Genomic DNA, 52,120 nt, shown 5'->3' on the forward strand with positions numbered 1-52,120 from the left:
CGACCCGCGGGATATTGCACAGCGCCGCCACCAGCGGCAGCGCGACCAGCTGCGGCAGGGCCAGCAGGAGCACCATCGGTACGCTTTGCAGGGGGCGATAGCCGCGGATCTCGGCGAGGAACTCGGTCGGCACGCCCAGGCTCGCGCCGAGCACCACCAGCACGCCGGCCAGGGTGATGAGGGCGAAGGTCAGGTTGCGCCGTTTCAGCAATTGCAGACGGAAGAACGGTAGCGGGTGGCTCCATTCATTGACCAGGAACAGCACCAGCAACAGGCTGCCGCCGCCCAGCAGCAGGCCGATCAGCGGCGATTCGAACCAGTCCAGGCGTTCGCCCTGGAGCAGCCCGATCACCAGTGCGCAGATCGCCGGGAAGCCGGTGAGCAGGCCGATCCCGTCGAACTGGCGGAAGCGCTCCAGGCGCACCGGGTCCTGCGGAATGCCGTAGGACACCGCGGCCATCGCCACCAGGCACAGCGGAATGACCTGCCAGAATACCCACTGCCAGCCGACGTATTCGAACCAGAACGCCGCCAGCGGCAGGCCCAGGTTGGGCCCGAAGGTGGCGGTGAGGGCGTAGGCCCCCAGGCCGTAGAGCTTGATGCCCGGCGGCAGGAAGCGCAGCGCCACGGTCATCAGCATCGGCGGCAGGCAGCCGGCCATCAGTCCCTGCAGGGTACGCAGTGCCAGCAGGCTCTCGAGGTTCGGTGCGAACGGGCAGAGCAGCGCCAGCAGGGCGAAGCCGCCGATGGCGAACAGGGTGAAGCGGCGCAGCGAGAAGGTCACCGAGCACCAGGGCGCGAAAGCCATGGCGGCGACCTGGGTGGCCTCGTAGAGGACGGTCAGCCAGGTGCCTTCGTCATGGCCGATGGCGAGGGCGCCACGCACGTCGGTCATGGCGATCTCGGTGACATGGCCGTTGAGGCCGGCGCTGAGCGAGGCGAGCAGGACACCGAGCAGGCCGATGACGATGCGCGCGCCGAACGGCTGCGCGACCGGGGCGGTTGGTGTGGACGGCGTCGCCTGCGCGACCGGGGCGGTTGGTGTGGACGGCGTCGCCTGGGCGAGCGGGGGGCTGAACGAGGTCATTGCCGCGCCCTCCCGGGGGAGGCGGCGGCCCTGTGGATGATGCAAGGCATGAGCGGAAACTCTTCTGATTTCCGCTGCAGTCTAGGGAGCTACAGGAAGTGTGAAAATTGAAATGATTTGAATGAATCAGTGTGTCCAGTGCACGATTTCAGTTCGAGCCCAGCAGCGGGTGGGGATCGTTCTGCACCTCCTCGCAGATCCGCTTGATGGTCTGCCGGAACCAGCGATGGGCGGGGTCGTTGTCGAAGCGCGGATGCCAGGCCTGGACCACCATCACGGTCTTCAGCGGTACCGGGATGTCGAACTGGCGCAGGCCCAGGCCCAGGCGATTGGCGCGCCACAGGGAATGTTCGGCGATCGGCAGCAGCAGGTTGGAGCCGGGCAGGGCGAAGATCGCCGAGTGGAAGGTCGGGCTGATCAGCTTGACATCGCGCTCCAGGCCGATTTCCGCCAGGGCCTGGTCCAGGGGGCCGTGGTTGAGGCCGCGGCGCGAGACGGCGATATGCGGGAAGGCGACGAAGCGCTGCGGGGTGACCTCGCCGTCGAAGATCGGATGACCCTGGCGGGCCAGGCCGACGAAGCGGGTGGTAAGCAGTTGCTGGGTCTTGACCTCCGGCTCCATCCAGGACGAAGCGCCGATGTAGAGATCGATGCGGTTTTGCCGCAGCGCCTCGTCATCGATGTCCGACTCCTGGACGAAGCGCAGCGTGCAGCGTGGCGCTTCCTCGGCGAAGATCTCCAGCAGGCGGATCGACAGGCCGCCGACCAGGGTGTTGTTGGAGCGCAGGGTGAAGCAGCGTTCCAGTTTGTCCAGTTCGATGGTTTCGCGGGTGTTGAACAGGTCGCGGGCCTGGTCCACCAGTTGCTTCACCTGTTCCTGCAATTCCAGGGCGCGGGGTGTGGGCACCAGCTTGCGGCCGGCGCGGACCATGATCGGGTCGCCTACCGCCTCGCGGATTCGCGACAGGGTGCGGCTCATCGCCGGAGGACTGAGATGCATGCGGCGCGCGGCTCCGACCACGCTGCCCTCTTCGAGAAGAATGTTGAGGGCGACCAGGAGATTCAGATCGGGAAGATGCATGGTCTGGAAGTATAGGCGGGCTGGCATGCGTCCTGTGCAATCTTTTTTCCGGCCAGGCGTGCGTTCACCGCACGCCTGGATTGCGTCCGCGGTGCCTTTACGCGCGCCCTGGGCTGCCGAAGAATGCCGCGGCCATCACTGCCGGAGGATTTTCCATGTTCCAGAGACTCCTGGTCGCCATCGACGGCGGCCCGCAGACCTGTCGCATCGCCGAGCTGGCGCGCCGGGCCGCCGCGCCGGGCGCGCGGATCCAGCTATTGTGCGCGGTGGATGCCGGCTACGCCCTGCCGGGACGGCCGACGCTGCTCGACTACCCGCCCGCCGCGCACGAGTGCGAGGAAGCCCGACAGGTGCTCGACGAGGCTCGCGCGCTGCTCGCCGGAGAGGCGCTGCAGGTAGAGGCCGAGCTGCGCGCCGGCGACCCGGTGCAGGTGATCCTCGGCGAGGCGCGGCGCCTGGACTGCGACCTGATCGTCATCGGCCACCGCCACCTCGGGCGCCTGGAGCGCCTGCTCGATCCTTCCGTCGGCAACCGGGTGATCCGCGAGGCGCCGTGCCCGGTGCTGGTGGAAGTGCGCGAGGAGGATGCGCGGGGGAGTTGACCTGCCGGCCGATTGCCGCCACCTTGCGGTTTTTCCACGAATGCGGAGGGCAGGATGCAGGCGGATTTTTGGCACGCCCGCTGGGCGAACAACCAGATCGGCTTCCATCTGGACGAGGTCAATCCCTACCTGATGCGCCACCTGTCGCGGCTGCGACTGCAAGCGGGCGAGCAGGTCCTGGTGCCGCTGTGCGGCAAGACCCTGGACCTGGCCTGGCTGGCCGCGCAGGGCCTGGATGTGCTGGGGGTGGAGCTTTCGGAAAAGGCCGTGAGCGATTTCTTCGCGGAGAACGGCCTGCAACCGGCGATCGACCAGATGGATGGCTTCCGTCGCTACCGGGCCGCCGGCATCACCCTGCTGCAGGGGGACTTCTTCGCTCTGCAGTCCGGGCACCTGGCAGGGTGCCGCGCGTTCTACGACCGCGCCGCGCTGATCGCCTTGCCGCCGGATATGCGCGAGCGCTATGCCGGCCATCTGCAGGCGATCCTGCCGGCGCGCAGCCTGGGGCTGCTGGTCACCATCGACTATCCGCAGGGGGAAATGGCCGGGCCGCCGTTCGCCGTGCCCGACGCCGAGGTGCGTGAGCATTACGCCGCGGGCTGGCGCATCGAGGAACTGGAGCGCGGCGACGTGCTCGGCGTCAACTGGAAGTTCCTCGAGCGCGGGGTGTCCTGGCTGAACGAAGCCGTCTACCTGCTGCAGAGAGGTTGAAACGGGGCGCCCCGTGGCGCCCCGCTGGAGTTCAGCGAAGTTCGTCGACCAGCGTTGCGAGGGTGCTCAGGACGTCCTGGCCGAGGCGCTTGGAGCGAGCGCCGGACCAGCCGGTACCCGGCTCCGGGTTATCGTCGTGGTCCTTGAACGGCATCTCGATGGTGAACGCCAGGCAATCGTAGGTCTGCCCGACGAAATTGCAGGCCAGCGCCAGGTTGGCCTGGCCCGGCGCGCTGCGCGGATAGCCGTGGCGGGTCTGGAACTCGCCGCGGGCCATCAGTTCGTCACGGAAGCGCTGTTCGAGGCGCTCCAGGCGCGGCGTATAGCCCGGGTTGCCTTCGCAGCCGGCGGCGAACACGTGGGGGATCTCCTCGTCGCCGTGGATGTCGAGGAACAGGTCGACGCCATGGCGCTTCATCTCCTGCTGGACGAACAAGACTTCCGGGCTGCGCTCGGCGCTCGGCTCCAGCCAGGCGCGGTTGAGATCCTGGCCGGCGGCGTTGGTGCGCAGGTTGCCGTGGAGCGCGCCGTCCGGGTTCATGTTCGGCACCAGGTAGAGTTCGGCTTTTTCCAGCAGGCGCTGCATTTCCGTATCGTCCGGGCGTTGCAGGCGCTCGATCAGGCCTTCCATGAACCATTCGGCCATGTGCTCGCCGGGATGCTGCTGGGCGATGATCCACAGCTTCAGGCGACTGTCGGGATGGCGCTTGACCCGCAGCAGTTCGATGTCGCGACCTTGCACGCTGGTGCCGACGGCGAGCCGTTCGACGCCCTCGATCCCGAGCGCACGTTCGATCAGGCGGGCATGCCGTTCGCGGCTGTAGGGCTCGAAGTAGGCGAAGCGGACTTCGCTTTCCTCAGGCTCCAGCTGGAAGTGCAGGCCGTCGGCGTCGTACTGCGAAGGCACGCGGAACCAGCGTTCGCCATCGTACGAAGCGACCGCCTGGTAGCCGCTCCAGGCGTGGCTGTAGGCCGACTGGCCGGCGTTGACCAGGGTGAAGCGGTGCTCCGTGGCGGGGAGCATCCCCTCGACCTTGAAGTGGAACCACTGGAAGTGCTGGCTGGCCAGGTCCGGACGGATCGCCAGGCGGATCCGGCGGGGATCGCTGGCATCGATGACCTGGATGTTGCCGCTGTCGAAATCGGCGCGGATCTGCATGGGAACCTCATCGAACGAAAATCACGGACCTGCATGTTCCGGGGCGGATCGGCGGCTGTCAAAGCGACCATGGATAGGTGGCTTTCCCGGCATAAAAAAAGGGCGACCGATGGTCGCCCTGTCCCAAGTGTGAAAGCGGCTCAGCGAGCGCTGGCGCGCAGCGCTTCGATGCGATCTTCCAGCGGCGGGTGGCTCATCAGCAGGCCGGCCAGGCCGTGCTTGAGGCCGCCATTGATGCCGAAGGCGTTCAGGGTGTCGGGCATCTGCACCGGCACGCCCTGTTCCGAACGCAGGCGTTGCAGCGCGGCGATCATCGCGCCGGTGCCGGCGAGGTGGGCGCCGGCGGCGTCGGCGCGGAACTCGCGGCGACGCGAGAACCACATGACGATGATGCTGGCGAGGATGCCGAGCACCAGTTCGGCGAAGATGGTCGCGACGAAGTAGCCGATGCCCGGACCGTCCTCGTTCTTCAGGATGGCCTTGTCGACGAAGTTGCCGAAGATCCGCGCGAAGAACATCACGAAGGTGTTCACCACGCCCTGGATCAACGCCAGGGTGACCATGTCGCCGTTGGCGACGTGGCCGATCTCGTGGGCGAGCACGGCCTTCACCTCATCGGGCGAGAAGCGTTCGAGCAGGCCCTGGCTGACCGCGACCAGCGCGTCGTTCTTGTTCCAGCCGGTGGCGAAGGCGTTGGCCTCGTAGGCGGGGAAGATGCCGACCTCCGGCATCTTGATGCCGGCCTCGCGGGACAGTTCCTCGACGGTCTGCAGCAGCCACTGTTCGTGGCGGGTGCGCGGCTGGCTGATGACTTCGGTACCGGTGCTCATCTTCGCCATCCACTTGGAGATGAACAGCGAGACCAGCGAACCGGCGAAACCGAACACGGCGCAGAAGACCAGCAGGCTGCCGTAATTCTGGCCGGTGAAGCGGTCCACCCCGAGCAGTTTCAGGGTGATGCTGGCAATCACCAGGACTGCCAGGTTGGTGGCCAGGAACAACAGGATGCGCATCATGGTGTAAAGCTTCTCCTCACGGCTGAAGGCACGGAGCATGGTTCGCAGGCCGCTGTGGCGGGCGAACGGGCTCCTGATAATCATGCGGGGTTATATAAGGGGCGGTCCATGGCGATTCAATCGAGGGACTATTTCAAACTGTGTCGCCTTGCGCGCCCAGGCTGCCCTCGAAGAGCAGGCGGGTCAGCCCGGCCAGACATTCGCCGTCGCCCTGCGCCAGCGCCTGGCGCAACTGGTTGGCCAGGCTGGCCTGTTCGCGGCGCACGCTGGCGGGCGCCCCGGCCAGGGCCGCCGCGGCCTGGGGAACGCTGCGGGTAAGTCTTAGGAAGGCTTTTTCGCTGAGTACCGCCTGGTCGAGAGCCTCGTAGTGGATGGTGCTGGCGAAGCGCAGGTAGCCTTCCTCGGCGAGCCAGAGCAGGGCGCCCAGACAACTTTGGTGACGTTTGCTCGGCAGGCCGAACTCATCCGGCGCCTCGCGGCCGACAAGGTCTTCGACGTAGAGCGCGATCTTGCGCGGGAAGGCCTGGTAGAGAAGCAGGAGGCCGCCAGCGGCGTCCTTGTGGAAGTCGTCGATCTGCAGGTCCATGGGCTCGTCATCGGCCAGGGCGGCACCCGCCGGGGTGCCGCGAGGGAGGGGGTTACTGCTGGTAGCCCTTGAGGAAGCTGCCGATGCGCAGGATCGCCTGCTCGAGGTCGTCGACGCGCGGCAGGGTGACCACCCGGAAGTGGTCGGGCCATGGCCAGTTGAAGGCGGTACCCTGGACGATCAGCAGTTTCTCCGAGAGCAGCAGGTCGAGGACGAACTTCTCGTCGTTGTGGATCGGGCAGACCTTCGGGTCGATCCGCGGGAACGCATACAGCGCGCCCATCGGTTTCACGCAGCTGACCCCGGGAATGTCGTTGAGCAGCTCCCAGGCGCGGTTGCGCTGCTCCAGCAGGCGGCCCGGCGGCAGGACCAGGTCATTGATGCTCTGGTAGCCGCCCAGTGCGGTCTGGATCGCGTGCTGCGCCGGGACGTTGGCGCACAGGCGCATGTTGGCGAGGATGTCGAGACCCTCGATGTAGCTCTGCGCCCGCTGCTTGGGCCCGGAGATAGCCAACCAGCCGGAGCGGAACCCCGCCACCCGGTAGGACTTGGACAGGCCGTTGAAGGTCAGGCAGAGCACGTCCGGCGCCAGCGAGGCGGTGGATACGTGGACCGCGCCGTCGTAGAGGATCTTGTCGTAGATCTCGTCGGAGAACAGCACCAGGTTGTGCTGGCGGGCCAGCTCGACCATGCCTTCCAGCACTTCCTTCGAATACACGGCGCCGGTTGGGTTGTTCGGGTTGATGATCACCATCGCCTTGGTGTTCGGAGTGATCTTCGCCCTGATGTCGTCCAGGTCCGGCCACCAGTCGGCCTGCTCGTCGCACAGGTAGTGCACCGGCTTGCCGCCGGCGAGGCTGACCGCGGCGGTCCACAGCGGATAGTCGGGAGCGGGGATCAGCACTTCGTCGCCGTTGTTGAGCAGCGCCTGCATGGACATCACGATCAGCTCGGATACACCGTTGCCGAGATAGATGTCCTCGATGCCGACGCCTTCGACCTGCTTCTGCTGGTAGTACTGCATCACCGCCTTGCGTGCGCTGAACAGGCCCTTGGAGTCGCTGTAGCCCTGGGCGGTCGGCAGGTTGCGGATGACGTCCTGGAGGATTTCCTCGGGAGCTTCGAAACCGAACGGCGCCGGGTTGCCGATGTTCAGCTTGAGGATGCGGTGACCCTCTTCCTCTAGGCGTTTGGCGTGCTTGAGCACCGGCCCGCGAATGTCATAGCAGACGTTGGCGAGCTTGTTCGATTTGCTGACCTGCATGATGTGTCGAGTCCCGAAGTGAGCGAACACCGTGGAACAGGCTGCGAAAAGCGCGGTGGCTCGCGGCTTGGCAGGCTGTAACGCGGATGACAGACTGGCGTCTATAAGGAGCACGCATGATACGTGCGGCCCGCCCCCCGGAAAAGGGAGCGCCGGGCATTTTTCAGAACGCGAGGCAGAGCCGATGAGCAAGATCGACAAACCCCTGGACTCCTGGCGCGAGGAGTTGACCGAAGAGCAGTTCCACATCTGTCGCCTGGGCGGTACCGAACGCGCCTTCAGCGGCGAATACCACGCCACCAAGACCCCCGGCGTCTACCACTGCACCTGCTGCGGCACGGCGTTGTTCGACTCCGATGCCAAGTACGATTCCGGCAGCGGCTGGCCGAGCTACTTCCAGCCGGTGGATGGCGAGGCGGTACGTGAACTGGATGATTTCAGCCACGGCATGCACCGCATCGAAGTCCGCTGTGGCCGCTGCGATGCCCATCTGGGGCATGTCTTCCCGGACGGCCCCCGGCCAACCGGATTGCGCTATTGCATCAACTCGGCTTCGCTGAAGCTGGTGCCGCGGGAAGGATAGGCGACGACGACCCGTCCTTGGTTCGGGTCGTTTCTCGTCCAATTTAATTGTGCGCAATTGAATTGCGGGCTATTTTATTTCCCGTCCCCCACCCACGAAAAGGAAGACAACCCATGAGCGATTCACTGCTGGACATTCCCTGCACCACCATCAAGGGTGAGCAGAAGACCCTGGCCGACTTTGGCGGCAAGGCGCTGCTGGTGGTGAACACCGCCAGCAAGTGCGGCTTCACCCCGCAGTACCAGGGACTGGAGGCATTGTGGGAGAAATACCGTGAGCGCGGCCTGGTGGTGCTCGGCTTTCCCTGCAACCAGTTCGGCAAGCAGGAGCCGGGCGACGAGGGCGAGATTTCCCGGTTCTGCGAACTGAACTACGGGGTGAGCTTCCCTCTGTTCAGGAAGATCGAGGTCAACGGCGCCGGCGCCCATCCGCTGTTCGTCAGCCTGAAGAAGCGCGCGCCGGGCCTGCTCGGCAGCCAGGGCATCAAGTGGAACTTCACCAAGTTCCTGATCGGCCGCGATGGCCGGGTGGTGCAGCGCTATGCGCCGACCACCAAGCCGGAAGAGCTTGGCTCGGCGATCGAGGCGCTGCTTGAATGAGCGCCCGGGGAAAAGTCGCCAGGCCGGATGGCGTCGAAGAATCGCTGCTGCTCGACAACCAACTGTGTTTCAAGCTGTACGCCGCCTCGCGCGCGGTGATCCGTGGCTATCGGCCGCTGCTCGAACAGATCGGCCTGACCTATCCACAGTACCTGGTCATGCTGGTGCTCTGGGAGTGGCACGCGAGCCCGCCGGAGCAGCCGACGGTGAAGGCACTGGGCGAGCGCCTGCTGCTCGACTCGGGAACCCTGACGCCGTTGCTCAAGCGCCTCGAACAGCTCGGCCTGGTGGATCGCCGGCGCGCCAGCCATGATGAGCGGGAAGTGCACCTGGCCCTGACGTTGCCGGGGATCACCCTGCGCGAGCGGGTCATTCCGCTGCGCCAGCAACTGATCTGCAGCACCGGCTTCGATCTCAACGAGATGTTCGACCTGCACCAACGCCTGGGTGGCCTGTTGTCGCGCTTTCGCCTGGTGGCCGGTGGCTGATTCGACCAATCCATTTCGCCGCCGGGCTTCGCCATGCTGCGTTGCCGCTCCTCGCCACAGCCCGGCTGCGACTCGTCGCGGCGGCTGTCTGGCCAACCCCGGCAGTCGAGCTTCGATTGACGAGCAAAACCGTACAGGCCACTAGTCGTGACGCGGCGGGGCCTGATTGCCCCTGGCCGCAGGGCACCAGCGGTCGAGGATGGCCTTCAGCTCGTCGCGGTGGAATGGTTTGGCCAGGTAGTCGTCCATTCCGGCGGCGCGGCAACGCTCGCGTTCCTCCGGCAGGGCGTTGGCGGTCAGGGCGATGATCGGCAGCCTGCCCCAGCGCCCGCTGTCGCGGATCTGCCGGGTCGCTTCGTAGCCATCCATCACCGGCATGTTGCAGTCCATCAGGACCATGTCGATGGGCTGTTCTTCCAGCAGCTTCAGGGCGTTCAGACCGTGCTCGGCGATCCACACCTGGCAGCCGAGCTTGTGCAGCAGGCCCTTGGCGACCAACTGGTTGACCGGGTTGTCCTCCACCAGCAGAACCCGGGTATCGCGCTGCGCGGCGGTGCCGGCGGAGGGGGGCGAGGCTGGCGCGCTGGCCTGTTCGAGGACGCTCCTGAGCGCCTGGTGCAATGGATTGCGGCCCAGCGGCCGGGCCACCTGGCGCAGCGGCGCCAGGCGGCGGGCGAGTTCGGGTTCGAGGAAACTGCCATAGGCGGTGACCAGCAGGATCGGCGTGCCGATGCGCGGACGCAGGCCCATCAGGCAATCAGGGCAATCCGAGATCAGCACGTCGAGGGTATGGCCGACCAGGCTGTCGTCGGTATCCAGGCGCCGGTATTCCAGGCCCCAGCGCGGCAGCCAGGTCTGCAGCAGTTCGGCGAGTCCGCTGTTCGCCGAGCACTGCGCGATCACCCGACCGCGCAGCGGCTCTGCACGGGCTGGCGGACTGACCTGCGCAAGGGGGAGGTTGACGCTGAACAGGCTGCCCAGGCCGACCGTCGATTCCACCATCAGCTCGCCATGCATGGCCTCGCACAGCTTGCGCGTCAGGGCCAGGCCGAGACCGGTACCGCCGTACTGGCGGGTGATGCCGGCGTCGGCCTGGGTGAATGGCTGGAAGATCCGGTCCAGGGCTTCCTGGGCGATGCCGATGCCGGTATCGCGGACGCTGATGCGCACACCGTCGGCGGTGGCTTCCACACGCACGTCGACGCGGCCCAGGCGGGTGAACTTCAGCGCATTGGACAGCAGGTTGCTGACCACCTGGCGGATCCGCGTCGGATCGCCGGAGAGCTGGGCGGGCAGGGCGGGGTCGACCAGACAGGTGAGTTCGACGCCGGCGGCGGCGTTCTGCGAGAGCAGGCTGGCGGTATCCTCGACCAGCACGCCGAGGTCGAAGGGGATTTCTTCCAGGACCAGTTGACCGGCTTCGAACTTGGACAGGTCGAGCACGTCGTTGAGCAGTTCCACCAGGACCTTGCCGGAGTCGTGGGCGATCGACAACTGCTGGCGTTGCTCCGGGGTCAGCGGGCCGTCCAGGCTCAGCGAGAGCATGCCGAGCAGGCCGTTCAGCGGGGTGCGGATCTCGTGGCTCATGTTGGCGAGGAAGCTGGCGCGTGCCTGGGCCATGTTCAGGGCGGTCTGGCGCGCCTCTTCCAGTTCCTGGTTGGACAGCGTCAGGCGCGCGTTGGCCGCCTTGAGCTCGGCGGTGCGCGCGGCGACGATGCTTTCCAGTTCTTCCAGGTACTGGGTCAGGCGGTTCTCCGCCTCGCGGCGCTGCTCGATCTCCACCGCGATGCGGCCGAGCTGACGGTTGGTGACCTCGACCAGCACGCCGATCTCGTCGCGTTCGTGCCCCTTGGGGCAGGGCAGGCGCATGCGCGCCGGCGAGCGCGGGTCGTGGCCGCTGAGGGCCTGGATCAGGCTGACCAGGGGTTTGGTCAGCAGGGTATAGAAGAGCACCAGCAGGATCAGCGACAGCAGCAGGCTGCGGACGAAGCCGGAGAGCAGGGTGATGCCGGCGCGACGTAGAAAATCGTTGCCGAACACGAAGGTGTCGATTTCCAGTTGCAGCACGCCGAGGGCTTCCCCGGGCGCGTGGTCGACGTACAACGGGTCCTCGAACACCCGCTTGTGGCCGAAGAGGAAGTCGCTGAGCGGACGCAGGCGGCTCTCGGCGGGCTCGCGCGAGGCGCTGGCCAGTGGCAGGCCGGAGGTGTCGATGATCTCCGCGCGCACCACCGCCGGCGAGCGCAGCAGGCCGAGGACCAGCTCCTGGGCGAGTTCGGCGTCGATGTTGTAGGCGATTCGCGCGGCAGGGTTGTGGCTGACGTCCAGCAGCGCGCGTACTTCGCGATTGATGGATGCGTCCTGGCTGGCATAATCGACGCCGACCTGTATCAGGCTGAGCAGGGTTCCCAGGATAAACGCCACCAGCACGGTGAGGCTGGCCTGCTTGAACGACAGGCGATGGGTCAGCGCTATATCCATGGGAGCGGGGGTCGGCCTTGGCGGGGTTCTGCCGCCTAGCATAGCCCATCCCGACCGCCTGTCGGGGCCAGTGGGCGCAACCGATGATCGATCCGTGACGTCAGTCCGATCCGAGGAGAACAGAGTGGATTCCCGATTGAGCGATTTTCTTGCCCGCGCCGAAAGCGTGCTGGCACGTCTCGAGCCGTTGCTGCCCGCCGTGCGCGAACCGGTGGATTGGCAGCGCAGCCTGGCGGCGCGCTGGCACCGTGACGGCCGCAGCGGCTACCTGCAGCCGCTGGAGGTCAGCCTCGACCTGCGCCTGGCCGACCTGCTGGGTGTCGAGCGGCAGCGCGAACAGCTCGAGCGCAACACCCGCCAGTTCGTCGCCGGCCAGCCGGCCAACCATGCGTTGCTCTGGGGCGCGCGTGGCACCGGCAAGTCTTCGCTGGTGCGTGCGCTGCTGGCCGAACTGGCCGGCGCCGGCCTGCGCCTGATCGAGATCGAACGCGACCACCTGGCCGACCTGCCGCGGGTGGTCGAGCAACTGAATGGCCTGCCGCAGCGCTTCGTACTGTTCTGCGACGACCTCTCGTTCGACGCCGGCGAGGGTGACTACCGGGTACTCAAGAGTGTGCTCGACGGCTCGCTGGAACAGGCGCCGGACAACGTGCTGCTGTACGCGACGTCCAACCGCCGGCACCTGGTCTCGGAGAAGCAGAGCGACAACGAGAACTGGAAGATGGTGGACGGCGAACTGCACCCCAACGAGGCGGTGGAGGACAAGATCGCCCTGTCCGATCGCTTCGGCCTCTGGCTGTCCTTCTATCCCTTCACCCAGGAGCATTTCCTCAGCGTGGTCCGCCACTGGGTCGAAGTGCTCGCCGGGAAGGCCGGGCTGGCCTGGGCCTGGAGCGAGGAGCTGGAGAAGGAAGCGATCCGCTGGGCGCTGGGACGCGGCAACCGCAACGGTCGTTGCGCCTACCAGTTCTCCCGCTACTGGGTCGGCAAGCAACTGCTGGAGCAACAGGCATGATCGATCTGCAACAGACCGGCGCCGGGCTGGATGGCTATGCCCTGCTGGCGGCCCAGGCCGAGGCGCTGTTCGCCGACGAGCGTGACTTCATCGCCAACGCCGCGCAGTTCTGCGCTTTTCTCTTTCATGAACTGGACGACCTGAACTGGGCCGGCTTCTACCTGAATCGCAACGAGGAACTGCTGCTCGGGCCATTCCAGGGCAAGGTCGCCTGCGTCCGCATCCCTTTCGCCAAGGGCGTTTGCGGCGCCGCCGCGCGCACCCGGCAGACCCAGCGCGTCGAAGACGTCCATGCGTTTCCCGGGCACATCGCCTGTGACAGCGCCTCGCGCAGCGAGCTGGTGGTGCCGCTGCTCAAGGATGGGCGGCTGATCGGCGTGCTCGACCTGGACAGCCCGAGCGAGGGGCGCTTCAGCGCGCGGGACCAGGCCGGGATCGAGCGTCTGGTGGAGATCTTCCTGCGCCTCAGCGACTGCTGAGACGCAGTCGCTTCCCTTCCCGGGGGAGGAGCGGCGGCGTCAGGCTTTCGCCGCGAGTTTTTCCAGGGTCCGCTGCTCGCCCGGCAGCAGCGCCTGCATGCTCGGCCGTTCGAGCAGGCGCGCGAAGTGCGCGGCGAGGGCCGGCCAGCGTTGCGCGTCCACTTGCTCGCCGGCGTGGCCCAGGTTGACCAGTTGGCTGGCGATCGCCAGGTCGGCCAGGGACAGCCGGTCGCCGATGAAGAAGGTACGATCGCCCAGGGTGTTTTCCAGGTAGTCGAAGTGCGCCGGCAGTCTTTCCTGCAACGCGCGACGTACGTCTTCCTCCTCGCAGCGCTGGCCCATCGCCGGCTTGAGGACCCGGTTGCGGAACACCGTCAGTGTCGCCTGCGGCGCGAGTTCGTAGTCGGCGTACTTTTCCAGCCAGCGTACCGTCGCGCGGCTCGCCGGGTCCTCGCCGCACAGCGGCGGGTGTTCGGGGTAGCGTTCTTCCAGGTACTGGCAGATGACGCTGGAGTCGGCCAGGGCCAGGTCACCGTCGCGTAGCGCCGGAATGCGTCCCAGCGGGCTGATCTCGCGGTACCACGCGGGTTGGCCGAACGGCGCGATCACTTCCAGTTGGTAGTCGAGGCGCTTTTCCGCCAGCAGCAGGCGGACCTTGCGCACGAAGGGGGAGAGCGGGGCGCCGTAGAGGATCAGGCTCATGACGATTTCCTCGGTCGATATGAGCCTGGGTTATAGCACGGCTGCCGCAGGCGGGCGGCCTCAGTCGTAGACGTTCTTCTTCTTCCACAGATCGTCGGCATCCAGCGCCTTCAATCCCTCGTTCAGCTCGCTGGGCTCTTCGCTCGCCGGCTGGCTGTTGTTCAACACCATGGCGTTGGCGCGGGCTAGCTGCGTCTCCATCTGCTGCAGTTCCGCCTGGTAGCGCGCCAGCTCGGGCTGCTTGCGCAGGTACTGGGCGCCGCGCTCGAAGGCCAGGCGCGCCTGGCGCGGCTCGTTCTGCTGCAGTGCCTGCTGGCCGAGGTTGCCGAAGAACTCGATGTGCAGGCGCACCAGCAGGTGGCGGATCTCCTTGACCCAGATCTGCGCCTCGCTGCGAGGCAGGTGGCCGTCCTGGGTGAAGCGGGTGAGCTGGGCGTGCAGGGCCTCGAAGAGGAAGCGGACTTCCTTGGCCTTGTCCTCGGTGAGGATCGCCTGGGGTGGATTGCGTACCGGAATCGACTCGCCCTTGGCGACCAGTGCGCGCAGTTCCTCTATGCGTGCCTTGAGACCGGTGTCGGCTTTTTTCTCCAGTGCCAGCTGTTGTTCGCTGAGGCTGAGCTCGATCTGGCTCATCAGCAACTTGAGCGACGGGCTAACGAACTGGCCGGGAAGGCTCTCGGAAATCTGTGCGCAGCGTCGCACGCGGTCGTTGAGCTCGGCCTTCAGGCGAGCCTTCTCCAGCTTGCTGTTTTCCACCACGTGGTTGATATAGCCAATGGCGATGAGGAGGGCGATCCCGCCGACGATCAGGGCGGTAATGAGGAGTGGCGACACCTTAGGACTCCGCTGTAAGAATTTTCTCAGTCTAATGTCTTGGTGCTACCACTGATAGCGGCAGCTCATTATTTGCACAGAAGTCTTTGATTTAAAAAAATTTTCTCAGAAGGGTTGACGCCTCCCCGGACGCTCCATAAAATGCGCGCCACTTCCAGCGTGAAGCCAAGCGCGAAACACTGGAAGCCGGAAATATCTGTTGTAAGTTCCGGGCCGCGTCCCCTTCGTCTAGTGGCCTAGGACACCGCCCTTTCACGGCGGTAACAGGGGTTCGAGTCCCCTAGGGGACGCCATTGCGGGAATAGCTCAGTTGGTAGAGCACGACCTTGCCAAGGTCGGGGTCGCGAGTTCGAGTCTCGTTTCCCGCTCCAGATTCTACAGCCTGGCTTCGGCGGGGTTGGTGAAAGTTAGGCGTCAAAGGTTCGGTTTCGGCCGAACGGGCAATAGGTTTCAAAGCGGGAATAGCTCAGTTGGTAGAGCACGACCTTGCCAAGGTCGGGGTCGCGAGTTCGAGTCTCGTTTCCCGCTCCAAACAGTATCCTGGCCTCGGCCGGGATCGAGAAAGAAGGGCCTTCGGGCCCTTTTTTCGTTTCTGCACGGCAGGGCATTCGCCTCGCCTTTTCCCTTCCGCCCTCCCGGATCCCGCACGCTGGGGAAGCGAGCGCCGCACCGCGTGCCGCTCGCTCCGCCAGGCTGGCCGGACCTATGGTCTTGCCGAACGTCTGTGCGGATGCGGCAGGGTCGCCCTCCATGCCCACCAGAGGTCCTGCTGCGGGATTCGTTCTAGAGTTGAGCGAGGGGACACGCGGTACCGGCCGCGTTTCGCTTCCAGGACCCTGCGGAGGCCGCCTGCTCGGGATGTCGTTCGGGGATGCAGCAGACCCCTCGACAGGCGCCGGCAGGTTCGTGCTTCTTCCATTTCAATCTCATCCGAATGTGGCCCTGCCTCCGGCAACGTGGGGGCTTCGTGCAGCATTCGCCGGAGCGTGGCACCTATGCAGATCGGCAAGCAGCGGCGGGAACGTCTCTTTCATTTCGGTATCGTGTTCGCTGCGCTCGCGATCGTGCCGCTGCTCATGGCGCCGCTGGTGTTTCAGCAGGCCAGGATGCGTGCCGACGGCGAGGCCGCGGTGACTTCCGTCGCCGTCCTCCGTCAGTTGGATACCTTGCTCGGAGTGGTGTCCGGCAGCCTGGACAGGAGCCAGGGCGCGCTGGGCAAGCCCTGTGCGGAGGTGCTGGGGCGACTGACGCGGATGACCATGCTGAGCCCGTATTTCCGTTCGCTGGTCCTGGTGGAGCGCGGGAACGTCTACTGCTCGTCGTTGCAGGGCGAGCTGAAGGACCTGCCATTGCCGGTGGCCTTCAAGGCCTTGGGCAGCCTGGCGCCCGGTCAGCGCATCACGCCCAGCAACGCGACGCCGCAGGTACCGGAACGGGCCTCGGTGATCATGTCGCGCGGCGACGCAAACGGATCCGGCGTGCTGGCGATAATCGACGGCCAGTATCTGCTGGATATCCAGCAGGCGGCTTCCTACGACGGGCGGTTCCAGGTGCAGATGGTGCTGCGCGAGTCGCAGCGGCAGCTTCCCGGCGGCATGCCTGCCACACAGGATGGTGGTGGCGCCATCGCGGCCTCGGCAAGGTTCCCGGTCGAGGTTCGGGTGGCGGTCGCTCCGGCGCTGGCCAGCGCCTATCGTGCCGATGCATGGCGGCACTACACGCCCTTCATCGTTCTCGCCGCGATGCTGGCGGGGTACCTGGCGCATCTGTTCTGCCGTCGCCGCCTGTCGCTGGTTGGCGACATGTACCGGGCCATGCGGGCCCGGGAGTTCCATATGGTCTATCAGCCCATCATCCGGCTCGATACGGGGGAGTGCCGGGGCGTCGAGGCGCTGGTGCGCTGGCGGCGTCCGGACAACAGCCAGGTGCGGCCGGACATCTTCGTTCCGCTGGCTGAAGACAATGGCATGATCGGCGACCTGACCCGCCACATCTTCGGCCTGGTCGCTGCCGACCTGGCGCAACTGGGCCTGGGGGCGGGCGATCACCTCGGCGTCAATGTCAGCGGTTCGCACCTGGCTGGCCAGGGATTCGTCGACGACGTGCGGCGCCTGCTCGGCGCCATCGGCAGCGACGGCCCGCAACTGGTCCTGGAGGTCACCGAGCGTGAGGCGCTACCGCGCGATGCGCAGGCGCAGCGCAATATCCGGCAACTGCGCGAGCTGGGCGTGCAGTGGGCACTGGACGATTTCGGCACGGGGCAGAGTTCGTTGTCCTATCTGCAGCAACTGCATGCGGACTTTCTCAAGGTCGACCGTTCGTTCGTCAGCGGCGTCGGCACGGAGTCGGTGAATGCCGTGGTGCTGGAAACCATCATCGGGCTGGCGCAACGCCTGGACCTGGACGTGACCGCCGAAGGCATCGAGACCCGGGAGCAGGAACAGTACCTGTGCGGGCATAGCGTCCAGTGGGGGCAGGGCTACCTGTTTTCTCCTCCGCTGACGGCGGCCGAGCTGGGCGCCTGGCGCAATGGCCGGCGCGGCGTGGCGCGCGCGGCACAGGTGGTCGCGGGGTAGCCGTGGGCGGCCCGCGCCACGGCGATGCCAACCGGCGCCTCGCTTCGACAGGCTGTCGCATGCGCAAGCGGAAGGCGGCGATCTGGATGGCGCACTGGATCGTCGCGGAGAGGGCGTCGGCTCAGTGCCGCGGGCTGTCCTCGGGCAGCGCGAGCAGCTGCTTCTCATGGTTCCAGTCAAATGGCTCGCCGCGCTCCTCGGCGTCGTAGCGGCGTTCGTCGAGGCGCTGGAACAGGTCGATTTCCTCGTCCGGCATGAAGTGCAGGCAATCGCCGCCGAAGAACCACAGCAGGTCGCGCGGCACCAGGTGGGCGATCTGCGGGTAGCGGTGGAAGACCTGGGAAATCAGGTCCTGGCCGAGGTACTGGGCGCCTTCCGGGTCGCGCGGCAGTTCGTTCATCAGCTCGTCGAAGCGTTCGAGGAACAGGCCGTGGTTTTCTTCCGGCACCTGCTCGGCCTCGCCCAGGGCGCCGAGGATGGTGCGCAGGTGCTGGAGCAGGGCGAGGTGGTGCTCGAGGTAGGAATTGGCCATGACGGGTCCTCTGGAAAAAGCTGCGCAGTATAAAGGGTTTCGCGGCGGCGGCCAGTTTCAGCGGATCGCCGGGGACTGGCTCTGGCGGCGGCGGTTCTCCAGTTGCCGGCGTTCGCTGTCGAGGCGCCGCTGGTCCTGTTCCAGGCGCCAGCGTTGCTGGTCGAGCTGCTGCTGGCGGATCAGGTTGTCCTGCATCTGTCGCTGCTGCTGTTGTCGCTGCAGGTTCTGCTGCTGGCGTTGCAACTGGTCCTGTTGCAATTGCAGGCGCTGTTCGTCGAAGCGCTGGCGCTGCTCCTGGAGCTGGCGCTGGCGTTGTTCGGCGGCGCGCTGCACGGCCTGCTGGTGCGGTTGCACGCCGTAGGGCGGGGGCGGCGCGGCCTGGGCCACCGGCAGGGCGAGGAAGCAAGCCGCCAGGGCGGGGGCGAGTATCCGGGGCATGATGACCTCCCGTACGTCAGGATGTACCCCTGGATTCTAACCAATCGCCGGAGATCGGGGGCCACGGACGACAAAGGCGCCGGAGGGCGCCTTTGTCGGAAGGGCCAGGGGTCAGCGGACCCTGCCGTCGCCGAGCGCCAGTTCTTCCTTGTCGAAGTCGTCGACGTCGATCACCTTGCGTCGGGCCGCTTCGGCCTGGTGCAGGGTCTGCGCTTCGGCGGCGCTCAGCACTCCCGCCGCGGCGCCGGCGTCGATCGGGCTTTGTCCCGGCTGCGGCGTGACCCGGCCTTCCTTGATCGCCTTGTGCAGGTTCTTCTCCAGCGTGGCGCTGTCGCGGATCGCGTCGAACGCGTGGGCGAGGGCGCCGACCGGGTCCTGCGGGTCCTTCGGCAGGAACGCGCCGGCGAGGATCGCCTGCAGCGCCGGGTCGTCGTCCGGGCGGCCGAGGATTTCCGCGATCTCGGCGTCCAGTTCGTCGCCCGGCCCTTTGTGCCGGCGGCCGAACGGCAGTACCAGGACCTTCAGCGCGCAGCCGAAGAAGCGGCTGGGGAAGTTGTTCAGCAGGTCCTCCAGTGCCGCCTCGGCCTGGCTGAGGTTTTCCTCCATGGCCCAGCGCAGCAGCGGATGCAGGTAGTCCGGGTTGCCCAGGTCGTGGTAGCGCTTGAGCGCCGCCGAGCCCAGGTAGAGATAGCTGAGGACATCGCCGAGGCGCGCGGAGAGGCGTTCCTTGCGCTTCAGTTCGCCGCCCAGCAGCATCATGCTGAAGTCGGCGAGCAGGGCGAAGGACGCCGCCAGGCGATTCAGCGCGCGGAAATAGGGACGGCTGACGCGGTCGCCCGGCGCATTGCCGAGGTGGCCACAGCTGAGGCTGAGGAGGAAGCTGCTGGCGGCGTTGCCGACGGCGAAGCCGATGTGCTTGACCAGCAGCACGTCGAACTCGCGGGCGGCCTGCTCCTTGTCCTCGCGCTGGGCCAGTTCCATTTCCTTGAGCACGTACGGATGGCAGCGGATCGCGCCCTGGCCGAAGATCATCAGGTTGCGCGAGAGGATGTTCGCGCCTTCCACCGTGATGAAGATCGGCGCGCCTTGCCAGGAGCGTCCCAGGTAGTTGTTCGGGCCCATGATGATGCCCTTGCCGCCGTGGATGTCCATGGCATGGGCGATACACTCGCGGCCGCGTTCGGTGAGGTGGTACTTGAGGATCGCCGAGAGCACCGAGGGCTTCTCGCCCAGGTCCACCGCGTTGGCGGTGAGGATCCGCGCGCTGTCCATCAGCCAGGCGTTGCCGCCGATGCGGGCGAGGGCTTCCTGGATGCCTTCGAAGGCGGCGATCGGCACGTTGAATTGCTCGCGGACCTGGGCGTAGCGGCCGCTGACGTAGCTGCTGGCCTTGCCGGCGCTGGTGCCCACCGCCGGCAGCGAGATCGAGCGGCCGACCGACAGGCAGTTCATCAGCATCATCCAGCCTTTGCCGATCATTTCCTGGCCGCCGATGATGTACTCCAGCGGTACGAACACGTCCTTGCCCGAGTTGGGGCCGTTCATGAAGGCGGCGCCCAGCGGCACGTGACGGCGGCCGATCTCGACCCCGGGGGTGTCGGTGGGGATCAGCGCCAGGGTGATGCCCAGGTTCTCCTCGTCGCCCAGCAGGTGGTCCGGGTCGTGGCACTTGAAGGCCAGGCCGAGGAGGGTGGCCACCGGGCCGAGGGTGATGTAGCGCTTCTCCCAGGTCAGGCGCAGGCCGAGCACTTCGCGTCCTTCCCATTCGCCCTTGCAGACGATGCCGACGTCGGTCATGCCGCCGGCGTCGGAGCCGGCGTAGGGGCCGGTGAGGGCGAAGCAGGGGATGTCTTCGCCCCTGGCCAGGCTCGGCAGGTAGCGCTGGCGCTGTTCGTCGGTGCCATAGTGCAGCAGCAGCTCGGCCGGGCCGAGGGAGTTCGGCACCATCACCGTCGAGGCCAGGTCGCCGCTGCGGGTGGCGAGCTTCATCACCACCTGCGAGTGGGCGAAGGCGGAGAAGCCCTTGCCGCCGTATTCCTTGGGAATGATCAGGCCGAAGAAGCCCTGCTGCTTGATGAAGGACCAGGCCTCTTCCGGGAGGTCCATGCGCTGGCCGATGTCCCAGTCGCTGACCATGGCGCAGAGTTGCTCGGTCGGGCCGTCGACGAAGGCCTGTTCCTCTTCGGTGAGTTGCGCTTTCGGATAGTCGAGCAGCTTCTGCCAGTCCGGACGGCCGCTGAACAGTTCGCCGTCCCACCACACGGTGCCGGCCTCGATGGCCTCGCGTTCGGTCTCGGACATCGGCGGCAGGACTTTCTGGAACCAGGCGAACAGCGGGCCGCTGAGCACCCGCCGGCGCAGGTCGGGCAGCGCCAGCGGCAGCGCCACCGCCAGCCAGAGCAGCCAGAACACCAGCAGCAGCCAGCCGGGAGCGTGGCTGAACACGCCCATCAGGATCAGGTAGGCGGCGACGATGCCGAGCGCGGGAGCGGGTGGGGTACGCCGATGGGCGAGGTAAGCGACACCGAGTACCAGTACGACTAACCAGAGCAACAACATGCGGAATCCTCCATGAAGACGCCAGGCGGCGTCTCGAGCTTAGCCCGTTTGCCGCCGGTTGGCGGGCGGGCTGGTCAGCTTGGCCGGTTTGTCACGTTATAGGCGAAAACTTCCCGTTTGGACTGGGACAAATTGCCCGCCGGGAGCCCGCCATGCAGTCCTACCTACAATCCGGCCGCTTCGTGGATAGTGACCACCCGGTGGTGGTGGAGTTCGCGGAAAAATCCCGGGGAAACTCGGCGAACCCGCGTGACCAGGCGGTCGCGCCGTATGACGCGGTGCGCTACGACCCCTATGTGTTCAGCCGCGATCCACGGACCCTGGTGGCTAGCCACGCGCTGCAGCAGGGGTGCGTGCCCAAGGCCATCCTGCTCGCCGCCTGCGCCCGGCATTGCCGGACTCCGGCGCGAATCGGCCTGGCCGACGTGCGCAACCACCTGGCCACGCCGCGCCTGCTGGCGCTGCTGTGCAGCGACGTGTTCGCCATGCATGCTTATGCCGAGCTGTATCTCGACGGTCGCTGGGTGAAGGCCACGCCGGCGTTCAGCCGCGCGCTTTGCCGTGCCTTCGACGTTGCTCCGCTGGAGTTCGACGGGGTCGCCGACAGCGTCTCCATGCGTTCAATCGCCAGGGCGAAGGCTACAGGGAGTACCTGGCCGACCACCTGCAGGCCGGGGCCGGGCAAGATGAAAGCCATCGATAGTCACCATCAGCCGGCGCGTCTTCCTTCTTCGGTCCATCATCGGTAGGGTGCGGCATGTCGTCCGCAGGTCCGGCGACCCACCCGCCATAGCAACCGAAGAAGGAACGCAGAGCATGTTGACCATCTGGGGCCGGAAGAACTCGAGCAATGTGCGCAAGGTGCTGTGGTGCGCCGAGGAAGCCGGCCTGGAATACCGGAGGGTGGATGCCGGCGGGGCGTTCGGCCTGGTGGACGAGCCGGCGTTCCGCGCGATGAACCCGAACGGGCGGGTCCCGGTGATCGAGGACGACGGCCTGGTCCTCTGGGAGTCCAACGCCATCGTCCGCTACCTGGCCGCCCGCTATGCGCCAGGCGACCTCTACGCGCTGGAGCCGGTACGCCGCGCCGAAGCCGACAAGTGGATGGACTGGACCACCTCGACCCTCGCCGGGCCGTTCCGCGACCTGTTCTGGGGGACGCTGCGTACGCCGCCGGAGCAACGCGACGAGGCCCTCATCGAGAAGGCGCTGCAGACCTGCGGCGAGCTGCTGGGAGTGCCGGACCGGGCCCTGGCCGGCCAATCCTGGCTGTCCGGCGAACGCTTCGGCATGGGCGACATCCCGCTGGGCTGTTTCATCTACGCCTGGTTCGAGATGCCCATCGAGCGGCCGCCGCTGCCCCACCTCGAGGCCTGGTACCTGCGCCTGCGCGAGCGCCCGGCGTTCCGCGCGGCGGTAATGACCGAACTGACCTGAGCCGGCTACTGTTGCATTTTGTTACCCGTAGCCTTATCTAGCTCTTCCTCTTCACCTTCCGACACGGGAAGCCTAATGAGTTCCGCCCTGTCCATCCGTCAACTGACGAAAACCTACGGCAACGGTTTCCAGGCCCTCAAGGGGATCGACCTGGATGTCGCCGAGGGCGACTTCTTCGCCCTGCTCGGCCCCAACGGCGCGGGCAAATCGACCACCATCGGCATTCTCTCTACCCTGGTGAACAAGACCGGCGGCTCGGTCTCGGTGTTCGGCCACGACCTCGACAAGGATCCGGCCGGCCTCAAGCGCTGCCTGGGCGTGGTGCCGCAGGAGTTCAACTTCAACCAGTTCGAGAAGGTCTTCGACATCGTCGTGACCCAGGCCGGCTATTACGGCATCCCGGCGAAGATCGCCAAGGAGCGCGCCGAGCGCTACCTGACCCAGCTGGGCCTGTGGGACAAGCGCAACGAAGCCTCGCGGATGCTCTCCGGCGGCATGAAGCGGCGCCTGATGATCGCCCGCGCGCTGGTCCACCAGCCGCGCCTGCTGATCCTCGACGAGCCCACCGCCGGGGTCGACATCGAGCTGCGTCGCTCGATGTGGAGCTTCCTCACCGAGCTGAACCAGGAAGGCATCAGCATCATCCTCACCACCCACTACCTGGAGGAGGCCGAGCAGCTCTGCCGCAACATCGCCATCATCGACCACGGCGAGATCGTGCAGAACACCAGCATGCGCGACCTGCTGATGACCCTGCATTCGGAAACCTTCCTGCTCGACCTGAAGAACGTCCAGGCCCTGCCGCCGACCCTCGACGGCTACCCGACGCGGCTGGTGGACGATCACACCCTCGAGGTACAGGTGGAGAAGAGCCAGGGCATCAACGACCTGTTCGCCCAGCTCGGCGCCCAGGGCATCGAGGTGCTGAGCCTGCGCAACAAGACCAACCGCCTGGAGGAACTGTTCGTCTCGCTGGTGGAGAAGAACCTGACGAGGATCGCCCGATGAGCAGCGAGCTGAGCGCCAACCTGGTCGCCCTGAACACCATCGTCTATCGCGAGGTCCGCCGCTTCACCCGGATCTGGCCGCAGACCCTGCTGCCGCCGGCGATCACCATGGTCCTGTACTTCGTGATCTTCGGTAACCTGATCGGCCGGCAGATCGGCGACATGGGCGGCTTCACCTACATGGAGTACATCGTGCCCGGCCTGATCATGATGTCGGTGATCACCAACGCCTACGGCAACGTGGTGTCGAGCTTCTTCGGCAGCAAGTTCCAGCGCTCGGTGGAGGAACTGCTGGTGTCGCCGGTGTCGCCGCACACCATCCTCCTCGGCTACACCATCGGCGGAGTGCTGCGCGGCCTGGCGGTGGGAGTGATCGTGACCCTGCTGTCGCTGTTCTTCACCAAACTGCAGGTACACCACCTGGGCATCACCGTGCTGGTGGTGGTGCTGACCGCGACCATCTTCTCCCTGGGTGGTTTCATCAACGCGGTGTTCGCGCGCAACTTCGACGACATCTCGATCATCCCGACCTTCGTGCTGACGCCGCTGACCTACCTGGGCGGGGTGTTCTACTCGATCAACCTGCTGCCGCCGTTCTGGCAGACGGTGTCGCTGGCCAACCCCATCCTGCACATGGTCAACGCGTTCCGCTACGGCATCCTCGGTGTCTCCGACATCCGCATCGGCGTAGCCATCGGCTTCATGCTGCTGGCCACCGCGGTCCTCTATTTCGGCTGCGTGCGACTGCTGGTGAGCGGGCGCGGCATGCGCCAATAGCGCCTGGCGGCGTGCGACGAAGCCCCCTTCACGGGGGCTTCGTGCGTCATGGGCGCGAGCGCGAGAAATCGATGACGAAACGCGTCCAGCCATCGGCGGACTCGCAGCGGATCTCGCCGCCGTGGGCCTGGACGATGGAGCGGCAGATCGCCAGGCCGAGCCCGGCGTGTTCGCCCTGGCCCTCGCGGCGCGCCGGATCGGCCCGGTAGAAGCGGTCGAACAGGCGCGGCAGGCGCTCGGCGGGAATCGCCGGGCCCTGGTTCTCCACGCTCAGGCGGCGGTCGCCGAGGCGGATGCGGATCTCGCCGCCGTCGGCGGTGAAGCGCAGGGCGTTGTCCAGCAGGTTGGCCAGCACCCGCCGCAACATGCCGCGGTCGCCCGGCAGGCTCAGGGCGCCTTCGCGCAGCAGGCGGATGTCGCGGTCTTCCGCCAGGGGCTGATAGAACTCCAGCAGCGAGTCGACCTCCGCGCCGAGGTCCAGGGCCTGGCGGTTGGGCGCCAGCAGGCCGTGGTCGGCCTTGGCCAGCAACAGCATGTCGTTGACCATCGCGGTCAGCCGCTCCAGTTCCTCGAGGTTGCCGTGCAGCGCTTCGCGGTAGTCCTCCAGCGCGCGCGGCCGCGACAGCACCACCTGGGTCTGGGTCAGCAGGCTGGTGAGTGGCGTGCGCAGTTCGTGGGCGATGTCGGCGGAGAACGCCGAAAGGCGCTGGAAGGCTTCCTCCAGGCGCGCCAGCATGGCGTTCAGTTCGCCGGCCAGGCCGCGCAGCTCCTCCGGCATCCGGCTGGCGTCGAGGCGGGTGGTGAGGGAGTTGGCGGAAACCCGCGCGGCCACTTCGCGCATCCGCCGCAGCGGGCTCAGGCTGGCGCCGGTGGCCCAGGCGCCGAGCAGCGCGGTGGCCAGCGCCGAGAGGCTCATGGTCAGCCAGATCAGCTGGCGCATGCGCTGCAGGAAGTGCTGGTGGTGGCTGATGTCGAGGATCACGGTGAGCCGTGGCGAGGCCGCGTCGCCGGGTTTCAGCGGTGCGCCGAGTTCGCGGTTGGCGGGCAGGCCGGGGTGCGCAGGCTGCGGCAGGCGCTCGAACCAGAGGCTGCCATCCGGGCCGTTCAGGCGCAGCCCGAGGTCGGGGTGGCGTCCCAGTTCGCGCAACAGCTCCCCTTCGCGCCGGCGCATCTGTTCCTCAGAGGCGAGGCCGCGCAGTTCCTCACGGAACACCTCGAACTTGGCGCTCATCGCCAGGTAGTCCAGCTCGACGAAATGTTCGTCGATGGCACGACTGAAGATCAGCCCGGCGATCAGCGAGACCGCCGCGGTGCAGGCGGCGAACAGCAGGCTCAGGCGGACGCCGAGGGATAGCCGGGAACCGAGTCCGGCGCTCATTCGTCGCGTTCTTCGAGGACGTAGCCCATGCCGCGCACGGTATGGATCAGGCGCTGCGGGAAGTCGTCGTCGACCTTGGCGCGCAGGCGGCGGATGGCGACCTCGATGACGTTGGTGTCGCTGTCGAAGTTCATGTCCCAGACCTGCGAGGCGATCAGCGACTTGGGCAGCACCTCGCCGCTGCGCCGCAACAGCAGTTCGAGCAGGGCGAATTCCTTGGCGGTCAGGTCGATGCGCTTGCCCTGGCGCTGCACCCGGCGACGCAGCAGGTCGAGTTCGAGATCGGCCAGTTGCAGGGTGGTCTCCTGCAACTGCTGGTTGCCACGGCGCAGCAGGGTGCGCACGCGGGCGAGCAACTCGACGAAGGCGAAGGGCTTCACCAGGTAATCGTCGGCGCCCTGTTCCAGGCCGCGCACGCGGTCCTCGACGGCGTCGCGGGCGGTGAGGAACAGCACCGGCACGGTCATTCCGGCGTCGCGCACGCTGCGCAGGATCTGCCAGCCGTCCCGGCCGGGCAGCATGACGTCGAGGATCAGCAGGTCATAGTCGCCGCCCAGGGCCAATTGCTCGCCCTCGTTGCCGTCGTCGCTCAGGTCGACGGCGTAGCCGGACTCGGCGAGCCCCTGGCGCAGGTACTGGCCGATACGTGGTTCGTCTTCGACGATCAGCAGTTTCATGTTCATCCCTCGTTACATTTGTCGGCCACGCCGACCTGTTTCTGACAGCATCGTAATCAGTGGGTAACGGGGGCGACAGTGGCCCCCGCGCAGACTACAGGGGAACTCATCGAGGAGACTTCCCATGCGTATTTTCACTGCCTCCACCCTCGCATTCCTGCTGGTCCTCGCCCCGACCGTACCGGCCATGGCCGATAGCGGCGGCGACATCGTCTTCGAGCGCATGCAGGCCCAGGCCGCCAAGGCCCGCGCCGCCCACCAGGAAAAACTGGCGAAGCAGGCCGAAGCGACGAAGAAGGACAAGGAAAACTGCTGATCGCCAGTTCTTCCACCCCCCGGCTCCACACGGGATGACGGAGGGCTCCGATCCCGTCTTCACCCGCCACCGGTTTCCTGGTTTCCGGTCGGCGGGTTTTTTATGCCCGGCCGTGTCGCCGGGGCCGATCTTAGCCTCCGCCACCCGACGCGGCGGCAAGCTGACAAAGATGTAATGCTCCCGACAGCCAGCCGGCAGGCGCAGCGGCACAGGATAGGCGACATCAACCCGATGGAGATTCCCCGTATGTTTCCGCGCCGCCTGCTTCCCGCTTCCCTGATCGTCCTCGGCGTGCTTTTCGGCGCCAGTGCCCAGGCTTCGCCGGCCCACGGCCAGGCCTTCGGCAAGCCGGCCCAGGCCGCGCAGGCCAGCCGCAGCATCGAGGTGGTGCTCGGCGACATGTACTTCAAGCCGCGAACGATCGAGGTCAAGCCTGGCGAGACAGTCCGTTTCGTACTCAAGAACGAAGGCAAGCTGCTGCACGAGTTCAACCTGGGCGACGCGACGATGCACGCCGAGCACCAGAAGGAAATGCTGAAGATGCAGCAGTCCGGCATGCTCACCCCAACCGGCCTGGCGGCGATGGACCACAGCCAGATGGGCCATGATATGGCCGGCATGGATCACGGCCAGGCGGCGATGCAGCACGACGACCCCAACAGCGTGCTGGTCGAGCCGGGCAAGAGCGCCGAGCTGACCTGGACCTTCACCAGGGCCACCCGCCTGGAGTTCGCCTGCAACATCCCCGGCCACTACCAGGCCGGGATGGTCGGGCAGCTGAGCGTGCAGCCCTGAGCCAACGGACGGCCGGCGTGAAGATGCCGGCCGATCCGTATACACTTGCCGCCGCCCGCCAATGCGGCGCGGCGCGCGGGGAAGGGCCCTGCGCGATCGATCCAGCAGGTTTCCCCATGCACCATCCCGCCGAACATTCGCCGCTGGGCAAGACCAGCGAATACGTCTCCCGCTACACGCCCTCGCTGCTGTTCCCCATCGCGCGCGCAGCGAAATGGGCCGAGCTCGGCCTCAGCGCCGCGACCCTGCCGTATCGCGGCGTGGACATCTGGAACTGCTACGAGCTGTCCTGGCTGACTCCGGCCGGCAAGCCGGTGGTGGCGATCGGCGAGTTCTCGATCCCGGCGGACTCGCCGAACATCATCGAGTCGAAGTCGTTCAAGCTGTACCTCAATTCCCTGAACCAGTCTTCCTTCGACAGCCGCGATGCCCTGCGCGCGGTGCTGGAACAGGATCTCTCGGTCGCCGCCGGCGCCGCCGTGGGCGTGCGCCTGCGCAGCCTCGACGAGGTGGCGGAGGAGGGCGTCGGGCGCCTGCCGGGGCGCTGCATCGACGAGCTGGAGATCGCCGTCGACGGTTACGAGCGGCCGCGTCCCGAACTGCTGCGCTGCGACGCCGGGCGGTTCGTCGAGGAGCAGCTCTACAGCCACCTGCTCAAGTCCAACTGCCCGGTCACCGGCCAGCCCGACTGGGGCACCCTGGTGGTCGACTACCGCGGCCCGGCGCTGGACCCGGCCAGCCTGCTGGCCTACCTGGTTTCCTTCCGCCAGCACCAGGATTTCCACGAACAGTGCGTCGAACGCATCTTCCTCGACCTGCGGCGCCTGCTGCAGCCGCAGGCGCTGACCGTGTACGCCCGCTACGTGCGTCGCGGCGGCCTGGACATCAACCCCTACCGCAGCCTGGTCGACGTGGCGCCGGACAACCGTCGCCTGGTTCGCCAGTAGATCCGGCAACACGCGGATACGAAAAAGCCCCGGCCATGCCGGGGCTTTTCATTGCGGGGGAGCCGTTCAGATGCCCATGTTGGCCAGGCTCTGGACGATGGAGCGGAGCGTGCCGGCCAGGGTCGGGTGGCTGACCTCGAAACGCTCGACGGCGAGGTTGACCCCGTCCACCAGGCTACCCTCGTTGAGCGCGTCTTCGTTGGCCAGCTTCAGCTCGATGTCGCGGATCAGCAGTTCCAGTTCGGCGCGCTGCTCTTCGTTGAGCGGCGGTTGTTGCTCCAGTTGCTCGCGCAGGGCGGACAGTTCGCGCAGCAGACTCTCTTTCGGCATGGTATTTCCCTCGACGTACAAGTCTTCGGTGGACCTCCGGCGACTGCCGAAAGGTCCGTCCATGCCGACAGATTAACCTGTCGGGCGCAGTTGTGCGCGATCCCGGTCAATTCGCAGCAGGCGTTCGAGCAGCGGGAAGAAGTGCGGCAGTTCGGGGGTGCGCATGGCCGGATCCTTGGCCAGGTCGTCGAGGCGGCGCAGGGTCAGCCCGTCCTGGGCGTAGGGCGCCTTGATATAGGCCGCGGCGGCGCGTTCGTCGAACGGCCCGCCTTGCAGCACCAGGCTGTGCCGGGAGGCCGGTGACAGGCTGGCGTGGTAGCTCGGGTCCACCGCGCAGAGGAAGCGCTTGGCCGAGACGTGCAGGCGCACCGGTTGCCACACCGACTCGGGAAACAGTTCGCGCAGCAGGCGAGCACCGGCCTCCTCGTGGTGCAGGTCTTCTTCGTCGATCTGCGCGGGGTCTTCGTAGAGATGGCCGATGTCGTGCAGCAGCGCGGCGACCACCAGGCTGTCCGAACAGCCGGCGCGCTCGGCCAGGGTCGCGCACTGCAGGGCGTGCTCGGCCTGGCTGACGGCTTCGCCGTAGGGTTCGGCGCCGTGGCTGGCGAAGCGTTCGGCCAGTTCGTCGAGGAAGCGATGACGGACGCGGCTCATGGTTTTTCTCCTTTCAGGCGGCGAACGGCGAGGTCGTGCAGGCAGGGTTGCAGCTCGCCCAGATGGTCGATCACGGAATGCACGCCCAGGCGGTACAGTTCCAGGGTGGCGTCGGCGCGCAGGCGATCGCGCTCGGCATGGCCGAGGGCGTCCCAGTCGGCCGGGGCGAGGCCGCACAGCGGCCCGCTGGCGGCCAGGCCGATGGTCCACAGTCCGGCGTTGAGGCCGGCCTGCAATTGGCGCGGTCGGGCGCTGACCAGCACGCAGCCGTCGAGGCGTTCGATACCCAATCGGGCGAGGGCCTGCCAGCAACCGTCGGGCGCCGGCCAGGGACGGGCGCCATCGAGAGGCGCCAGGGCGTCGGGCCGGCCGAGCGGCGTGGCGAGGCGCCGGCACACCGGCTCGGGTAGCTCCTCCTGCCAGGCATAGGGAATTCGCTGTGCGTCCAGGCTTTGCAGCAGCGCTGCGGCGCCGCTGATGGCTTCGGCCTGTTCCTGCGCGGCTTCCTCGAGGGCCTGTTCGAGGCGCTGACGCTCGTTCCTGTTTGGCTTGCGCCGCAGCAACCGCTCCTGTGCCTCGGTGAAGGGGCACTGGCCGGCGTCATGGAGCGCTTCGGCGGAGCTTTGCGGGTGGCTGCGCAGGAGCGCCAGGGGCAGGCTTCGCGCGCCGAAGTCCACCAGGCTGCCGGACAGGCCGAAGAGCAGGGCGGTGAAAGGCGGGAGGTCGTCGGGAATGGGCATGCAGGAGGCATCTGGCAAATGGTCTAGGCCAGACTAGAGGGGTTTTGTGACGCCGCCGTGACGTTTTCATGGCGCTGGCGATAGGCCGACGGGCTGTCGTTATAATCGGCCGGTCTTAATCAGCGAGGCTGTCATGCCGGTCGATCAATCTCGTCAGTACCTGCGCATCCGCGACCAGCTCGCGGCGGATATCGCCCGGGGCGTGCTGCAGGTGAAGCTGCCTTCCGAGCGGGAGCTGGCCGAGCGTTTCCTGTGCACCCGCATTACCCTCCGCGAAGCCTTGCAGCAGCTGGAAACCGAAGGCCTGGTCTACCGCGAGAACCGCCGTGGCTGGTTCGTCGCGCCGCCACGGATCCGCTACAACCCGACCCGCACCACCGGCTTCATGGAGTACGTCAGCGCCCAGGGACGCCAGCCGCGCACCGAGACCCTGCACGCCGAGCGGCGCGCCGCCGGCGCCTGGCTGGCCAAGCGGATGGGGCTGGAGGACGCCGCGCCGGTGTACTTCCTGCAGCGGCGGCGCTGGGTGGACGAGCGCCCGGTGCTGATCGAGCTGATCGCCCTGGACGCCGACTGGTGCCCCGGCCTGCTCGAACACGACCTCGACACCTCGCTGATGAACCTGCTGCGCGAGCGCTTCGGCCTGCAGCCGACGCGTTGCCAACTGGCGATGCACCCGACCGCGCTGAACGCCGCGCAGGCCGAGCCGCTGCAACTGGCGCCGGGCTCCCCGGCGTTGTACCTGGAGCGCTCGAGCTATGCCGAGGGGCAGCGGGTGGTCGAGTTCGACCAGGAGTTCTGGCGCCCGGACGCCCTGGAAATCGTGCTCGACGCGGCGTATCCGGGGGGCTGAGTCAGGCGATCGTCGCGCGGACGCTATCCGGCAGTGGCGTCGAGCGGTTTTCCGCATGGCGCACCCAGACCAGCTTGCAGTGGCCTTCGCCATAGGTGGTCCGCGGGTCTTCCAGGGTGCCCAGGCGATGCTCCAGCACCAGGCTGCTGGTGCCCAGCGCGCCGGCGTAGAGTTCCACCAGCACGGTGGCCGGGTGGACCACCGGCTTCAGGTAGGTGTGCAGGCTCTGTAGCACCACCGGGCCCTCCGCGGCGCCTTCCAGGCTGATGCCGAGGGACTCGAACCAGGCCACCCGGGCTTCTTCCAGGTACTGGAAATAGAGGGTGTTGTTGACGTGGCCGTAGCTGTCCATGTCGCCCCAGCGTACCGGGATATGGGCGGTGTATAGCAATTGTCTGTCAGCCATCTCGTAACTCTTCTAGTCTCAAACTCAATGCGAGCCTATATACTGCGCGCACGCTGAGGCCGCGCTGGCGGCCAAGACTAGTCATGCAAAGGAGATACAGCAATGCGCGCCCGCGGCGTGAACTGGATCGAACGTAGTGCCCGAATCCTGGCTTGCGCCAGCCTCGCATTGGCACCCACGCTGTCCCTGGCGGCCAGCGAAGAGGACCCCTGGGAAAGCATCAACCGGCCCATCTTCACCTTCAACGACACCCTGGACACCTATGCGCTGAAACCGCTGGCCCAGGGCTACCAGAAGGTCACCCCGAACTTCGTCCAGGATGGGGTGCACAACTTCTTCAATAACATCGGCGACGTGAAGAACCTGGCCAACAACCTGCTGCAGGCCAAGTTCCGCAACGCCGGCGTGGACACCAGCCGGCTGCTGTTCAACAGCACCTTCGGCCTGGCTGGCTTGATCGACGTGGCGACCCCGATGGGGCTGCAGCGCAACGACGAGGACTTCGGCCAGACCCTGGGCTACTGGGGTGTCGGCAGCGGCCCGTACGTCATGCTGCCGCTGCTCGGCCCGAGCACGCTGCGCGACGCGCCGGCGAAGATTCCGGATATCTACGTCGGCCCGTACCACTACATGGACGACGTACGCGCACGCAACGTGATGTTCGGCATCAACACGGTCGACACCCGCGCCAACCTGCTGAAGTCGGAGAAACTGATCAGCGGCGACAAGTACATCTTCATCCGCAACGCCTACCTGCAGAACCGCGAGTTCAAGGTCAAGGACGGCGAGGTGGAGGACGACTTCTAGCCAGTCGCTTGCGCTTGCGCGACACGGCAAAGGCGGCCCGGCGGGCCGCCTTTCGTCGTTTCAGTGGATCGCGACGATGCTCAGGCCCAGCGTCTGGCGTCCCGGCCCCAGGCGCTCGCAGCGCACCACCCGGGCTTCCAGCTCCAGGCCGCTGAGCGTTTCGTGGGTGGATGGGATGCTCACCTGCAGGCGGTCGCCTGGCGCCAGGTCGCTTTGCGCTTCCAGCAACAGCCCGCTGGCGGACAGGTCGCGGCACAGGGCAAGCGACTCGCGGCCCTGGCAGCGGATGGTGACCGGGGTGTCGAGCTTCATGCGGATGAAGTCGCGCTTCTCGCTGTAGTTGTGCTCGATGGGCTGCATGGGCGGTTCCTCGTGGTCGGGCGCGATGGGAGGGCAGCTGGCAATCCTGGCGATTATCGTCAAAGTTTATACCTTGCGGACGGGAACGTTCGGATAAGTGCGGATTTTCCGGCAAAGGTCAACGGCTTGAACTGCTTAACGGATGGGAGTACCGTCTGCGCCTTGTCGAACCCCGTAGCCGCGCTGTTGTCACTTACAACAAGCGCCCAGACCCACTGTTTCCGGCGCCGTTTGCCTGGATGACCCATGCATAAAGTCAGTGCCACGCTGCTGATCATCGATGACGACGAGGTGGTGCGCGAGAGTCTCGCCGCCTACCTGGAAGACAGCAGCTTCAAGGTGTTGCAGGCCACCAACGGTCTGCAGGGCCTGCAGATCTTCGAAAGCGAACAGCCGGACCTGGTCATTTGCGACCTGCGCATGCCGCAGATCGATGGTCTCGAACTGATCCGCCGTATCCGTGAAACCGCATCGGAAACCCCGATCATCGTGCTCTCCGGCGCCGGCGTGATGAACGATGCGGTGGAAGCCTTGCGCCTGGGCGCTGCCGATTACCTGATCAAGCCCCTGGAAGACCTCGCGGTGCTCGAGCACTCGGTACGCCGGGCGCTGGATCGGGCCCACCTGCGGGTGGAGAACCAGCGCTACCGGGACAAGCTGGAAGCCGCCAACCGCGAGCTGCAGGCCAGCCTGAACCTGCTCCAGGAGGACCAGAACGCCGGTCGCCAGGTGCAGATGAACATGCTGCCGGTAACGCCCTGGAGCATCGAGGGCCTGGAGTTCTCCCACCGGATCATTCCCTCGCTGTATCTCTCCGGTGACTTCGTCGACTATTTCCGCGTCGACGAGCGGCGCGTGGCGTTCTACCTGGCCGACGTTTCCGGCCACGGCGCCTCCTCGGCCTTCGTCACCGTGCTGCTGAAGTTCATGACCACCCGGCTGCTCTACGAGTCGCGGCGCAACGGCACCCTGCCGGAGTTCAAGCCGTCCGAGGTGCTGGCGCACATCAACCGCGGGCTGATCAATACCAAGCTGGGCAAGCACGTGACCATGCTCGGCGGGGTCATCGACCTGGAGAAGAACAGCCTGACCTACAGCATCGGCGGCCACCTGCCGTTGCCGGTGCTGTATGTCGAAGGTCAGGCGCGCTACCTGGAAGGCCGTGGCCTGCCGGTCGGCTTGTTCGACGATGCGACCTATGACGACCGGGTCATGGAGTTGCCCGCTTCCTTCAGCCTGTCTCTGTTCTCCGATGGCATCCTCGATGTGCTGCCAGGAGCTACGCTGAAGGAGAAAGAGGCATCGCTGCCGGAACAGGTGGCCGCCGCCGGAGGCACCCTCGACGGGCTGCGCCAGGTCTTCGGACTGGCCAACCTGGCGGAGATGCCGGATGATATCGCCTTGCTGGTGTTGAGCAGGAACCTTGCATGAGTACCGGTAAAATCCAGTTCGCCGAGCAGAACGGCTCGTTCGTTCTGAAATTCGTCGGTGAAGTTCGCCTGACGCTGTGTTCGGCCCTGGATTCCACCATCGAAAAGATCTTCGCTGCGCTGAATTTCTCGGCGATCATCATCGATCTGACGGAAACCCAGAGCATCGACAGCACGACGCTCGGCCTGCTGGCCAAGCTTTCCATCCTCTCGCGCCAGAAGATCGGCCTGCTGCCGACGCTGGTGACCACCAACCCGGATATCACCCGGCTGTTGCAGTCGATGGGCTTCGATCAGGTGTTCAACATCGTCGACCGTCCGGTTCCGTGCCCGGAATGCCTGTCCGACCTGCCGCCACAGGACCAGTCCGAAGAGGTGGTGCGCGACAAGGTGCTGGAAGCGCACCGCATCCTCATGGGTCTCAACGAATCCAACCGCGAAGCCTTCCACGACCTGGTCAGCGCCCTGGAGCGCCAGTAACCGGTCAGCTTTCCTGCCCTCGATGAACAACGTCCGCTGCCGGAGCGGGGCGCCCGTCTGCGCGCCCGGCCCCGGCGCGCGGGTCAGTGGCGGGTCGCCAACTGGTATTCGAGCTTTTCCTGGTCGCGGGCGAACAGGCGGATGCCTTCGGCCAGCTTCTCGGTGGCCATGGCGTCTTCGTTCATCTGCCAGCGGAACGCGCTCTCGTCGAGCACCTGGCGCGGCTCGCCGTCGCCCGGCAGCAGCAGGCGCGGCAATTCGCCCTGGCTATCGGCCAGTTGCTGCAGCAGGTCGGGGCTGATGGTCAGGCGGTCGCAGCCGGCCAGTTGCTCGATCTGGCCGAGGTTGCGGAAGCTGGCGCCCATCACCACCGTCTTGTAGCCGTTGGCCTTGTAGTAACGGTAGATGCGCGAGACCGAACGCACGCCAGGGTCTTCGGCGCCGACATAGTCGCGGTTCTCGCTCTTCCTGTACCAATCGTAGATGCGCCCGACGAACGGCGAGATCAGGAACACCCCGGCGTCCGCGCAGGCCGCCGCCTGGGCGAAGGAGAACAGCAGGGTCAGGTTGGTCTGGATGCCCTCGCGCTCGAGGATCTCGGCGGCGCGGATGCCTTCCCAGGTCGAGGCGATCTTGATCAGCACCCGCTCGCGGCCGACCCCCTGCTCCTCGTACAGCTCGACCAGGCGGTGGGCGCGGGCCAGGGTGGCCTCGCTGTCGAACGACAGGCGTGCGTCGACCTCGGTGGAAATCCGCCCCGGAATGACCCCGAGGATGTCCTTGCCGACCGCCACGGCGAAGCGGTCGCAGGCCAGCCCGGCGTCTCCGCCGCTACCCGCGGTGGCCCGGCGGAGGTGCTCGGCGTAGCGCGGCAGGGCGGCGGCCTTGAGCAGCAGCGAGGGGTTGGTGGTGGCGTCCACCGGCTTCAGGCGGGCAATGGCATCGAAGTCGCCGGTGTCGGCGACCACCGTGGTGTATTGCTTGAGTTGTTCCAGCTTCGAAGTCATGGCGAGGTCTTGTCGGTGGGTTCTTGGGAAGAAGAATCCCTCGACCTTACCCGAGCCGTCGGCGCGGCTCAATGGGAGCTATCGCCCCGCCAGAAGTTCCAGCGCCTGGTCGAAAACCCGCAGCGGATCGGCGCTCTTGTGCACGTCCACCGAGAGCAGCTGGCGGAAGCGCCGCGAGCCGGGGAAGCCCTGGGCCAGGCCGAGGATGTGGCGGGTCACGTGATGCATCGCGCCGCCCTCGGCCTGGTGCCGCTCGATGTACGGGCGCAGGCGCAGCAGGGCTTCGCTGCGGCTGGGCGGCGGCACCTGGCTGCCGAACAACTGGCTGTCCACTGCCGCCAGCAGGTAGGGGTTGTGGTAGGCCTCGCGGCCGAGCATCACGCCGTCGAAGGTGCGCAGGTGCTCGCGGCAGTCCTCGAGGGTCTTGATGCCGCCGTTGAGGACGATCTCCAGGTCCGGGAAGTCCTTCTTCAATTGCGCCGCCACCTCGTAGCGCAGCGGCGGCACCTCGCGGTTCTCCTTGGGCGAGAGTCCTTCGAGGATGGCGATCCGCGCATGCACGGTGAAGCTCCGGCAGCCGGCCTCGCGGACCTGGCCGACGAAGTCGCGCAGCTCGGCGTAGCTGTCGCGGCCGTTGATGCCGATGCGATGCTTCACCGTCACCGGGATTTCCACCGCATCCCGCATCGCCTTCACGCAGTCCGCCACCAGCGCCGGGTGGCCCATCAGGCAGGCGCCGATCATGTTGTGCTGGACCCGGTCGCTGGGGCAGCCGACGTTCAGATTGACCTCGTCGTAGCCGGCCTCTTCCGCCAGCCGCGCGCAGGCCGCCAGTTCCGCCGGCACGCTGCCGCCCAGTTGCAGCGCCAGCGGGTGCTCGCATTCGTCATGGCGGAGGAAGCGCTGGCGGTCGCCGTGCAGCAGCGCGCCGGTGGTGACCATCTCGGTGTAGAGCAGGGCGTGGCGGGACAACTGGCGCAGGAAGAAGCGACAATGGCGGTCGGTCCAGTCCATCATCGGTGCGACAGAAAACCTCCTAGATACCGTAGTTGCTGGGCTTGCGAGTAGTTCTGCGGGTTTCATGGGGTTTCCGGTTGCTGCTGATTCACTCCGATTTGCTACCGTTTAGCACTATTGCTTAATCTCCTTTGCTTAAATGTAGCAACGCGAGACGGGCGTGTAGCAAATGGGGACGATTACTCAAAGAAAGCGCAAGGATGGGTCCGCAGCTTTTACGGCTCAGATACGCATCATGCGGCAGGGTAAGGCAGTTTATCAGGAAAGCCAGACATTCGACCGGAAGGCGGCGGCCCAGAACTGGCTGAAGCGCCGAGAGGCAGAGTTGGCCGCTCCAGGCGCGATCGAGCGAGCCAACCGCAAGGGCGTCACTGTACGGGAAATGATCAAGCAGTATCTTGAGGAGTACGGGAAACTGCGACCGTTGGGCAGGACCAAGGAGGCGACGCTCCAGGCGATAGCTGCGACATGGCTGGGGGATGTGGTCGACCGGGACCTGACTTCCCAGGTGTTGGTCGAGTACGCAATGGATCGCATCGAGAAGGGCGGCGTGCAGCCGCAGACTGTAGGCAACGATCTTTCTCACCTCGGTGCCGTCTTGACGGTTGCACGCCCAGCATGGGGCTACGAGGTGGATCCGGTGGCCATGGCCGACGCCAGGCGCGTTCTGCGCAAGATGGGAGGGGTTTCCAGGAGCAACGAGCGGGACAGGCGCCCAACTTTGGAGGAGCTTGACACCATCCTTGCCTACTTCGTTGAAATGCGGGAGCGTCGCAAGCAGCAGATCGACATGGTTCGGATGATCGGCTTTGCGATTTTCTCAACGCGCCGCCAGGAAGAGATCACCCGGATCCGCTGGGACGCCATCGACGAAGCACGCCAGGCAGTGCTGATCACGGATATGAAGAATCCGGGCCAGAAATACGGGAATGATGTCTGGTGCCACCTGCCGGACCAGGCATGGCGCATTTTGCATTCGATGCCCCGGCGCGAGGAATTCGTGTTCCCCTACAACGCGAAGTCGGTCAGCGCTTCGTTCACCAGGGCTTGCAGCTTCTTGGAGATCGAAGATCTCCACTTTCACGACCTGCGCCATGACGGCATCAGTCGGCTTTTCGAAATCGGATGGGATATTCCGCGCGTGGCCAGCGTCTCGGGCCACCGGGACTGGAATTCGATGCGGCGTTACACGCATCTGAGGGGGAACGGCGACAAGTACGAAGACTGGCCGTGGTTGGAGCAGATAATAGAGGGCCCCACGATCGAGGCCCGGTAGGCGGGAGGGTCAGGATGCACGGCGCAGGGTTCGGCGCCCCATGAGCTTTTCGTGCTCCTCCTTCGCCGTTCTGTGCCGTTCGTCAAGGTAGTTCGCCAGGTCCGTCAGGTGTACGCCACGCGCAGACTTCTGGCTGTTCTCCATGCGCACCAGCGGCAAGTCGATTTCGCCGGCCGCAACCTTCATCTTCATTTTCTCGGGGGTCAGGTGGCTGAAGTAGTCGGCGCAGACGCGCTCGAGGGGAATGATGGCGGCACCGTCGTACTGGGCCATCAACAGAAATTGGGTGTTCATTAGGCGTTACCTATCCCAGCTCTTCGGCCGGGCTGTTCCGCGGCCCTTTCCGTTGGGCCGCGGCATGGATGATTTCAGGTAGGATGCACCGGCTCACCGGTGACGGGACCAGCCTTGGCGGGCATGTGCCCCTGATCCGGTGGGCTTTCGCTGGGCGAAGGTCTGGCCGGAAACGGCGTTCCCGGCAGGATGCCCAGGGCGTCGGTGGCGCGTTGGACGATGTTGAGCGCCACTTGCAGCGCCGCCGCGTCGTCTTGCATGCGCATGAGCGCGGTCATTTTGGGCCGGTGCTCGGCACACACTCTGTCGCGAAGCTGACCGGCGGCGCGGCGAACAGCGTCGGCCGTGCCGTGGTGCTGGAGCACCAGGGCCATGACCAGTACCACGTCGACGCTGTGCATTTGCATCGTGGTTGTCCGCAGTAACCAGCGGGGAAGGGCGATGCCTGGTTTCTGCTTCATCCGAAGCACCCCGTCTGCCAGGCCGCCAGCGTGCGGAGGATCGGGAATATCTCCGCTGCGAACACTGCGGCCAGGCCCAGGGTGGCGATCAGTCCGAGGGCGGTCAGCGCTCTACGCATTGTCGCCCCCCCTCCTTGCCGGGCGCGGCGGCGATTAGTTTGAATTCCTCCGCGTACTCGTCGCAGCAACACTCGACAACGTTCGTCTCGCCCACCGGCTCGCAGTTGCAGAACTTGCTGCACAGCGCTTCGAACAGGAAGTCGGGCATCTCATTGATCACCTGCTCCCGGCTTACCGTTACCGTGTGGCACTCGCCATTGGGGTGGCGATACTCGAAGCTGAACTCCTCCGGCACGCTGTGCTGAGCCTGGGCGGGCACGCCGCTCAGCGCCGTTCGGGCTGCCCGATGCTGGCCAAGCGTCAAGCACAAGCGTTCGTCGCACCCCATGTCAGTGTATGGTTCGTGATCGTCATCCTCGGAGTCGTCGTAGGCGTCGGCAACCGCTGCGAATGGTGCCAGAGCCGTTTCCAGCTCCGCGACCCTGGCCAGGGCGGCGCGCAGCTTCAGCTTCAGCCCGTCGCGGATGTGCGGCCAGCGGTCCAGGGCTTCGCTCAGCTTCGCGTTCTCCGCCCGCAGCGCCCCGACGATGCGCTCATATTGAGCTGCGAACGCATCGAAATCCGATGCTCTGACCACAGTCGTTTGCGCCATGTAATAAGGGCGGTTGGGGTGAAACACATCAGCGGTGTACCGCTCGGGCTGGTTCGGCCGCTCCGCCTCTGCCTCTGCCTGCTCTGGGCACTTCTTGCAGCTTTTCACGCCATCGCCTGGACAGTTCTCGCCTGTCGGAGTTGTGCACACTGGCGCCGGGGAGGGTTGCGCCAGGGCGGCGCGGGCTTGCCAGCCGAGCCACGCGAACCGTGGGCCGGCGTATTTGTAGTCCCCGCTCATCAGGCGGCAGAAGTCGTGCTTGGGGGAGACACCTGGGAGACTGCTGTACATCCCTTCAAACGCCGCGCGCTCATCCCCGCCTGCCTGCTCTGCCGGTGCAGGATGTGCCGGGCAGGGATGGCGGAGGGAGCCGTTGCCGGCCAGGCCCTGGGGATCTTGCGTCGGCGCCTGGTCATTGATCAGGGCCAGCAGGCTCTCGGCCGAGGAGTGAACGTCGTCGAGGTCCGTTGACCAGCGCTGCGGGTTGGTGTCGTGGATATTGTCCAGTGCTTCGACGATGCCGCGCAGGCGGGTGGCGCACTGTTCGATCAGTTGGTGTTGGGTAGAGGACATGGTGGTGTCTCCGGTTGCTCCGGCGCCGGCGGCCGGCAGCGGAAGCATTTGCACAGGCCTATCCGTTGGCCCGTGGTGCGGCAGATGGTGGGGCGGTTCATTTCGTGGCGTCTTGCTTCATGGCTTTGGCGTGGCCGACGCAGGTGCGGACCGGGTTGCCCTGGTCGTCCAGGTCGGCGTGGCAGTAGAACCGGCTGAGCTCCTGCCGGCAGTAGATGGCATCGGAGGTGGTGACCGGCGAGGTGTTCGCCGGGGTGCCGAGGCGATAGGCACAGCCGGCGCACGTGCCGCGTGGGTCCACAGTGGCGGCCAGGACAACACCTTGCAGCGCTCCGAACATCGTCGGCAGGTTCGCCTGCTCCGCGGTGTGCGGGTGTTCGCCGCGCTCGATGAGGATCAACTCCACCATTGCACGGCATTTCTCGGCGACGGCGTTGGCCATGCCCAGCACCTGGGCGAACAGGTCGAGCATGGCGGCCAGGCCGCGCTGGGCGGCCATTTTCTCCAACACCTGGCGGCGCAGGTCCGCCGGAAGAAGCACGGCGCCGGCCAGTTCGTGCGCGTCGGCGGCGCTGATCTGGTAGTCGGTGGGAGGCTGGTTCATGGGACCGCCATCGTTGATGCTGCTTCCAGCATCTGGCACCGGCCAGCCAGTTGGAGCAGGTTACGAGTAGTCGGCTTGAAGCCTTCCGTATCCGGGAGGTACTCGTGACGATGGCCCTCCGGGTACGTCTCGAACGGTCCGTGCCATTCCCAACTCATTAGCCAGTCTTGCCAGACGGTGTAGACGTCCTGTCCTTCGCCCCAATAGTCGACACCGCCGCCGACGGAAAGAACATGCCGGACTCGGGAGCCTTGCTCATATGCGAGTTCAGACGGTTCTTCGTCGCGCCAGGCGCTGCAGTAGAGCGCTGGGTAAAGCTCGACCAGCCGCTTGCTCAATTTCTTCTCGATGCGCGCTTTCATGCTTCACCTTCCTTCGCCAGTGCCAGCCGATGCTGGGCGCTGGCCTGGCGCTCCGGCTTGGGTAGCTTCAGGCCGAACAGCCGGAGGGCCTGCTTGTGGTTGAGGGAGGCCGCCACCGCAACAGGCCTGGCATGCTGGTCGATGTAGGACTTCGGCCAGGGCGCGTACCCGCGCGCGGTGAGGATGCCAGCGTGGTCGAGCGGCCAGGTCCGAGCGGCGGCCAGGTTGGACGTCCGGCCGGCGGCCTCGGGTATCCAGACGAGGCAATTCCCATCCCAGTCCCTGGCGTAAGCGGCGTAGATGCGGTCGTTCGCTGGCGCGTCGGCGAGTGCCTGCGTCCGGGACAGGTCCAGGTCCTGGTGATCGACACCGAACTCAGCGCGGAGGCGCACGTAGTCGACCGGCCAGGGCAGATCGGTTTCCCGGCACTTGTACTGCCGAACTGCCCGGGCGCGGGTGAACGTCTCGGCTTCGTCGAGGTTGGTGGTGTAGCCGCCGCCGGCGCGCCAGAACATGGCCCGGCTCCCGACGTTGCTGCGGCTGTCCTGGAGATAGAAGAGGTCGCTCATGGCGTCACCCGCTTGAACTCGACGACCCAGACCCATGGGTTTGCGGCCCAGCTTCCCTCGCCGTTGAGCGATTCCCAGAGGAAGCCGAACGCCCCCTTGGCTGTGTCGCCCCAGCAGCCGATATCGGCGCAGGCTTGCCGAGCGTGGTCACATGGCTCGCCGCGCACTCCCTCTGCCAACGCCTGCTCTTCGCTGATGTCCTGCAGGCGCTCGACGCGAACAGCGATGATCTCCAGCAGGATGCGGCTGGCCCAGCGTGGCATATGGATAGAGGGACGGCCTCGGCCCTTGGAGATCATGGAGCACCCGGTCTGCCGGACGCTGAAGTCTGCTGGGTACCAGATCGGTTCACCTTGGCTGAGGTCGCGCGGCGCGATTGCGTCTACCTGGGCATCTGCCGCCCAGGCCTCCCGCACCCACAGCCGATCGCCGGGCTGGCCGTGGGGGCAGGTGATGCGCGCGTGCAGGCCGGCATCAAGCGTCTTGAATGGCGTATAGGGATCGACCATTGAGCCGAGGAAGTCGGGCTGCGGCTTCACGACTCGGCGCGTGACCGTCTTCCGGCCTTCCAGGATGGCTCGGACCATCTGGTCGTTGAACAGGATTGGCCGCTCCCGCGGCTTTTCTGCGGACATAGGGAATACCTCTCGCCTGATGGCGAAGTGCAATTGAGTGGACTAGGTTCATTGGACCGGCGAATGGCCGGGGAGGGAGGGAACTATGGACTGCTTCATCTGCGGCGCAGATTCGAATGCCGGAAACGTTCCGGACGCGATCTTGGTTGGTTGTCCCAACTGCGGGGGGTACAGGATCACGCGGACCGCGTTGGAATGCCTCAAGAACCATGGGTTTCGTCTTGATACCGACGTAACCCGGAAGTGGCTCGCTGGACAGGTAGGTACCGGTGAAATCCCGTTGATTGACTGGAACGTAGCGGCAAGATGTGCACGGAGTGCATAGCCAGCACTTGCTGACGCTGTTCAGCTGGAGAATGTGTGCACCTGCTGTGAGCGGCTCCAGGGATGCCGGCGCCCGGGCTTGGGCTGCTGGCGCGAGGTGATGAGTGCGTCGCGCAGGCTCATGCCGGCGGCGACGCGGCGGCGGACGGTCGTTGCGTGGACCGGGCTTTGGAAGTGCTCCACCAACTCGGCGATGGTCCCGGTCACGCCGTCGACGGTGAAGCGTCTGCTCTCGCTCCAGCGTTCGTGCGCGCGCTCCAGCGCCGCGGCCTGCGCCGGCGTGCAGCGTCCGCGCTTCTGCTCGTTCGCACGCTGGTGGTCGGCTGAGCATCCGCGTGCCGGCCAGGTGATCTCCGGCATCAGGGTCAGCAACTCCCGGAACTTCCAGGGGCCCATGCCGAGCGCGTGCATCGTTGCGCGACGGGAAAGCCCGCGCGCGGCCGCGTTGCGAATGAACTGTTCGGTGTTCACGGTTGGACCTCCTGTTGCGCGACGCTCAGCGCCACCGCGACCGGGCGCACCCAGATCGGCGTATTGCTGAGCATGAAGGTTTCGCCGGCCTCGGCCAGCAGCAGGGTGGTGCCCATCACGCCGGCGATGGCCTCGGCCGCGGCCGGTGGTACGGCGTTGCCGATGCGCTCGCGCCAGTCGCTGTCGCTCAGGCCGTCGAGGATCAACTGTTCCTCCGGGTCCACCAGGCTCTGCAGCGCGGCCAGCTCCAGGGTGGTGAAGGGCCGGTGCCAGGTGCCGTCCAGCGACTGGATGATGCAGGTGAGCCGGTCGTTCGCCGCCGGCATGCGCGGGTCGGCGACGCTCCACCGGCCATTGTCGTGCCGCGCGCTGGCGGATACTGCGCCGGCGGACTGGTCGAACCCGACGACACCGTAGTGCCCGCCGGTCAGGTAGGCGTCGCCCTTGGTGCGATCGAGCACGCGCGGATCAGCGATCGACAGAGCGCCGCTGGCCACCTGCTGGGAGCCGGTGACCGTGCCGGTAGCGCTTCCCCACTCGCCGACGTGCAATTTGCGGCTACTCGCCCCCGGGTGCCAGTTGTGGTACCTGGGATCGGCAACAGCCTGGCCGCCGGAGCTGGGTGAGTGCCCGCCGGTGACAGTTCCGGCGTGGCTGCCCATGCTGACGACGCGGAACACGTTGTTGTGCCGGACGCCGCCCGGGCGCGGGTCTGCTACAGCGAATGCGCCCTGGCCGGTGGTGCTGGCGGCGATCACGGTGCCGGCCGGGCCGTCCCAGTCGGTGACCGGGTACTTGCCGAAGCTCTGGCCGCGTGGGTCGGCGACGGAGTACGTGCCTTGGCCAGGCGACTTGACGCCGATGATGGCTCCCGAGGTGTCGGTCCAACGGCGCACGCCGTACTGCTGGTACTGCAGGGCGTTCGCCGGCGCACGCGGGTCCGCTACCGAGAACGCCCCGTTTGTGGGCCCGCTACGACCGGCGATGGTGCCCATGCTGTCGTTCCAGCCGTGGACGCCCATGTAGCCGGCCTGATACTCCGGCACGATGATCAGATCGCGCAGGTAGCCGTCCTCGACGGCCAGGTCGTTCAGGCTGCGCCAGTCGCTGCCTGCTCGCACCAGGGCGAGGCGCACCCAGGTCTTCCACTGCAAGGACGGTACCCGGTGCATCGGGCCGGCGGCTTCGATATCGCCGGGCAGCGGCATGCGGCCGAGGATGTCGCCGACGGCGCGCAGGCTCTTCTTTTCCGGCTCGTACAGGAAGGGCGGCACTTTCTCGACGTGCCGCGCGACAAGCAGGAAGCGCTTCCGGGACTGCGCCAGGCCGCCCAGTTCGCCGCAGTCGTGAGTGGTTTCCGCCACGGCGTAGCCGAAGCCACTGAGCAGGCTGTTGATCTGGTCCAGCAGGTGCCGGCCGCGGCTGGCAAGGCGTGGGACGTTCTCGAAGACGATCAGCGGCACCGGGTCATCAGCCCATGCCTCGCCCATCAGCCAGATGCAGCGCAGCGTCAACTCGTTCAGCGCCTGGTACTTCGGAGTCAAGCTCATCTTCTCCGACAGCAGGCCGCTGGCGCCCTTGCATGGGGAACTGATGAAGACGGCATCCGGTCGGCGCCCGCCCGCGGCGCGACGAACATCCTCCGGGGTCGCCTCCCGCCAGCCTGCCGGCGGCTCCTTGCCGTGGAACCGCACGTACTGGTCGCGGGTGAACAGGTCCAGCAGGGTGCCCGGGACACCGGCCAGTCGCTCGAAGTCGCGTAGGCCGGCCGGGTCCACGTCGATTCCGCCGAGGCAGACCCACTGGGCCTCGACGTTGCCGACCCGCGGGCGCGCCCGGTTGAAACCGGCGGCACCGCCGCCCAGGCCGCAGCAGAAGTGGAAGTGGTAGAGGGTGCGCTTAATCATGCAGAGGGTTCCTTTTCGCGAACGTGACGATGCACGGCGCCATGCGTGATGGCGCAGTGATGTCGTTGGGGCTAGAATTGAGCGGCCCGGCATAGGGCCGGAATTACAAGGATGGAGTTAAAAAGATGGCGGTCTTCATTAGTTATTCCCACGCTGATAAGGAAAAGATTGACATGATCGCCGGGCATCTTGTTCGAAAACGAGCAAGCGTCTGGGTTGATCGATGGGAACTTAAGCCAGGTGATTCGCTAATAAATCGAATTCAAGAAGCTGTTGAGGGGTCAAGTGCTCTGCTCATAATGTTGTCCTCTGCATCGGTAGAGTCAGAGTGGTGTAAGAAAGAGTTAACTGGCGGTCTCCTACGTGAACTTGAAGAAAGACGCGTGGTAACCATTCCTGTACTTCTGGAAGACTGCAAGATTCCTCTGTTCCTCCGTGACAAGTTGTATGCAGATTTTCGAAAAGATTTCGATGTTGGCATGAGTGCGTTGTTGGAGGCTGTCGCCGGGCACTCTAATCCTGATCAGTCCCGTATTGAGGATGTTGACGGCTATCTGGACTGGGCAACGGACTGGGGTGAAGTCGAGGGGAATATTAGTATTAACTATACGTTGGTGCAGAATTCGTCCAATACCGAAATGACGTTTCTTACCCAGATATTTTGTATCTTAGGGAGTGTCGCCTCAGCTAGATATCGGCAGTACCAAAAGCTCGGTATAGACTGGGTGTACCGCACGATGCATGCGCTATCTTTGCAGGCATTTTCAAAAGATAACGACGATATGTTCGTGATTCTGGATGACACAATTCCAAAGACCCGAAGCTTAATGTGTGTTGATCCCAAGACTGGCAGCGATTACGAGATGAAAGTTATCTGCCGTAAAATGGGGAACGACAACGGTAAAGACCAGCTCCTCAATATTACCGAGTATCTGGAACGGATCTTTGAATTCACGATGAAAACGAATCGAAAGCCAACTGCCGAAGAGGAAGAGAAGATGAAGATTATTGCAGCTACCCCGTGGCCGCGCGCATAGGGCAGAGCCGATCAGCTCGTCGCGGGCTTACTCTTGGAAGTCACGCGATGGGCTCCTTGGTGTCGTGGAATATGTCGAGCTGCGCCAGGCCACTGCGCGCGGCATCGTTGAGCCAGAGGCATTCGATGCGGTCCCGCGCGCCGTCGGCGAGGGCATTCCGCTCGAGGCGGTGCCAGTGGCGGTAAAGGCGGTCGTAGAGGGGACAGGGGTATCCGGAGAGGACCACCATGCCGCTCAGCCCCTTGAGGATCGCAGCCAGGTTCCGGTGCTGGTCGTCGTCCAGTTCGTGTCGGTACGACTTGCCGGTGGCGTTGTGGCGGACTTTGGTGCTGCGAGTGGAATGGACGTAGGGCGGGTCGACGTAGTGCAGCGTGCTCGGCCGGTCGTGGTGCTCCATCAGCACCAGGGCGTCGCGGTTCTCGATCACCACGCCCTGTAGGCGCTCAGTGATAGCGGCCAACGCATCGGGGTAGTTGCGCCAGTCCAGCGCGGGCGCGGCACCACTCCTCGCCGACGTCGAGCGGAACCCCGTGCGTTCGCCGCTCGCCGCGGCGCTGCCGAAACCCTGGAAACTGCGGACCACCATCCGCCGGGCGCGCTCGAGCGGATCGGACGTTTCCGCGTAGCTGGCTTCGAACTCTTCCCGGGCAAACGGGGTAAGCGCCAGGGCCTGGCGCAGTTCCTCGCCACGGTCCCGCGCGACGAGGAACAGGTTCACTACGTCCCCGTCGAGGTCGTTGTAGACCTCGGCATAGCTGCGGGCCTTCCGCAGCAGGACAGAAGCCGCGCCGCCGAATGGCTCGATGTAGGTGTGGTGGGGCGCCAGGTGCTGGATGATCCACGGGGCGAGCAGCCACTTGCCGCCGTGGTAGCGGAGAATCGGTCGTTGAGGAGGCATCGTCAGTACTCGGTGAACAGGCACCGGACGCCGCCCTGCCTGACGCGGGCGGCCCACGAGGCATGGTTGAATCGCCCACAGGGCGGCGTCCGGTGCTTGCTGGAAGAGAAAGCGCCCCGGGTGGGGCGCTGTATCGAGGGTCAGGCCGCAGCCTGGTGCTGCTGGTCGGCGAGTTGCCCGGCGTCGATCCAGACCGCTTGTAACCAGGCCGGCGTCTTCGCCATCGGTTCCTTGAGCGTGCCGGCGACGATCAGCGTGTCGATCTCACCGCCGGCGGCCAGGCTCTGGAAGAGCTTCATCGCCTGCTGAGTGCGCGCAGGGATATCCAGCACGTCGAAGCGGTCCAGCAGCGCCAGGCGCAGGCCGGAGATCGTCGCGATGGTCAGGGCCAGCGTCGCGTCGCACCGCCAGCGTTCGGACTCGGACAGCAGGCCGTAGAGCCGGCCGCCGAAGGTCACGTCGATGTCCGCGCTGATCTCCACTGGCGACCAGCCGGCGGTGCCGGACAGGCGCTGCAGCAGCTCGTTCACCGGTCCGATCGCGTCGGCCAGGATCTCCGCCGGGATGCCGGTCGGTGACAACGCGTCGGCCATGCCGGTCCACGCCACCACGTCCTGGTGCGCGGCCTGCGCTTTCGCGATCGAGGCCTCGCGCTGGGTAGCGGCTTCCAGGGCTTCCTGCAGGGCGACCAGCTTTGCGCGGCTCGCGTCGCGGGCCTGTCGCAGTTCGTTGATGGCCTGCTCGCCGTTGGCTATCGCCTCGGCGCTGGGCGCTTCGACGGACTCTGCTTCCAGGGCCTTGATCTGCTCGGCGGCTGCCAGGCTCTCGTCCAGGTCACGCTGGCTGTTCGCGACGGTGCGCTGGGCGCTGGCCAGATACTCGCGGTACTCGGGCAACCGGCGGGCGGCTTCGGCATCGGCGATCTGCTCCGGCGGCTGGTGCACCACCAGGGTCCCGGCCTGCAGGTCGACCGCGCCCTGGCAGTGGGGGCAGGTCAGCGGCTGGTGCGGCACGCGGCCCGAGGAGGCCAGCTCGGCAGCCATGACCTTCTCGGACCACTCGTCCTGGTTCCGCTCGTCGGTGGTCAGCTTGTTCCGGCGGCGCGGCTCCAGGTCGACCAGCTCGCGCAGCTTGGCGATGCGCTGGGCGCGGCCGTCGGCAGCCTGGCGGGCCTGCTTGCTGGCGCCCAGGGCCTGCTGGGCCTCGGCCAGATCGTCCTCGAGCAGCTGCAGGTTCTTACCGGCCTCGGCGACCTGGTCTTCGGTGACCACGGTGGCCAGCAACTCCGGCGCCCAGTCGACGGCCTTCTCGCTGCCGTAGTTCTCGCCGGTGATCATCTTCCAGGCGCCGCGCGCCTCGCTGGCGTAGGCCTTGGCCTGTTCAACCGCGGCCGGGAGCCCGGAGCGGAGCAGGGGCTTCACTTTCTCGAACAGCGCCAGGTCCAGGCCTTTGGCTTCCAGCCGCTTGCCGACCTCGGCAGGGCTGGCGCTGGCGCCGGTCAGGTCGAACAGCACCCGGCGGCGATCTTTGGCGTCCAGGGCGGCGAAGCGGCTGGCGTCGAGCACGTATGGCAGGAACAGCGAGTCGGCGAGCGGGGAGCCTTTGCCGCTGGGCAGCGCGACGCCGCAGGCCTGCACCTCGCCGGATTCGTCCAGCCACTCGACACTGGACTCGCCCTTCTTGGCGCCCTCGGTGACCAGCTTGTCCATCTCCTTCTTCAGCGAGACGCGGCGCGGCTGGCCGTTGAAGGCCATGGCAATGGCGTCCAGCAGCGAACTCTTGCCGGCGCCGTTGTGGCCGGCCACCAGAAGCACCGGCGCAGAAACATCAAGGGCCGCATGACGCAGCCCTTGGAAGTTGGTGATTTCGAGTTTCGTGATGCGCATGGCTCACTCCAGATCGAGGGCGATATCCCCCGGCTTCTTGATGACGCGGTAGGTGTTCAGTTCGCGGGATTCCTCGTTCTCCTGCTCGAGCACGATGACGCCCTGGTCCAGCAGCTGGAGGACGACGCGCTCGGCTTCCTCGGTGGTGAGAGCGAAGCGCGATTGCAGCCAGGCCGCGTCGAACACGTCCTTCTTGGTGGCGACGCCGATGGCGATCTCGCCCAGGGTGTGGCCGGCGAAGCGCTCGACGGTGAGTTGCGGCAGCTCTTGGAACTCGGCATCGACGACGTCGCTGTCGTCTGCTGGTTGCATACCGCCCCAGGCGCCGAGGTCTTCCATGTCATGGTCGCCGCCGTTCAGGTCCAGGGGCGTCTGGTCCGGGTCGGGCTTGACCTGGTCCATGCCCTCGGTGAACTCGTTGGCGCCACCGATGATGAGCAGGCAATCCTTGTTCACCGCGAACAGCAGGTCCTCCTTGTGAGGGCTGCTCGGATTCACCACGAATACGGCCTTCATCTTGTCCTTCGCGGTCATCGACTCCAGCTTGCCGTAGACCGTGTCGCGGTCGCCGCCGGCAATGGTGTGGACCGCGATGGTGGCGGCATTCCGTACCTGGCGTTCCAGGCGGTCGATAATGTCCTGCTGCTTGGCCTCGGGAAGCTTCTGCCAGCAGTCCGGCATGATCCGGATTTCCTGGATCAGACCCTGCAGCAAGCTTTTGCCGAGGGTGTCGGCGGTCATGTTCATGAAGTGCGAGTTGTTGCTCATCGGGAAGGGTCCTATTCGTTGGCAATCCGCTCCAACTGCTCGAGTTGGGCGTCGCTGAGGTAGGTGTGGGCGCCGTAGCGCTGGAAGTTGCTGCGGAGGTCGGCCAGGAACTGCTCGTCCCAGTCCGTAGCGGCGTTGAGCTCAGCCGCGCCGAGTAGCGCGGCGAACTCCCCGACCTGGCCGTACCGCTCAAGGACAGTGAGGCTGGGCATGGCCGGTTACTCGAGATTGAGCTCGTCGGTGCCGGTGTCGCTGGTGTCCGGCTGCTGGCCCGGGGCGGGTTCGGTGATTTCGCCCGTCTCGGTGTTCACTCCGTCCGGCGGGGTTTCTTCGGCTGCTGCGGGGCTGCTTTTCGTGCCTGGCGACAGGTCTCGCAGGTCGTTCACGTTTACAGCAAAGCTGCCACCGGTATCCTGCTGCGCGTCGTAGACGTCGCCTACCTCGTCGGCCGTTTGCAGGCCCATGGAGAGTTCCGGAGCAAAGGCCCGCGTCCACCAGGAGCCGGCGCGATACATCAGCATTTGCTGAGGCATCGTCTTCCATTTGCTGCCGTTCTTGCCGTACCAGCCCTCGGCCTTGGCGATCGCGATGGTGATATCGGCGCCGACCAGCTTCTCGTTGGTTGCGCGCTCGACCGCCCAGGCTCGGCAACCCCAGGTGTCGGTACCTTGCTCACCGAAGAACTCGAAGCGCAGCGCCGAGAAACGGCCACTGGTGTTGACGGTGGCGATCAGGAACTGGCTGGACCAAGTCGGTCGGCCGTGGACGATCACCAGGTTCTGCATCACCTGGAGCGGGTCGGCACCAATGCGCTGCGCCATGTTCAAGGCGATCACGCAGTTGGACAAGTTACCCTGGTATTCCTTGGGCACCAGCGTCGAGCTGGCGAGCAACTTGGCGCAGCGCTGGGCCAGTTCGAAGCCTTCGAGGTTGGTCATGCTGACCGCGAAGTTCTGCCGCGGCTTGGCAACTGCCGAGGTTTGCAGCTCGGACAATGAAGTGGTGTTGGTCATGATGGGGTCCTTTGCGGTTTGCGACGATTTCGGTTCTGTTCGGTGCGGGTGGACCAGCAGCAGTTGGCCGGCTCGTAGTTGCCGTCGTTGTCGCGGCGATCCAGGGTTGTGCCTTCCGGCCGTGCGCCCATGTCTGCGAAGAAGGCTTCGAACTTCAGCCAGGGCGGGTGGACTGCGATGCCACGACCGCCGTAGTCCTTGAACTGTCGATGCCCTTTGTCGTGGCATCGGGCGAGCATTGCTCTCCAGCTTCGGTAGGTCGGCGAGGCATATTGGCCGTGAGTGGTTTTCTCGGCTGCCATCTTTTCGGATCGGGCGCAGCCGCAGGATGTTGTGTCGCCATTCCGGAGCGATGCGCCGCGGACAACCTTTCGGCCGCCGCAATCGCAGAGGCACAGGTAGGCGGTGGCAATGCCGATCGGCGCGACCTTGTCGACGACCAGCAGCCGGCCGAACCGCTTACCTTCAAGCGGGATTCTCTGGCTCATGGGGAGGATCACTCGTGATATGGACACGATCCCCAACGGGGACAGTACTTCGGGCTGCAAAGTGGGCTTTGCGGGTTCGGGGGGAAGAGGCCGGAGCGGAACATGTCCGCCGCGTAATCGATCAGGCCGCGGTGCGACTCGCTGCCAGCCATCATCTGGCGCGCGCCGACGATCTCGCCGACGGCCGCCTCGGGCTTGCCCTTGGTCTTCAAGCCGATGATCTCGGCCGGCGCGGTGATCGCATCGCCGGTGGTGTGCTCGTAGAGCAGTTCGTAGGTGCCGATCTGGGCCTTGTGTCCCTTGGTCTTGGCCACGCCCTGGCTCACCGCGGCGCCGCCAGTCTTCACGTCTGCGATGCCGACGCCGTGGCTATCGCGCTTGATGCGGGCGCGGTCGAGCTGGCCGGTCAGACGCACGATGATCCCGCCACCGCAGTCGATCTCCATCGGCTTGGTCGTCAACTCGACGGCGACGAAGTCGTAGCGCGGGCTGATGTCGTTGCAGTACTTCGTGTGCAGCGTCAGTCCGGTGGACTCGGCTTCGCGCGGGCTGATGTCGGAGCCGCGCCAGTCGACCTCGAACTCCGGCTGCTGCAGCGTGTGCACCAGCAGTTCCGAGGCGTCGTAGGCGCTGATCGGCTCGCCGTTCACCCGTGCCGCGTCGAATGCTGCGGTGCTTGCGTGGATCGCGGTACCGAGCAGCGCCCGGGGGGATGAAGGGCTGCGCATCTTCAGGATGTGTACGCCTTCCCAGCGGAACGCGCAGTCGAACAGCGCGCCCCAGGATGAGGCGCGCACGGTGATGGTTTGCATGGTTGGCTCACTTCCCGGCGATGGGTGCCGTGGCGGGTTGTTCGGCGGTGATCAGGCCGCCCCAGGCAGGGGCGAAGATGAGCAGGATGTAGAAGGCGGTCATGGCCAGTGCGCCGAGGAGGGTGGCTTTACGCTTGGCATTCATGGCGCATGCCTCCCGGCCCCATTGCACTTCCAGCAGGAGGAGTAGGCAGAATGGTGCGGGCCGTGCGATACGGTGTTACCGGTGCCTTGACATACCCGGCAAACAACCTTTTCCCGCTCCTTCTCAAGTTTCTTGCGAAGCGAGTCGGCTTCGCGTGACCCCGGATCCTCCGGGGAATAGAAGGCTTGTCCAATGTTCTCTGCGAACAAGACAACGTCCCTGGCAATCGCCTTGATCTGTTCGCTGGTGGCCACCACGCCATGCTCTTCCAGCGACTCCCCAAGCCCTTCGGCGAAGTAGTCTTCCCGTGAGTAGCTCATCGCCGCACCTCCAGGCACTTCCGGCCGCGCTTGATGGTCAGCGCCATGCGATGCGGCAGGTTCACCACCAGGGTCTCGCGCGGCAGGCCGAGCACAGCGGCGATATCGGCGCCGGCCGGCATCACCAGGTCGTCGAGCTGGTCGTCGATGATCGAGCGAACGGGGCGGGTGGTCATAGGTCGATGCTCCTCAGTTCCTGCTGTCTCGCATCCGCTGCGGCGTCGAGCCGGCGGCGCATGTCGTCGTATTGCCGAGTGCCGATGGCGTCGAGGGTGTAGGCCATCTCGATCTGGCCGCGCCATACCAACTGGTCGTGGCGCGGGATCACCGACCGACGCATTGCGACGATCGCTTC

The 52,120-nt window shown here is 65.9% G+C and carries 62 protein-coding genes, 3 tRNA genes and 1 pseudogene (2 of these 66 only partly in view); 24 read left to right on the plus strand and 42 right to left on the minus strand.

What is annotated here, in order from left to right:
• Together PSPA7_RS11115 and PSPA7_RS11120 are read right to left on the minus strand one after the other, a co-directional pair.
• Positions 1-1,087 carry the 5' portion of an MFS transporter gene (locus PSPA7_RS11115; protein ID WP_012075274.1) on the minus strand. 548 nt of this gene lie to the left of the window's left edge, so 1,087 of the gene's 1,635 nt are visible here — the first part of the coding sequence; its start codon is at positions 1,085-1,087; the stop codon falls past the left edge of the window.
• A 148-nt stretch (positions 1,088-1,235) separates the two neighbouring features.
• Positions 1,236-2,195 (minus strand): LysR family transcriptional regulator, encoded by a 960-nt coding sequence (locus tag PSPA7_RS11120; RefSeq protein ID WP_003158055.1) that lies wholly within the window; start codon positions 2,193-2,195, stop codon positions 1,236-1,238.
• A gap of 128 nt (positions 2,196-2,323) precedes the next feature.
• Here PSPA7_RS11120 and PSPA7_RS11125 point away from each other — a divergent pair, with 128 nt between their 5' ends.
• Positions 2,324-2,770, plus strand: coding sequence for a universal stress protein (locus PSPA7_RS11125; protein WP_012075275.1), 447 nt, complete (start codon positions 2,324-2,326; stop codon positions 2,768-2,770).
• Between the two features lie 54 nt (positions 2,771-2,824).
• Positions 2,825-3,481, plus strand: coding sequence for a thiopurine S-methyltransferase (locus PSPA7_RS11130; RefSeq protein ID WP_003156222.1), 657 nt, complete (start codon positions 2,825-2,827; stop codon positions 3,479-3,481).
• 31 nt (positions 3,482-3,512) lie between these two features.
• On the opposite strand, the gene PSPA7_RS11135 is transcribed toward PSPA7_RS11130, so the two are convergent.
• The 4 genes from PSPA7_RS11135 to PSPA7_RS11150 all read right to left on the minus strand — a co-directional run bounded on the left by PSPA7_RS11135 (position 3,513) and on the right by PSPA7_RS11150 (position 7,506).
• Complete coding sequence (locus tag PSPA7_RS11135; RefSeq protein WP_012075276.1) at positions 3,513-4,640, minus strand: M14 family metallopeptidase; 1,128 nt, start codon at positions 4,638-4,640, stop codon at positions 3,513-3,515.
• Between the two features lie 140 nt (positions 4,641-4,780).
• Entirely contained in the window at positions 4,781-5,656 is an 876-nt protein-coding gene (gene htpX, locus PSPA7_RS11140; RefSeq protein ID WP_003090915.1) for a protease HtpX, read from the minus strand.
• A 133-nt stretch (positions 5,657-5,789) separates the two neighbouring features.
• Entirely contained in the window at positions 5,790-6,242 is a 453-nt protein-coding gene (locus tag PSPA7_RS11145) for a hypothetical protein (RefSeq protein ID WP_012075277.1), read from the minus strand.
• 52 nt (positions 6,243-6,294) lie between these two features.
• A complete protein-coding gene (locus tag PSPA7_RS11150) occupies positions 6,295-7,506 on the minus strand; it encodes a pyridoxal phosphate-dependent aminotransferase (protein ID WP_012075278.1) in 1,212 nt (403 codons plus the stop codon).
• Positions 7,507-7,690: 184 nt separating this feature from the next.
• On the opposite strand from PSPA7_RS11150, the gene msrB reads away from it, so the two are divergent.
• The 3 genes from msrB (at position 7,691) to ospR (ending at position 9,176) form a co-directional block, all read left to right on the plus strand.
• Complete coding sequence (gene msrB / locus PSPA7_RS11155; protein ID WP_003154987.1) at positions 7,691-8,089, plus strand: peptide-methionine (R)-S-oxide reductase MsrB; 399 nt, start codon at positions 7,691-7,693, stop codon at positions 8,087-8,089.
• A 113-nt stretch (positions 8,090-8,202) separates the two neighbouring features.
• Positions 8,203-8,688 (plus strand): glutathione peroxidase, encoded by a 486-nt coding sequence (locus tag PSPA7_RS11160; RefSeq protein WP_012075279.1) that lies wholly within the window; start codon positions 8,203-8,205, stop codon positions 8,686-8,688.
• Complete coding sequence (gene ospR, locus PSPA7_RS11165; RefSeq protein WP_003154983.1) at positions 8,685-9,176, plus strand: hydroperoxide stress response transcriptional regulator OspR; 492 nt, start codon at positions 8,685-8,687, stop codon at positions 9,174-9,176. Before PSPA7_RS11160 ends, ospR begins: the two co-directional genes overlap by 4 nt.
• A 141-nt stretch (positions 9,177-9,317) precedes the next feature.
• Here ospR and PSPA7_RS11170 read toward each other — a convergent pair whose 3' ends face one another.
• A complete protein-coding gene (locus tag PSPA7_RS11170) occupies positions 9,318-11,699 on the minus strand; it encodes an ATP-binding protein (RefSeq protein WP_041025315.1) in 2,382 nt (793 codons plus the stop codon).
• A gap of 82 nt (positions 11,700-11,781) precedes the next feature.
• On the opposite strand from PSPA7_RS11170, the gene PSPA7_RS11175 reads away from it, so the two are divergent.
• Positions 11,782-12,672, plus strand: a complete 891-nt coding sequence (locus PSPA7_RS11175; RefSeq protein WP_003154981.1) for an ATP-binding protein — start codon at positions 11,782-11,784, stop codon at positions 12,670-12,672.
• The gene (msrC, locus tag PSPA7_RS11180; protein WP_003154978.1) at positions 12,669-13,151 is read left to right on the plus strand and encodes a free L-methionine (R)-S-oxide reductase MsrC; all 483 of its coding nucleotides are present in this window, start codon (positions 12,669-12,671) and stop codon (positions 13,149-13,151) included. The genes PSPA7_RS11175 and msrC overlap by 4 nt, the downstream gene beginning before the upstream one ends.
• 39 nt (positions 13,152-13,190) lie before the next feature.
• Here the strand turns inward: msrC and PSPA7_RS11185 are convergent, their stop codons facing one another.
• Together PSPA7_RS11185 and PSPA7_RS11190 are read right to left on the minus strand one after the other, a co-directional pair.
• Positions 13,191-13,853 (minus strand): glutathione S-transferase family protein, encoded by a 663-nt coding sequence (locus PSPA7_RS11185; protein ID WP_012075281.1) that lies wholly within the window; start codon positions 13,851-13,853, stop codon positions 13,191-13,193.
• Between the two features lie 60 nt (positions 13,854-13,913).
• Positions 13,914-14,687, minus strand: a complete 774-nt coding sequence (locus PSPA7_RS11190) for a hypothetical protein (RefSeq protein WP_003154972.1) — start codon at positions 14,685-14,687, stop codon at positions 13,914-13,916.
• 217 nt (positions 14,688-14,904) lie between these two features.
• On the opposite strand from PSPA7_RS11190, the gene PSPA7_RS11195 reads away from it, so the two are divergent.
• From PSPA7_RS11195 to PSPA7_RS11210, 4 genes are all read left to right on the plus strand, one after another.
• Positions 14,905-14,980, plus strand: a tRNA-Glu gene (locus tag PSPA7_RS11195).
• A 2-nt stretch (positions 14,981-14,982) separates the two neighbouring features.
• Positions 14,983-15,058, plus strand: a tRNA-Gly gene (locus PSPA7_RS11200).
• 84 nt (positions 15,059-15,142) lie between these two features.
• A tRNA-Gly gene (locus PSPA7_RS11205) sits at positions 15,143-15,218 on the plus strand.
• Positions 15,219-15,682: 464 nt separating this feature from the next.
• Positions 15,683-17,263, plus strand: coding sequence for an EAL domain-containing protein (locus tag PSPA7_RS11210; RefSeq protein ID WP_012075282.1), 1,581 nt, complete (start codon positions 15,683-15,685; stop codon positions 17,261-17,263).
• A gap of 121 nt (positions 17,264-17,384) precedes the next feature.
• Here the strand turns inward: PSPA7_RS11210 and PSPA7_RS11215 are convergent, their stop codons facing one another.
• The 3 genes from PSPA7_RS11215 to PSPA7_RS11225 all read right to left on the minus strand — a co-directional run bounded on the left by PSPA7_RS11215 (position 17,385) and on the right by PSPA7_RS11225 (position 20,792).
• A complete protein-coding gene (locus PSPA7_RS11215) occupies positions 17,385-17,795 on the minus strand; it encodes a PA2817 family protein (protein WP_003157389.1) in 411 nt (136 codons plus the stop codon).
• 57 nt (positions 17,796-17,852) lie between these two features.
• Positions 17,853-18,233 (minus strand): PA2816 family glutamine-rich protein, encoded by a 381-nt coding sequence (locus tag PSPA7_RS11220; RefSeq protein ID WP_003157388.1) that lies wholly within the window; start codon positions 18,231-18,233, stop codon positions 17,853-17,855.
• Between the two features lie 111 nt (positions 18,234-18,344).
• Entirely contained in the window at positions 18,345-20,792 is a 2,448-nt protein-coding gene (locus PSPA7_RS11225) for an acyl-CoA dehydrogenase (protein ID WP_003157387.1), read from the minus strand.
• Between the two features lie 152 nt (positions 20,793-20,944).
• Between PSPA7_RS11225 and PSPA7_RS11230 the strand changes: the two are divergent.
• From PSPA7_RS11230 to PSPA7_RS11245, 4 genes and pseudogenes are all read left to right on the plus strand, one after another.
• Positions 20,945-21,462, plus strand: a pseudogene (locus PSPA7_RS11230) (transglutaminase-like domain-containing protein); the annotation flags it as partial.
• Positions 21,463-21,608: 146 nt separating this feature from the next.
• On the plus strand, positions 21,609-22,229 hold the full coding sequence (locus PSPA7_RS11235) for a glutathione S-transferase (RefSeq protein ID WP_003157385.1): 621 nt from the start codon (positions 21,609-21,611) through the stop codon (positions 22,227-22,229).
• A 75-nt stretch (positions 22,230-22,304) separates the two neighbouring features.
• The gene (locus tag PSPA7_RS11240) at positions 22,305-23,237 is read left to right on the plus strand and encodes an ABC transporter ATP-binding protein (RefSeq protein WP_003157384.1); all 933 of its coding nucleotides are present in this window, start codon (positions 22,305-22,307) and stop codon (positions 23,235-23,237) included.
• Positions 23,234-24,013: an ABC transporter permease gene (locus tag PSPA7_RS11245; RefSeq protein WP_003122535.1), complete on the plus strand. Its 780-nt coding sequence runs from the start codon at positions 23,234-23,236 to the stop codon at positions 24,011-24,013. Before PSPA7_RS11240 ends, PSPA7_RS11245 begins: the two co-directional genes overlap by 4 nt.
• 46 nt (positions 24,014-24,059) lie before the next feature.
• Here the strand turns inward: PSPA7_RS11245 and PSPA7_RS11250 are convergent, their stop codons facing one another.
• Both PSPA7_RS11250 and PSPA7_RS11255 read right to left on the minus strand, forming a co-directional pair.
• Entirely contained in the window at positions 24,060-25,391 is a 1,332-nt protein-coding gene (locus PSPA7_RS11250) for a heavy metal sensor histidine kinase (protein WP_012075283.1), read from the minus strand.
• A complete protein-coding gene (locus tag PSPA7_RS11255; RefSeq protein ID WP_003152592.1) occupies positions 25,388-26,068 on the minus strand; it encodes a heavy metal response regulator transcription factor in 681 nt (226 codons plus the stop codon). Before PSPA7_RS11255 ends, PSPA7_RS11250 begins: the two co-directional genes overlap by 4 nt.
• Positions 26,069-26,192: 124 nt before the next feature.
• On the opposite strand from PSPA7_RS11255, the gene ptrA reads away from it, so the two are divergent.
• The 3 genes from ptrA to queF all read left to right on the plus strand — a co-directional run bounded on the left by ptrA (position 26,193) and on the right by queF (position 28,126).
• Positions 26,193-26,384, plus strand: coding sequence for a T3SS anti-activator PtrA (ptrA, locus tag PSPA7_RS11260; RefSeq protein ID WP_003152594.1), 192 nt, complete (start codon positions 26,193-26,195; stop codon positions 26,382-26,384).
• A gap of 174 nt (positions 26,385-26,558) precedes the next feature.
• Positions 26,559-27,179, plus strand: coding sequence for a copper-resistant cuproprotein CopI (gene copI, locus PSPA7_RS11265; RefSeq protein ID WP_079262167.1), 621 nt, complete (start codon positions 26,559-26,561; stop codon positions 27,177-27,179).
• Positions 27,180-27,295: 116 nt separating this feature from the next.
• A complete protein-coding gene (queF, locus tag PSPA7_RS11270; protein WP_012075286.1) occupies positions 27,296-28,126 on the plus strand; it encodes an NADPH-dependent 7-cyano-7-deazaguanine reductase QueF in 831 nt (276 codons plus the stop codon).
• A gap of 66 nt (positions 28,127-28,192) precedes the next feature.
• Here the strand turns inward: queF and PSPA7_RS11275 are convergent, their stop codons facing one another.
• The 3 genes from PSPA7_RS11275 to pcrP form a co-directional block, all read right to left on the minus strand.
• Positions 28,193-28,456, minus strand: coding sequence for a DUF4404 family protein (locus tag PSPA7_RS11275; protein ID WP_003090878.1), 264 nt, complete (start codon positions 28,454-28,456; stop codon positions 28,193-28,195).
• Positions 28,457-28,528: 72 nt separating this feature from the next.
• Complete coding sequence (locus PSPA7_RS11280) at positions 28,529-29,110, minus strand: phosphonate degradation HD-domain oxygenase (RefSeq protein ID WP_012075287.1); 582 nt, start codon at positions 29,108-29,110, stop codon at positions 28,529-28,531.
• Complete coding sequence (pcrP, locus tag PSPA7_RS11285) at positions 29,107-29,850, minus strand: HAD superfamily inactivated hydrolase PcrP (protein ID WP_003152601.1); 744 nt, start codon at positions 29,848-29,850, stop codon at positions 29,107-29,109. The genes PSPA7_RS11280 and pcrP overlap by 4 nt, the downstream gene beginning before the upstream one ends.
• 133 nt (positions 29,851-29,983) lie before the next feature.
• Between pcrP and PSPA7_RS11290 the strand changes: the two genes are divergently transcribed.
• Positions 29,984-30,703, plus strand: coding sequence for a UTRA domain-containing protein (locus PSPA7_RS11290; protein ID WP_003152603.1), 720 nt, complete (start codon positions 29,984-29,986; stop codon positions 30,701-30,703).
• Between the two features lies 1 nt (position 30,704).
• Here PSPA7_RS11290 and PSPA7_RS11295 read toward each other — a convergent pair whose 3' ends face one another.
• Complete coding sequence (locus tag PSPA7_RS11295; RefSeq protein ID WP_003152605.1) at positions 30,705-31,109, minus strand: acyl-CoA thioesterase; 405 nt, start codon at positions 31,107-31,109, stop codon at positions 30,705-30,707.
• Positions 31,110-31,211: 102 nt separating this feature from the next.
• On the opposite strand from PSPA7_RS11295, the gene mlaA reads away from it, so the two are divergent.
• On the plus strand, positions 31,212-31,916 hold the full coding sequence (gene mlaA / locus PSPA7_RS11300; RefSeq protein ID WP_003152607.1) for an outer membrane lipoprotein MlaA: 705 nt from the start codon (positions 31,212-31,214) through the stop codon (positions 31,914-31,916).
• Positions 31,917-31,976: 60 nt separating this feature from the next.
• Here the strand turns inward: mlaA and PSPA7_RS11305 are convergent, their stop codons facing one another.
• A complete protein-coding gene (locus PSPA7_RS11305) occupies positions 31,977-32,276 on the minus strand; it encodes a PilZ domain-containing protein (protein ID WP_003152609.1) in 300 nt (99 codons plus the stop codon).
• 246 nt (positions 32,277-32,522) lie between these two features.
• On the opposite strand from PSPA7_RS11305, the gene rssB reads away from it, so the two are divergent.
• Positions 32,523-33,707, plus strand: coding sequence for a two-component system response regulator RssB (gene rssB, locus PSPA7_RS11310; protein WP_003152610.1), 1,185 nt, complete (start codon positions 32,523-32,525; stop codon positions 33,705-33,707).
• The gene (gene rssC / locus PSPA7_RS11315; RefSeq protein ID WP_003152612.1) at positions 33,704-34,186 is read left to right on the plus strand and encodes an anti-sigma factor antagonist RssC; all 483 of its coding nucleotides are present in this window, start codon (positions 33,704-33,706) and stop codon (positions 34,184-34,186) included. The genes rssB and rssC overlap by 4 nt, the downstream gene beginning before the upstream one ends.
• Positions 34,187-34,269: 83 nt before the next feature.
• On the opposite strand, the gene tal is transcribed toward rssC, so the two are convergent.
• Positions 34,270-35,193 (minus strand): transaldolase, encoded by a 924-nt coding sequence (gene tal, locus PSPA7_RS11320; RefSeq protein WP_012075288.1) that lies wholly within the window; start codon positions 35,191-35,193, stop codon positions 34,270-34,272.
• A gap of 78 nt (positions 35,194-35,271) precedes the next feature.
• Positions 35,272-36,276 carry a tRNA dihydrouridine(20/20a) synthase DusA gene (gene dusA, locus PSPA7_RS11325; RefSeq protein WP_012075289.1) on the minus strand — a complete coding sequence of 335 codons (1,005 nt, stop codon included), beginning with the start codon at positions 36,274-36,276 and terminating at the stop codon, positions 35,272-35,274.
• A gap of 103 nt (positions 36,277-36,379) precedes the next feature.
• Here dusA and PSPA7_RS11330 point away from each other — a divergent pair, with 103 nt between their 5' ends.
• On the plus strand, positions 36,380-37,486 hold the full coding sequence (locus tag PSPA7_RS11330) for a tyrosine-type recombinase/integrase (protein WP_012075290.1): 1,107 nt from the start codon (positions 36,380-36,382) through the stop codon (positions 37,484-37,486).
• Between the two features lie 9 nt (positions 37,487-37,495).
• Here PSPA7_RS11330 and PSPA7_RS11335 read toward each other — a convergent pair whose 3' ends face one another.
• The 10 genes from PSPA7_RS11335 to PSPA7_RS11375 all read right to left on the minus strand — a co-directional run bounded on the left by PSPA7_RS11335 (position 37,496) and on the right by PSPA7_RS11375 (position 44,398).
• Positions 37,496-37,780 carry a pyocin activator PrtN family protein gene (locus PSPA7_RS11335; protein ID WP_012075291.1) on the minus strand — a complete coding sequence of 95 codons (285 nt, stop codon included), beginning with the start codon at positions 37,778-37,780 and terminating at the stop codon, positions 37,496-37,498.
• 74 nt (positions 37,781-37,854) lie between these two features.
• Positions 37,855-38,241 (minus strand): DUF7740 domain-containing protein, encoded by a 387-nt coding sequence (locus PSPA7_RS11340; RefSeq protein ID WP_025991793.1) that lies wholly within the window; start codon positions 38,239-38,241, stop codon positions 37,855-37,857.
• Positions 38,238-38,360 carry a hypothetical protein gene (locus PSPA7_RS32800; RefSeq protein ID WP_012075294.1) on the minus strand — a complete coding sequence of 41 codons (123 nt, stop codon included), beginning with the start codon at positions 38,358-38,360 and terminating at the stop codon, positions 38,238-38,240. Before PSPA7_RS32800 ends, PSPA7_RS11340 begins: the two co-directional genes overlap by 4 nt.
• Positions 38,345-39,526, minus strand: coding sequence for a hypothetical protein (locus PSPA7_RS32390; RefSeq protein WP_187152835.1), 1,182 nt, complete (start codon positions 39,524-39,526; stop codon positions 38,345-38,347). The genes PSPA7_RS32800 and PSPA7_RS32390 overlap by 16 nt, the downstream gene beginning before the upstream one ends.
• Positions 39,527-39,623: 97 nt before the next feature.
• Positions 39,624-40,130, minus strand: coding sequence for a hypothetical protein (locus tag PSPA7_RS11350; protein ID WP_012075296.1), 507 nt, complete (start codon positions 40,128-40,130; stop codon positions 39,624-39,626).
• Complete coding sequence (locus PSPA7_RS11355; RefSeq protein WP_012075297.1) at positions 40,127-40,492, minus strand: hypothetical protein; 366 nt, start codon at positions 40,490-40,492, stop codon at positions 40,127-40,129. The genes PSPA7_RS11350 and PSPA7_RS11355 overlap by 4 nt, the downstream gene beginning before the upstream one ends.
• Positions 40,489-41,061, minus strand: coding sequence for a hypothetical protein (locus PSPA7_RS11360; protein ID WP_012075298.1), 573 nt, complete (start codon positions 41,059-41,061; stop codon positions 40,489-40,491). The genes PSPA7_RS11355 and PSPA7_RS11360 overlap by 4 nt, the downstream gene beginning before the upstream one ends.
• Complete coding sequence (locus PSPA7_RS11365; protein WP_041025316.1) at positions 41,058-41,696, minus strand: hypothetical protein; 639 nt, start codon at positions 41,694-41,696, stop codon at positions 41,058-41,060. Before PSPA7_RS11365 ends, PSPA7_RS11360 begins: the two co-directional genes overlap by 4 nt.
• Positions 41,697-42,041: 345 nt before the next feature.
• Positions 42,042-42,491 (minus strand): hypothetical protein, encoded by a 450-nt coding sequence (locus PSPA7_RS11370; RefSeq protein ID WP_012075300.1) that lies wholly within the window; start codon positions 42,489-42,491, stop codon positions 42,042-42,044.
• A complete protein-coding gene (locus PSPA7_RS11375; protein WP_012075301.1) occupies positions 42,488-44,398 on the minus strand; it encodes a DNA cytosine methyltransferase in 1,911 nt (636 codons plus the stop codon). The genes PSPA7_RS11370 and PSPA7_RS11375 overlap by 4 nt, the downstream gene beginning before the upstream one ends.
• A 125-nt stretch (positions 44,399-44,523) precedes the next feature.
• Between PSPA7_RS11375 and PSPA7_RS11380 the strand changes: the two genes are divergently transcribed.
• On the plus strand, positions 44,524-45,435 hold the full coding sequence (locus PSPA7_RS11380; RefSeq protein ID WP_012075302.1) for a toll/interleukin-1 receptor domain-containing protein: 912 nt from the start codon (positions 44,524-44,526) through the stop codon (positions 45,433-45,435).
• Between the two features lie 40 nt (positions 45,436-45,475).
• Here the strand turns inward: PSPA7_RS11380 and PSPA7_RS11385 are convergent, their stop codons facing one another.
• From PSPA7_RS11385 to PSPA7_RS11430, 11 genes are all read right to left on the minus strand, one after another.
• Positions 45,476-46,333, minus strand: a complete 858-nt coding sequence (locus tag PSPA7_RS11385) for a DNA adenine methylase (protein WP_012075303.1) — start codon at positions 46,331-46,333, stop codon at positions 45,476-45,478.
• Positions 46,334-46,473: 140 nt separating this feature from the next.
• Positions 46,474-48,219: an AAA family ATPase gene (locus PSPA7_RS11390; protein WP_012075304.1), complete on the minus strand. Its 1,746-nt coding sequence runs from the start codon at positions 48,217-48,219 to the stop codon at positions 46,474-46,476.
• Between the two features lie 3 nt (positions 48,220-48,222).
• On the minus strand, positions 48,223-48,987 hold the full coding sequence (locus PSPA7_RS11395) for a hypothetical protein (protein ID WP_012075305.1): 765 nt from the start codon (positions 48,985-48,987) through the stop codon (positions 48,223-48,225).
• An 11-nt stretch (positions 48,988-48,998) separates the two neighbouring features.
• On the minus strand, positions 48,999-49,199 hold the full coding sequence (locus PSPA7_RS11400) for a hypothetical protein (RefSeq protein WP_003116739.1): 201 nt from the start codon (positions 49,197-49,199) through the stop codon (positions 48,999-49,001).
• Between the two features lie 6 nt (positions 49,200-49,205).
• Positions 49,206-50,000, minus strand: coding sequence for a recombinase family protein (locus PSPA7_RS11405; protein WP_012075306.1), 795 nt, complete (start codon positions 49,998-50,000; stop codon positions 49,206-49,208).
• Positions 49,997-50,488 (minus strand): hypothetical protein, encoded by a 492-nt coding sequence (locus PSPA7_RS31980; RefSeq protein ID WP_041025317.1) that lies wholly within the window; start codon positions 50,486-50,488, stop codon positions 49,997-49,999. The genes PSPA7_RS11405 and PSPA7_RS31980 overlap by 4 nt, the downstream gene beginning before the upstream one ends.
• Positions 50,489-50,496: 8 nt before the next feature.
• The gene (locus PSPA7_RS11415; RefSeq protein WP_012075308.1) at positions 50,497-51,300 is read right to left on the minus strand and encodes a RecB family exonuclease; all 804 of its coding nucleotides are present in this window, start codon (positions 51,298-51,300) and stop codon (positions 50,497-50,499) included.
• A gap of 7 nt (positions 51,301-51,307) precedes the next feature.
• Positions 51,308-51,445 carry a hypothetical protein gene (locus PSPA7_RS32395; RefSeq protein WP_003116743.1) on the minus strand — a complete coding sequence of 46 codons (138 nt, stop codon included), beginning with the start codon at positions 51,443-51,445 and terminating at the stop codon, positions 51,308-51,310.
• Positions 51,442-51,765, minus strand: coding sequence for a DnaJ-like cysteine-rich domain-containing protein (locus PSPA7_RS11420; protein WP_041025318.1), 324 nt, complete (start codon positions 51,763-51,765; stop codon positions 51,442-51,444). Before PSPA7_RS11420 ends, PSPA7_RS32395 begins: the two co-directional genes overlap by 4 nt.
• Positions 51,762-51,941: a hypothetical protein gene (locus tag PSPA7_RS11425; protein WP_012075309.1), complete on the minus strand. Its 180-nt coding sequence runs from the start codon at positions 51,939-51,941 to the stop codon at positions 51,762-51,764. Before PSPA7_RS11425 ends, PSPA7_RS11420 begins: the two co-directional genes overlap by 4 nt.
• A protein-coding gene (locus PSPA7_RS11430) for a hypothetical protein (RefSeq protein WP_003099037.1) crosses the window boundary here: on the minus strand, positions 51,938-52,120 show its 3' portion. 39 nt of this gene lie beyond the right edge of the window; 183 of the gene's 222 nt are visible here — the last part of the coding sequence; its start codon lies beyond the right edge, outside the window — the gene reads right to left on this strand; its stop codon occupies positions 51,938-51,940. The genes PSPA7_RS11425 and PSPA7_RS11430 overlap by 4 nt, the downstream gene beginning before the upstream one ends.

Origin of the sequence: Pseudomonas paraeruginosa PA7, from assembly GCF_000017205.1 — a bacterium.
In the GTDB taxonomy this organism is placed as follows: domain Bacteria; phylum Pseudomonadota; class Gammaproteobacteria; order Pseudomonadales; family Pseudomonadaceae; genus Pseudomonas; species Pseudomonas paraeruginosa.

Bases quoted from the DNA above. Each gene is read 5' to 3' on its own strand.
- msrC (WP_003154978.1), top strand. From the start codon at position 12,669: ATGATCGATCTGCAACAGACCGGCGCCGGGCTGGATGGCTATGCCCTG.
- PSPA7_RS11225 (WP_003157387.1), bottom strand. From the start codon at position 20,792: ATGTTGTTGCTCTGGTTAGTCGTACTGGTACTCGGTGTCGCTTACCTC.
- PSPA7_RS11290 (WP_003152603.1), top strand. From the start codon at position 29,984: ATGCCGGTCGATCAATCTCGTCAGTACCTGCGCATCCGCGACCAGCTC.
- ptrA (WP_003152594.1), top strand. From the start codon at position 26,193: ATGCGTATTTTCACTGCCTCCACCCTCGCATTCCTGCTGGTCCTCGCC.
- PSPA7_RS11275 (WP_003090878.1), bottom strand. From the start codon at position 28,456: ATGCCGAAAGAGAGTCTGCTGCGCGAACTGTCCGCCCTGCGCGAGCAA.
- PSPA7_RS11160 (WP_012075279.1), top strand. From the start codon at position 8,203: ATGAGCGATTCACTGCTGGACATTCCCTGCACCACCATCAAGGGTGAG.
- PSPA7_RS11350 (WP_012075296.1), bottom strand. From the start codon at position 40,130: ATGAACCAGCCTCCCACCGACTACCAGATCAGCGCCGCCGACGCGCAC.
- ospR (WP_003154983.1), top strand. From the start codon at position 8,685: ATGAGCGCCCGGGGAAAAGTCGCCAGGCCGGATGGCGTCGAAGAATCG.
- PSPA7_RS11240 (WP_003157384.1), top strand. From the start codon at position 22,305: ATGAGTTCCGCCCTGTCCATCCGTCAACTGACGAAAACCTACGGCAAC.
- PSPA7_RS11170 (WP_041025315.1), bottom strand. From the start codon at position 11,699: ATGCTAGGCGGCAGAACCCCGCCAAGGCCGACCCCCGCTCCCATGGAT.
- tal (WP_012075288.1), bottom strand. From the start codon at position 35,193: ATGACTTCGAAGCTGGAACAACTCAAGCAATACACCACGGTGGTCGCC.
- PSPA7_RS11425 (WP_012075309.1), bottom strand. From the start codon at position 51,941: ATGACCACCCGCCCCGTTCGCTCGATCATCGACGACCAGCTCGACGAC.
- PSPA7_RS11125 (WP_012075275.1), top strand. From the start codon at position 2,324: ATGTTCCAGAGACTCCTGGTCGCCATCGACGGCGGCCCGCAGACCTGT.
- PSPA7_RS11365 (WP_041025316.1), bottom strand. From the start codon at position 41,696: ATGTCCGCAGAAAAGCCGCGGGAGCGGCCAATCCTGTTCAACGACCAG.
- PSPA7_RS11415 (WP_012075308.1), bottom strand. From the start codon at position 51,300: ATGCAAACCATCACCGTGCGCGCCTCATCCTGGGGCGCGCTGTTCGAC.
- PSPA7_RS11150 (WP_012075278.1), bottom strand. From the start codon at position 7,506: ATGCAGGTCAGCAAATCGAACAAGCTCGCCAACGTCTGCTATGACATT.
- PSPA7_RS11145 (WP_012075277.1), bottom strand. From the start codon at position 6,242: ATGGACCTGCAGATCGACGACTTCCACAAGGACGCCGCTGGCGGCCTC.
- PSPA7_RS11330 (WP_012075290.1), top strand. From the start codon at position 36,380: ATGGGGACGATTACTCAAAGAAAGCGCAAGGATGGGTCCGCAGCTTTT.
- PSPA7_RS32395 (WP_003116743.1), bottom strand. From the start codon at position 51,445: ATGAATGCCAAGCGTAAAGCCACCCTCCTCGGCGCACTGGCCATGACC.
- htpX (WP_003090915.1), bottom strand. From the start codon at position 5,656: ATGATGCGCATCCTGTTGTTCCTGGCCACCAACCTGGCAGTCCTGGTG.
- PSPA7_RS11295 (WP_003152605.1), bottom strand. From the start codon at position 31,109: ATGGCTGACAGACAATTGCTATACACCGCCCATATCCCGGTACGCTGG.
- PSPA7_RS11395 (WP_012075305.1), bottom strand. From the start codon at position 48,987: ATGAGCAACAACTCGCACTTCATGAACATGACCGCCGACACCCTCGGC.
- PSPA7_RS11420 (WP_041025318.1), bottom strand. From the start codon at position 51,765: ATGAGCTACTCACGGGAAGACTACTTCGCCGAAGGGCTTGGGGAGTCG.
- queF (WP_012075286.1), top strand. From the start codon at position 27,296: ATGCACCATCCCGCCGAACATTCGCCGCTGGGCAAGACCAGCGAATAC.
- PSPA7_RS11255 (WP_003152592.1), bottom strand. From the start codon at position 26,068: ATGAAACTGCTGATCGTCGAAGACGAACCACGTATCGGCCAGTACCTG.
- PSPA7_RS11250 (WP_012075283.1), bottom strand. From the start codon at position 25,391: ATGAGCGCCGGACTCGGTTCCCGGCTATCCCTCGGCGTCCGCCTGAGC.
- PSPA7_RS11120 (WP_003158055.1), bottom strand. From the start codon at position 2,195: ATGCCAGCCCGCCTATACTTCCAGACCATGCATCTTCCCGATCTGAAT.
- PSPA7_RS11130 (WP_003156222.1), top strand. From the start codon at position 2,825: ATGCAGGCGGATTTTTGGCACGCCCGCTGGGCGAACAACCAGATCGGC.
- rssB (WP_003152610.1), top strand. From the start codon at position 32,523: ATGCATAAAGTCAGTGCCACGCTGCTGATCATCGATGACGACGAGGTG.
- PSPA7_RS11135 (WP_012075276.1), bottom strand. From the start codon at position 4,640: ATGCAGATCCGCGCCGATTTCGACAGCGGCAACATCCAGGTCATCGAT.
- pcrP (WP_003152601.1), bottom strand. From the start codon at position 29,850: ATGCCCATTCCCGACGACCTCCCGCCTTTCACCGCCCTGCTCTTCGGC.
- msrB (WP_003154987.1), top strand. From the start codon at position 7,691: ATGAGCAAGATCGACAAACCCCTGGACTCCTGGCGCGAGGAGTTGACC.
- PSPA7_RS11355 (WP_012075297.1), bottom strand. From the start codon at position 40,492: ATGAAAGCGCGCATCGAGAAGAAATTGAGCAAGCGGCTGGTCGAGCTT.
- PSPA7_RS11210 (WP_012075282.1), top strand. From the start codon at position 15,683: ATGCAGATCGGCAAGCAGCGGCGGGAACGTCTCTTTCATTTCGGTATC.
- PSPA7_RS11380 (WP_012075302.1), top strand. From the start codon at position 44,524: ATGGCGGTCTTCATTAGTTATTCCCACGCTGATAAGGAAAAGATTGAC.
- PSPA7_RS11245 (WP_003122535.1), top strand. From the start codon at position 23,234: ATGAGCAGCGAGCTGAGCGCCAACCTGGTCGCCCTGAACACCATCGTC.
- PSPA7_RS31980 (WP_041025317.1), bottom strand. From the start codon at position 50,488: ATGAGCCAGAGAATCCCGCTTGAAGGTAAGCGGTTCGGCCGGCTGCTG.
- PSPA7_RS11185 (WP_012075281.1), bottom strand. From the start codon at position 13,853: ATGAGCCTGATCCTCTACGGCGCCCCGCTCTCCCCCTTCGTGCGCAAG.
- PSPA7_RS11280 (WP_012075287.1), bottom strand. From the start codon at position 29,110: ATGAGCCGCGTCCGTCATCGCTTCCTCGACGAACTGGCCGAACGCTTC.
- PSPA7_RS32390 (WP_187152835.1), bottom strand. From the start codon at position 39,526: ATGTCCTCTACCCAACACCAACTGATCGAACAGTGCGCCACCCGCCTG.
- PSPA7_RS11375 (WP_012075301.1), bottom strand. From the start codon at position 44,398: ATGATTAAGCGCACCCTCTACCACTTCCACTTCTGCTGCGGCCTGGGC.
- PSPA7_RS11340 (WP_025991793.1), bottom strand. From the start codon at position 38,241: ATGAAGCAGAAACCAGGCATCGCCCTTCCCCGCTGGTTACTGCGGACA.
- PSPA7_RS11235 (WP_003157385.1), top strand. From the start codon at position 21,609: ATGTTGACCATCTGGGGCCGGAAGAACTCGAGCAATGTGCGCAAGGTG.
- PSPA7_RS11335 (WP_012075291.1), bottom strand. From the start codon at position 37,780: ATGAACACCCAATTTCTGTTGATGGCCCAGTACGACGGTGCCGCCATC.
- PSPA7_RS11215 (WP_003157389.1), bottom strand. From the start codon at position 17,795: ATGGCCAATTCCTACCTCGAGCACCACCTCGCCCTGCTCCAGCACCTG.
- mlaA (WP_003152607.1), top strand. From the start codon at position 31,212: ATGCGCGCCCGCGGCGTGAACTGGATCGAACGTAGTGCCCGAATCCTG.
- PSPA7_RS11360 (WP_012075298.1), bottom strand. From the start codon at position 41,061: ATGAGCGACCTCTTCTATCTCCAGGACAGCCGCAGCAACGTCGGGAGC.
- dusA (WP_012075289.1), bottom strand. From the start codon at position 36,276: ATGAAACCCGCAGAACTACTCGCAAGCCCAGCAACTACGGTATCTAGG.
- rssC (WP_003152612.1), top strand. From the start codon at position 33,704: ATGAGTACCGGTAAAATCCAGTTCGCCGAGCAGAACGGCTCGTTCGTT.
- PSPA7_RS11390 (WP_012075304.1), bottom strand. From the start codon at position 48,219: ATGCGCATCACGAAACTCGAAATCACCAACTTCCAAGGGCTGCGTCAT.
- PSPA7_RS11305 (WP_003152609.1), bottom strand. From the start codon at position 32,276: ATGCAGCCCATCGAGCACAACTACAGCGAGAAGCGCGACTTCATCCGC.
- PSPA7_RS32800 (WP_012075294.1), bottom strand. From the start codon at position 38,360: ATGCGTAGAGCGCTGACCGCCCTCGGACTGATCGCCACCCTGGGCCTG.
- PSPA7_RS11405 (WP_012075306.1), bottom strand. From the start codon at position 50,000: ATGACCAACACCACTTCATTGTCCGAGCTGCAAACCTCGGCAGTTGCC.
- copI (WP_079262167.1), top strand. From the start codon at position 26,559: ATGCTCCCGACAGCCAGCCGGCAGGCGCAGCGGCACAGGATAGGCGAC.
- PSPA7_RS11385 (WP_012075303.1), bottom strand. From the start codon at position 46,333: ATGCCTCCTCAACGACCGATTCTCCGCTACCACGGCGGCAAGTGGCTG.
- PSPA7_RS11220 (WP_003157388.1), bottom strand. From the start codon at position 18,233: ATGCCCCGGATACTCGCCCCCGCCCTGGCGGCTTGCTTCCTCGCCCTG.
- PSPA7_RS11400 (WP_003116739.1), bottom strand. From the start codon at position 49,199: ATGCCCAGCCTCACTGTCCTTGAGCGGTACGGCCAGGTCGGGGAGTTC.